This is a genomic window from Nocardia sp. TBRC8007 (genome assembly GCF_056629435.1).
On sequence record NZ_JBWSOR010000021.1, the window covers coordinates 1 to 57,671 of the forward strand.

The window sequence follows — 57,671 nt, forward strand, 5'->3', positions numbered from 1 at the left end:
GACCATGCCGCGGGCATCGAGCGCGGCACGGCGGTCGGCGGGGATCGGGCGACCGCGAGTCCTGGTGCCCGCGTGCAGGCTTCGGTAGTAGGAGATGGCCGCACCGAGTGCGTAGCCGGTGTCGTCGACGTATGCCTTCTCGATCGAGGTGAGGCTGCCGTGTGTGGTGATGTAGTGGTCGCAGGCGTCGAGGAAACGCCGCCAGGCCCGGGAGTCCTTGTCGAATCGCATCCCGATTTCTTCCAGCGCGGCTTGCTCTTGTGGGTCCAGTTGTCCTTTGCGCCATTTGGTGCGCATTGTCTTGATTCGTGCGCCGAGAGGGTAGCCGTCGGTGGTGATGTAGGAGACGGGGACTTCGAGGTGGCCGTGTTCGGTGTGGTAGCGGAGGCAGGCGGAGAACAGTAGTTGCCATCGCAGGTGGCGGGTGTCCCAGATCATGCCGAGATCGTCGAGCGCGGTCCGCACATGCTCGGGCACGGTGTGGCGGCTTTTGCTGCGGACGGTGTTGATCCTGGTGCCGAGTCGGTAGCCGGATGCGGTGACGTGGTCTTGGGGGACTGCGGTGTGCCCGTGCTCGTCGCGGAAGGCGGCCAGCTCGGTCAGTAGCCGCTCCCACGGCAGCGCGCGGGTGTCCCACACGATGTCCAGTTGCTCGAGTGCGTCGACGCGGTCGGGGCGTAGCCAGCCTTTGCGGTAGTGCTGGCGGGCGTTGGTCAGCCACTGGCCGAGATTGAACCCGTCGGCGGTGGCGTGGTTGCTCGGGATGTGCAGGTCGCCGTGGGTGGTGTGGTAGTCGCGGGCATGGCCGTAGCCGACCCACCATGAGGAGGTGGTTTGGGTGACGAGCAATGCTTCGAGGTCGGCGAGCACGCGGGTGCTGACACCGGAGGGTAGCTCGATGCTGATCTTGTCCGGCAGCTGCGGGTTGGTGATGTGGCCGTGGGAGCGTTGGATGTCGAGTTCGATGCCGAGGATCTCGTCATGGGCGCGCAACGCGCGTACGACCTGCCACAACACGTGGAAATCGCCCGGATCGAGGTCGCTGACCTGCATGTCGGAGTCGGGGATGACGATCGGGACGATGACGTAGGCGAGGCCGGGACCGTCGCCGCCGCGGCGCAGCGCCCGCCCCACTGATTGGACGATATCGACCTGCGAGGTCTTCGGGTGGGTGAACGCGACCGCGTCCACGGTGGGTACGTCCACCCCTTCGGACAGGCAGCGTACGTTCGCCAGCACCGTCCATTGTCCGGGGGGATGTCGTAGCCGGTCCAACGCTCGGCGGCGGTGGCGGTCGTTCATCTCGCCGGTGATCAGCTCGGCACACAGTCCGCCGTCGGGGCGCTGCTCGTGCGGGATCCTGCTCAGCGTGGCCGCCAGGGTGCGGGTGAATTCCTCGGCGGCGTCGATGCGGGGGCAGAACGTGATGACGCGTCGCAGACGGTATCGGTGGGCGGCTTTGGCGATGACGGCCTGCGCGGCGAGGGTCCGCAGATCCGGGGCTGAGGGGTGGTCGTGGTAGGTGTGGGTGTCATCGCGCAGCATCTGCCATATCTCGGCTTCGGTGACGCCGATGACCACGATCCGGTAGTCGTCCAGCCAGCCCTCACTGATCGCTCGCGACCACGGATACCGGTAGGCGACCGGCCCGAACAGCTCCTCATTGTCCATCGACAGCGCGCCGACGGTCTCCACCCGCACGTCGTCGACGCGGGGGGTGGCGGTCATGTGCAGCCGCCGCGTCGCGGGCAGGAACCCTTCGTCGAGGATCCGGCGGGTCATGTAGTCCGGACGTCCCGCCAGATGGTGGGCTTCGTCGCAGATCAGCAGATCCACCACTCGACCAGTGGTGTGCAGGGCATCAGCGAGCCGGCGGGCGGAGATGTAGGTACCCACGATCAGCCGCCGCCCGGACTGGATGTCCAGCCATGCGGCGATCTCGGTCGGATCGGTGGAGACATGGGCGTCGATATCGGACAGATGCACCGGAGCATCGACCACGGTGTCATCGCTGCACACCGCCAGCGCCGCATCGACACGGGCGTGCTCGCGCCAGGTGGTGAGGATCTGAGCGACCAACGCCAACGACGGCGCCAACACCACCAACACCCCCGCGCCGGGCACCAGCCGGGTCGCGGCCTCCACCGCGATCAACGTCTTGCCCGAACCACAGGCCGCGTGCAGCTGAGCGCGACCCCTATCGGCCAGCGCCGCGACAAGCGCGTCGATCGCCTCGTCCTGATAGGGCCGCAACCGCGGACCGGTCCCGGCTCCCGCCGAGACCACGGCGTCCATACTCATCGGCCACCGGGTCCGTCGCTGACCGGTAGTTCGGTCACCGCACCACGCCGACAGGCATCGATCACCGCCAGCGCCGCCGCCCGGCTCCAGCCTCGCACCGCAGCCACGATCACCGAGACCTCCGAGGCATCCAGCACGTCATCGAAATCGGCGGCGGCGAGTTCCTCGGCCAGCGACACCGCGGGCGCGGTAATCCAGGTCACGTCGACGAACAACCCGCGCACCACACGCGTGATCGCCTGCCACTGCAGGGCCGTCAACGGCCGGATCTCAGCCAGCTCGGCAGCCAGCAGCCGGTCGAGAGTGTCGATCGGCAACGACAACATCGGATCGGGCAGGCCCTGACTCTGTCCGACCACCTTCGAAATGTACTGCCGGGACTTACCGAGCTCGGCAGCGACCCTATAGCCTCCGCCCGCGCCGCGGCGGGCGACCTCGTCCGCGATCATCCGCGCACGATCGGCGCGGGCCTGCTCGATACCCGCGTCCAGCTTCGCTATCCGGCGCGCGAAGTCGGTACCTGCCTGCATCACTGCAACTCCTCTCCCGCCTCGATCATCGGATAACCTCCTGGATGTGGGAGGCCGCTCGGATGGGTCCTCCCGCTGGTGTCGGAGGGGTGCCTCCCTCTGACACTTCCAACATATGTCAACCAAAAGTTGACGTCAATCTTTGGTTGACATCAGTATGGCGGGCTTCTTACGCTTGCGGCATGACCGACCCTGACCTGGTATCGATTTCGATCGGCGACGACACCGACTACGACCTCGACAACGCTCCGCTGGACAAACTGATCCTGCTCTTGGCGCACCTCGGGGGCCAGCACCTCATCACCTTCGCCGAGTGGGAGCAGGCGTTAGAGGAGGAACTCGACTGGTTGGAGTCGGCTATTCGGCTACCGGTAGATGTGGTCGCGGTCCCGGGCATCACCGACGACGCCGAAGTCGCCGACAATCTCCGTTACCGGGCGATGCTGCGGGCCGTCCTGCATCACACGGGCATGCCGGTATCGGTACCACCGATCGACCACTACCCGACACGCCCTGCCGGCGTATCGGAAGCCCCGGTAGGTGACAGTGGTGACATCTCGCTGGCAGTGGTCGACCGTAAACGCAAGACATGGCGGGTACCACGGCCACGTTGATGAGCGCGTAGCTCATCCTCCTGCTGATGCAGAGTCGTCGGGGTTGGTGTCGCCGGAGCCCACACCAACCCCGACGGCACCTGCATCCGCGACTACATCGGACTGACCGACCTCGGACAAGCCCACCTACTCGCGTTGAACGCGATCAGGCCCGGCGAGCACCGGATCTACAACCTGGGCAACGGCATCGGCTACAGCAACCAGCAGGTTCTCGACGCCATCCGAGAGGTCACCGGCCTGCCACTGGACATCGAGATCAGCCCACGCCGGTCCGGGGATCCGGCCGCCCTGTACACCTCCTCGGCTCGCGCGCACGAAGAACTCGGCTGGACACCGGCCCAGCCGAAAATCACAGACATCGTCGCCGACGCCTGGCGATTCCACCAGCACCACACGCACTGACCTGGGCTCGATGTGGCATCTCATGATGCCGTCGGCGGCGCGCCATCACTTGTGGTGTGCCGCACGACATTCGGGACACCTGCACTTGTGGTGTCGATAGCTGCCGGAATCAGCGCCGTGCGGAATGTTCGGGTCACGTGCGGCCATCAGTGCCGCATCGAGGTCTTGGGCGAACCTGGCGTCGATGCGCGCCATGCCCCAGACCCGCTGCACCGTCACCCCGGCCGTGGTGGCCGATACGGTGAGGGGTGCGCCGGAACGTACGGCAGCGAGCAGTGCTTGTCTCTGTGCGTCGGGGAATGCTGCTCGTGCTGCCTGCCGTCGCCGCTTCCGCAAGTCGTTGTTGTGCGCGTGACGGCACGCGGCGCAGCGGCAGCCGTCACGCCACCCTCTCAGCCCATGCTCGGCTCGATAGCTCGCACCAGCCTCCCTGCACGCCTGGCAGCGGCAAACCCAGTTCATATAGCCGTTGCTCGTGCCGTGCGGCGCGTCGGGATGCACGAGCCTGCCGCCGATCTCGACACGCTCGGCGCGCCGGCGTCGCCTGAGGTCTCTCGTCTCTACGGCCATAGCCTCGCTACATGGCCCGCAGCGGCAGCTCCATTCCACGTAGCCGCTGAGCGTGCCGTGCGGCGCGTCGGGATGCACGAGCCTGCCGCCGATCTCGACACGCTCGGCGCGCCGGCGTTGCTTGAGGTCTGTCTTTCCGGCGGCGATGTCGGTTCCTCTCTCGCGCCTGGTCATCATTGACTCGCTGCAGCGTCCGTCTCCTGCCGGGTGACCGGTTATCGCCGCCACACGTTGACTCGCTCCCGCACCAGCAAGGGCGCCCCGTCTGGGCCTTTGACGTGGTCGGGAATCCAAATCCTTTTGCGCAGTGCATGTTCGGGGCCGTGCGCTTGGTTGCGCCAATGTCCGGACACGACCCAGCGATGGGAGTATCCGCGCCCGTGTTCGGGGTCGTGTTCGGGGTCGGTGGGTCGATACAGCCGCCGCAGGTCCACGACCGTCACGCCCGGATCTTCGCGGCCTGCCCGCTCCAGGGCGCGGGCGGTGCGTTTGTCGGCAGTTTCGCGCCACTGCTCGGCGAGGCCGGGTTGCCGCATCAGATGCCAGGCCGCGACTGTCGCGGCCAGGATCGGCTCGGTCGGGCTGGCCACATCGGACAGTGGCGGGGCGAATGAGCGCTCGATCGAGGTGATCGGCGACAGCGGCGGCACATGGGAGGCGATCTTGACCCCGGCGGCGTCAGCCGCGGCCATGATCCGCCAGCGCGCAACGTACAGGCCCAGCAGCAGCCCGTCCGGCATCGGTCCCCACGACACGGCATCGGCCGGGGTGGAGGCGCCGTCGTAGCTGAAAGCGCCTACACCGCCGTCGAACAGCATCAGCCCGGTCGGTGATGGCCGTGTATCCACCGTCAGGTCGATCTCCTCGAGCGCCGCACCGGCGGACATCGCCAGCGCGGCCATGTCCGCCGACGCCCAGAACAGGTCGGCGGTCGCCAGGTGCGCGTTGATGCCCGGCAGCTGCGGGCCGCTATCGCTGCCGGGCTCCTCATAGGGCGGGTCGGCGAGGAACCTGCGAACCTGATCACGGATTTTCGGCAGCGCGTTCGGGCGGATACGGCCAGTCGAGTCGCCGACCGGGGCGGCGGCGAGCAGATCCCCCACGCTCACGGGCTGTCCTGGTCTCAACACGGCAATCCCTTTCGGAGGTAGGTGGGATGCTGCACGACGGGTGTATGGCTCATCGTGGTCGGTCCTGCGCGACCATGGCCTGCCGGACGTTCTGAGGGGATTTGCCCCAGAGGCGGGCGATATCAGACCATGTCATGCCCTCCTCGTCGTGCAGCGCCTGCCAGGTGGCGCGCCGGCACGCCGCCACCACGGCCTGGATAGCGCGGGCGCGGGCATCGAGGTCGGGGAGCGGATCCCAGATCTCGTCACCGTCGGCGTCGGCGGTAGGCGCGAGCTGGTCGGGAGGCAGCTGCGCCAGTCGGTCGGCGAGGTCGGCGAGTGCGCGGGCGTGGCGGGCGAGGGACTGCCACGGGGTGGGCTGCTCGAGCGGGGGGCCGGGAATCGCGGCCATCGGGTCGTGCATGGAAGCTCCTGTATGCGAGGATGACCGGGTGGTTCGGGGGCGCCAGGTACGCCCCCGAACCACTCAGGGGGGATGTGATCAGTCGGCGATCGTGGTCAGCGACTCGATCACCGTGCCGTCAGCGCCGATCGCGTCCACCCGGTACTCGGTGCCCGGCTCGCAACCGAGATCGGTGGCGGACAGGTCGACGTTATCGTCCAGGGGAAGCACTGCCCGAGTCGCGGATTCGATGCTGATACAAACCGATTCTTCGCCCGGCGCGGCCACACAGTGGGTGTGCAGCTCGATCGGCTCGTCGGTGAGGTCGTTGTCGGCGACCAGCTTCCAGAACGCGTCGAAGTCCATCCGCTCGGTGTCGTAGCCGCCGGTGGCGGCGTGGACGCCGGCGACGATGGCGTCGAGGTCGTACTGGGTGTGATGGGCGGCGCCGGCGTTGATGGCCTCGGCGATGGCGAAGCGGGCATCAGCGGCGGTGTAGTCGGTCATGATCACTCCTCGGATTGTGGGGTTCCTTGCCTTACAACTCCACTTTAAACCAGGGGGTTTAAAATAGCAAGGGGTTGAGGCAAAACTTTGCGGGCGTGTCTACTCACGCCCATCCGAACACGCCCCCGCTCGGGGGGCTCAGTGCTGGGTGGATTCCAACAGCCCCACGCGTGTGCCGGTGACGTGGTGGTCGTGGCGGATCGCGGTGAGTAGCCGACCGCGCAGAGGTCCGGGCAGGGGCGTGGCGTGGAGTGCTGCCCACAGCAGCATGCGCTGGGTGCCGGGCTGGAGACCGTTGCGGATCGGGCGGTAGCGCCGCTGTCTGTCGTCCCAGTCGCCGAACACCGCGATCTGGCCGGGCAGCGTGTGATACACCGTCGTGTCGGCCCACACGCTGGATGTGCGGCGGATCCAGGTGTGGACGCGGTCGCGGATGACGCTCAGATCCTCGTCGATCCAGTCGCGGATCATCAGGCGTGCAGGTCCGCCGGCGGAAACGGTGACGCAGTGGAAACGTCCCGCCGGGTAGTCGGCCGGGTCACGGTCGAGGTGGGCGGCGACCTCGTCGCGGGGCGTGTCGGTCAGCAGCGGCATCGGATCGGCGTCGGGGTCGCCCGCGGCCGCGCCGGTGATCCACCACGCGGTGCGGGAGTCCGATCCCGGCGTGCACAGTGACCGGGTGGGATGCGACAGGGCCGCGATCATCCCCGCGGTGGCGTCGTCGGCGCAGGTCAAACAGACCGGCGGATTGGGGACCGCGCCGCTCCCGTCGATCTGGATCAGGGTCGGTGACTGGACCGCGCCGGGGACCAGCCGGGCGGGGATCGCGGTGGGCGCCGACCGGGCCAGCGGCCCCCGATGCCCGCACACGCAACACACATCGACGACTTGTGCACCCTTGGCCGTGCTGATTTCCTCCGCCCAGAATCGTGGTGCGGTCGGCGCATCGGTGACGGGCACGCCGTCGACGGTGATCAGCACCTGGGTTTTGCCCAGGTTTCCGCTGTCGATCACAGGCAGGGTGGCCCCGTAGTCACCGGCGAGGAACGCCGCCAGCGCGGCGGCAGCGGGATCGTCGGCACCGAGGCCGGTATGCCAGCGCGCCACCATATCCCGCCAGGCGGTGTGGCGGCGACGCCCTCGCGCGCTGGTATCGGTACCCAGTACATCGGCGACGTTGTCCATGCCGAGGATCGGGCGGATCCCCGAGCTGCGTTTGATCATCGGCACCCGACAGCGCACCGCTGGCGCAGCCTCGCTCAGCGTCCGGGGCGACCCGTCCGGAGCGAGGTCGAGCACCAGCCGTGCGCTGCGGAACGCGTAGAAGGCAGGCCCATCACCTCGCTCGGCGCGGCCGAGGTCGGCGAGTCGTCCGAAAATCGTCATCACACACCATTTCTCGTGGGAGTCGGGGAGTGTGGACAGTGCACCGAGCACGCTCGACGCACTGTCCACGCTCGGGAAATGCCTAGGGCATCGGCCACCTTCGCATACGATCACTCGGCACCGAGGTGAGGAACTTGTCTTGTCGGTCAGTGCCAATCCAGGCCGAGGTAGTCGACCACTGCGTCGGGCAACTTCTCGGCGATGCGGGCATAGCGGTCGGGGGTGCATTCCCACTCCTCACAGTGGGCATCCCAGTCGACGCCGAACACCGCGCACAGGTCGGCGATGTCGATGCGGGGGATCTCGATCCGGGCTTCGCTCGCAGCCCAGTAGCGGTGCGAGCCGGTGAGCGCCCGATCGAGATCCACGACGAGCGGAGCGCCGCGCCAGCCATTGTCGCTCATGTCCTCGACGAGCGCGGCGAGCTTATCGGCGTCGTAGGCGTCGTGCGGCGGAGCGAAATCACCCATGCGCGTCTGGACCCGCCCCTCGATACGGGCCATGACCTCACCGGCATCAGACACCATCCACCTCCAGCGTCCGGCCGCGCGTGATCAGCTGGTCGGCCCGCGCCTTGCTCAGCCCCAGCCGCTCACCAACCTGCGCGATCGATTCCCCTGTCTCGTGGGACAACTCGGCCACAGCGAGGGCGCGTAGCTCTGAGATCCGGTCCACCACCGCCGCGACCAGGCTCTGACGGCTCGACAAGTGCCGATACCAGGTAACCGTGTCGTCGTCACGTTCGCGAGACCCGACCAGGGCGTCGACCACCGCATCGCGCTCGGTCGGTTCGTACCCGAACCCGGGCACCGCCCCCGCCATCAGTCCGCCACCAGTATGGTCGAGGCGATCTCCTTGCCATCCTCGTCGATCAGGAGTACCTGGAACTCCTCCCCGGGCTCGCACCCCAGATCGTGAGCGCTGAGACTCCCCACCGCCTCCAGATCCGCAAGCCCCGCGATACGGCAGGCGGCGGCATCTTCCAATGCAATCGTCTCCCAGCAGCGGGTCTGCTCGTTGTATATCTGGGTTTCGACGGTCATAGCAGGCATGTCGATCCTCCATTTCATGGCCGAATAATTCGTATAGGTATCACTATACGGGTAGCGGCAGTGAGCGTCAAGAGATACCTATACGGTGAGTCTCCGAAGAGCGCCCAGCGACATCGAGTACATCCCCCCAGTCGATACACCCGCACATCGGCGGGTGCCAACGGACCGCGCAACGACTCGGCCGGGCGTTAGCGCATACCTGGGTCGCCAGGACCTGGCCGGGAGACGGCGCTGACCTGGGACGAAAGGTCCGCTGGCCTCAACTGGACTTCACCGGTCCAGACCCCCGGGACACAGCCTGCCGGATCAGGTTCGTGCTGCGTGCCGCTACGTTCCTCGGTCACCGCCGTTCGCGCCGAGTGAGCAGGTAGTCAAGGACGCTGGACCAGCTGATACCGCCGTCGGGGTGGTGGGCGACCGTCGATCGACGGTAATCCCGGCAGGACGAAAAGCGTGCCGGTGGCACTGGGCGAGGAGCTGACCGTACGTGCCGATCTGGCCGGGCAGCGTGTGATACACCGTCCGCCGAGGTGTACGTCAAAAGATTTCTTATGACAAATTTTCGCGGTGCCGCACCCGCAATCGGTGTTTTCGATATTGCTTACCAATTTGCAGTGCTGTAGATTTGTGATATCTAAAACATAGAGAGGGTGTACGACATGGATACCGACCTGCTTATTCGTCGGGGGGACGGGCTGCCGCCTGTCCGAGCGTTTGGGGCCACTCCCGCCGAGGCGATCGCCTCTGTGCGTTCAGCGCTCGCTGCTGGTGGACAGATGCTCGGACACCTCGGAGGATTTCGGATTACGGATGTGGACATCGAGGACACCGGCCGATCGGCTTGGTACCTCAGGGTCACGGTCACCACCGAAGAGTCCGACACCTTTCCCGAAATGACCCCTGGGCGGATGCGCACCACCGTCCTGACCGCCAGGCACGCCGTCGACCGGCCACGCCGCGCCTGGACGGTCAAGCCGGAAGATGCGGTGGGTGACGGTATTGAGATCAAGTCGGTGGACACCGCGCCCGGTGCGGCGCTGTTGGAGAACCTCGAGGTCCTGCGTGCGGCGGGGATGATCACCGGCGAGCATCGCGAATACGATGTGCGCGGCGGTGTCGGAGTGGCCGGTCGTGTCGGGGGTGGCTGGCTGGCGACTGTGCGGACCTGGCTCGACGACTGTGACGCACACCCGATCGAAACCCGGCTTGAGGTACAGCGCGTAGCCGACCGCGGCGGGCGGCCGTCGATCGACGGTAATCCCGGCAGGACGAAAAGCGTGCCGGTGGCACTGGGCGAGGAGCTGACCGTACGTGCCGATGCCGCGGCTGAAGCGTACGGCATCTCACGGGCCGAGCTCATCCGGCGCGCGGTCGCCGCCTATATCGAGCCCTGATAGGGGGTCCGGACTGGCAGGAACCTCGAAAAGACAAACGGTCGGAGCGAGTCAGTCTTGCTCCCACCTTTATTGTGCGCGAACCTACCGACAATCTCGCACTCACACATGCGTGGAACAGCCCCGGAGAAAGTCGACTCCGGGGCTGTTCCACGCAACGGTGTTCAAAAACGCTGCTCAGATGTCCTCGATGCGGATGGTAGCGACGGTGAAATACCGCACTGCGCCGGTGTGGGTGGTTCTGCGCTGCCAGTTGCTGGTGCGAGTGTAGCCAGCGGCGGTGAGCGCGTCATCGAGTGTTTCGAGGTTGGCTGGTGCGCCTGATGCGGCGGAGATGGATTCCCAGCGGCAGCTGATGTGTCGGCCGTGGATGCTGCCGTCGTCGTTGTAGAACAGCTCGCACCCGTACAAGTCGGCGACCGCGCCAGCAGGGTCGTCGAGGCGGGCGATGACGTGCAGATCGAGGATTTCAGTGTCGGTCACTGCGCTACCTCTTGGCTGCGTGTGGATCGCCTGTCTGTGGTCCGGGCTGGGGCAGGTGGGGTGGTTTGCTTCGCCTGGCCGTCTCGGGTCACGCGGGTGCGTCCCGGTCGGTGGCTGCGCCCGGCGCACGCAGCCCGGTGTTGAGCGATCACGTCGTCGCGGTGGGTGACGATCTGAATGTTGCGGGTTTGCCATCGGGTGCGGCGTTCGGTGGCGATGTGGCTGAGTTGCCCAGCTTCACGTGCCTGGTCATTGGTCAGTTCATGGACCGTGTTCTTGATGTCGGGGTCGACACCGGCCCGGCTGAGTGCCTTGTCTAGGTCGGCACGCTGTCGGGCGAACCGCTTGCGCTCCCGCTCTATACCGCGGGCCGCGCCTGCGGCCACGTCGTAGAGCGTGTCGCTGATCGAGGACACCGAGTGTTCGAGCGCTCTGGCTTCGCGGCTGTCGCTGTGTAGGTCGATGGTGCCGTTGGACTCGATGCACTGCGTCATCTTCGTCTTCGTCGCGGTTGACAACTCGGCGGCGGCCCGGTTGCTACGCAGCTGGTCTACTGCGGCTTTGGTGCGTTCGTCCACCCACATCAGCTCGGGCAGCTGCTTTTCGTCGCGGATGTGGCCGGTGTCGATATCGTTGATCAACGCCACTACCTGGTGGCGTTCTATCGAGGTCAGCCCCTTGCCGTTGATGGCAACGCTGTGCAGTTGGTCGCGGCGGTCGGCCATGTGGATGATCCGCTCGTAGATGTCGGTCTGTTCGCTGGGTCGGTCGGTGTGGTGGATGTGATCGACGGCGCTGCACAACTTCTCGGTGCCTATCGCGTACAGCTCCAGCTCCTCACGCAGGCGTTCGCGATCGACGTAGCCTGGCCACACCTGATGGTCGACCCGCTGTCCGTTGGCGATGAACCTGCCGACTGCGCGGACGGCCTGTTGGTCGGTGTCGGTCATCACCGAGATTTCCTCGGACATCTCGGCTGAGGAAATCTGCTGCCGCGCAAATCCCTCCAGCAGCCTTGGTATCCGTCCCCGTGTCTCCTCGCTGGGGTCAACTAAGACCGGGGTAGCGAGCAGGTCGACATGGCCGGTGACGCCACGCAAGTAATCGAGGGTAAATTCCAGCTGAGCTCGGTCGGTGTCGGGCATCTTTACTTGCGCCAGCTCGGTGCGTAGCTGCTCCCACCGCGCGGCTTGGTTGTCGATGTAGCCTCGCGGGTCGGTCAGATCGACGTCTTCACTGCACCATCCGCGGATCGCCTCGCTTGCTGCGCCTTTGGTGTGCTCGGGTAGCGGAGACGATGCCACTACCTCCAGCATGGCGGTTTCCCGCGCTCGCACCGCGATGGCTTCGGTGTAGTCCTGGTGGTATTGCGCGTCGAACTTGGCGTCGATGGTGACGCTCCAGGTGTCTGCGTCGACGACCACACCCCATTCTCGGATAAGGGTGTCAGCGATCTGCTCGACCCGCTCCCCGGCCAGCCCCGACGCGGGTCGCCAGAGCAGGGCGTCAGTGAGCACTTCCACGACGGAGTGCCGATTGTGCCACCGGATCTGTGCCATGCGTTTTTCAGCGGCGCGAAGTTCGTCAGCGATGTAGTCGTGGAAGGCTTCTTCAGCGTCCTGACGTTCCTGCCGATCGATCCGATCACTTTCAGCTTCGATGTACTCGAGTTGCCCGCGGGCTTGGGTGACCGCGATGATGGCCAGCAGATACGCCATACTCTGACCGTGCACCGAGTGTGCCTGGACATTGCTGCTCGGCTTGTCGTCGGCAGTGGCCGAGCCGGGAGCCTCGTCGAGGGAGGCGACTGGGGCGGGCGGTGGTGAGACAGCAGGCCCGGATCGGAATTGGTTGACAGACATAGCTTCCTTCCGTGTAGGTGCGGGCCCGGTGTGCTGGTCCGACCTTTGGGACGACTTTCTGAGAGAGGGCAGCTCACCGGTCCAGGCCACGTTCGGGGCCGCGCCCGCCCCGGCCCCGGTGGTGGGTGCGTCGTACACCCGCTCCCTGTTGAGTGCGGCGGCGGCCCTGACCTGTGCCGCGCGCTGCTGCTGAGGGTGGTTTGGCGTGTCCGGCGTCGGCGGCCATGCGTTGGGCGATCGAGTCTTCGCTCAAGTCCGTCGCGCGCAGCGTCTGCTCGAGGTCTGCTCGCCGTTCGGGGCTGTCGTAGCTTGCGGTGGTTTTGGTTGAGGTGCGTTCGGTCACGACGGTCTCCATGCGCTCGGCCCAGGCCATCGCGATCCGGTTGGCCTGCTTGCCCGCGATCGCGGCCTCACCCGCGGCGTAGTCGAGGTGGCCGTGGATCTTGTTGCGTAGCGCCTCGCCTACTCCTGCGGCGGCGAGTTGGGCGTCGAGCAGACGGCTCACACCGGTGCTCTCGTAGTCCGGCAGTGAGGCGCGTCCGGCCGCGAGCCTGGTTTGGGCGTCCATGACGCGGGTGACCGCATCGCGGGTCTGCTGCACCGTGCCCTGAGGGGCGGTGTTCGATTCGAGGATCTGGTCGAGCTGGTGGCGGTGGACGCGGGTGGTGTCGTGGGCGATCTGGTCGGCGCGGTCGGCGTCGGCGGCGGCTGCGGACCGGTCATCGACCCACAACAGCTCCGGGGCGGTGGTCTTGCCCGCCTCCACATCCCGCAGCACTGCTGTGATCTGGTCTTTCTCCCACGGGTGCAGGCCCTCGCCGTGGGTGAGGGCGCGGTCGATCGTCCGCCGATGGTTGGCGGCCTGCTTTTTCAGGGCCACAGAGGTGGCGTTGTCGAGATCGTTGGCTTTTCCGGCGGCGCGTTCGGCCTGCGGCGCCAGCGTCGCGTAGATGCGGATCGTGGTCGCCAACTCGTCTCGGTCGACGTGATCAGGCCACAGTTTGGCGTACTGCCCGGCTGGGTTGGTGCGGATGGCTTTGCCTCGCGCGCGGGCAGTTTCTTGGTCTTCGGGGGTCATGATCGATATTGCGTGGGTCAGCCGCTGCTGCAGTGACACGGTCGGCCCACCTATCCGCAGGGCGTCTTGGTAGGACTGCAGCATCTGATCGACTCGTGGTTTGGCCTCTTCGCCAGGGTCGACGAGCCCGCTGGCGAGCTTACGCAGCTCGGTGGTGGCCGATACCGAGCTGACCGTGTCGAGCTGATCGAGTGGTACCAGCTGTCCGGGAATGCCGAGGTAGGCTGCGACGAACCGAATTTTGGTGCGGATCGGTGCGCCTATACCCTTGTCCGCTAGCTTCTTCGTCAATGTGTTGAGCTGTTTCGTGGTGGGTGTCGTGCGCCATTCCTCGATCGCGGCGTACAGCTCGGCCTTGGCCGATTGATCCACGCCCTTGTCGGCGGCGACCAGCTCGACCATGCGGTCTTGGGTCGTGCGCAGTCGGGCCAGCGCGGCGCGATCCTGCTCGGCTGCGGCGAGCATTTTCGCGACCGGTGAGGGGCGGTTCTCGCCACGCGTGATCGTATTCATCGGCCCGGTGGGACACACCTGGCCGGTCTCGTGGTCGATTCGGAGGTCGTAGCGGCGGTGCAGGTGGCCTTCGACCTCCTGCAACGCGCGCGCGGCGACCTCACTGTCATTGGCCCATGCCGCAGCATCGGAGAGCAGGTCACCCAGCTCGGTCCGGGAGACACGGTCCAGCCCGGCTTTCTGCAGCTTGCGGATCCGTGCCTCGACCGCAGCGCGGTCGGCGGCCAGCTGCGCCTCGCCCGCGATGCGTGCGTCTTCTTCGTCCTGGGCGACCTTCTCCGCCCACCGGCGCCGTTGCTCGGCGTGCCTGCGGCCCATCTCCAACATGTGGTTCATCAACAGCCGTACGAACATCGACCACTGACCGCTGATGAGATCGACCTCGTCGGAGTGCGGGGCGGGAGCGTCGGTTGAGGGAGCGAGCATGTACTCGGCCATGGGTGTTCCTCCAGGTGTGACAGACGAAGCCGTCGCGGCACTTCGGGTCTCGACGGCGGGAGAGTCGGTAGTAGGTACGGATGCGGCATCCAGGCCGGAGGTGTAGGGGTCCAGGTACGGCACTGGCTCCAGCTCGGCGATCTCGTGCCCGCACATCACGTGGTCGGTGAGGTCCTTGCCGGTAGCGGCCTGCACGATCCGCACCCGTTCGACCCGATCGGCGATCGTGGCCATAACTCGCTCGGCTCGCCGGTACCCGGTGGTATCGCGATCGGCGATGATCACGACTGTGCGGGCACCTGTGAGCCATTCGGCGTGCTCACCGGACCATGACATCGCGCCACCGGCGTTGGTGGTCGCGGTCAGACCTACGGATTTGCCTGTTAGAGCATCTTTTTCGCCTTCGACAACGTAGATCGTGCGCCCGGCCTCGATAGCTTTTAGGACCTCGGGCAGGTTGTACGGGATCGGCTCGAACCCGCCTTTCCCCATCTGGCCCGTCTGTTCGTTCCAGCGGCGCTGGTGAAACGACTTGTCGCGGCCTCGTTCGAAATCGGCCTCCTGCCGGACGACCTCACCGGCGACTGTGCCGTCGACGCGGACATATGGATAGGACGCGACCGGTGTCCACGGTGAGGTCTGCTCACCGAGGTCGGGCTTCTTCGGCTGCTGCAGTGGCAGGCCCGCGGCGTCGATCGCGCGGTCGGCGCGGGAGAGTCGACGTGGGCGGGGCCGGTTCGCGCGGCGGTCCCGCTCACTTTCGCGCTCGATGCGCCGGTCGAACATGTCGCGGACTCTGAGTCCGATGGTCTCCAAGACGTTTTCGTTGTCGCACCCGGCGAAGCAACGCACCACTGTGCGTTGCTGGCCGGAGTCGTATTTGACTCCCAGCGAAGGTTTGTGGTGGCGGCCGTCGCCCTCGTGGACCGGACAGCAGAATTGCGTCCAAGCTCCGGATGGGCGGCCGGGGCCGACTGTCCGTTCGAGGGCACCCGTGATCGCCTCCCACGACCCTTGGTCACGGGCGCTGGTCGAGGTATTCATCCGGGAAAGACCTTGATCACGCGCCGGTGCCCGATCTGCGCGGGTGGCAGCAGAATCGCTGATGACGTCGGTGTTGCGGGCTCGTCATGCGCGTGGCCGTCCGGAAACATTCCTTCTGGCGCGGTCACCAGCGGTATTTTCGCCAGCTTGTCCTTGTGCCCGTTGCTGACCGAGCAGTACTCGAACGGGCCTTTCGGGTCGAGAATGCGGTCCATCATGGGGTCGGCTAGCTGTACCCACCAGGCCGCCATCTCGGCGCCGTCGCCGTGACGTGCCTGCTCGAACGCCCGCCACAGCGCCTCCAAGCGAGCGGTGACCTCGCCGTGCTCCCACCAACGAGGACACCACCGCACACTTCTTTCACTGCCGCGGGCAATGACTTCCCGCCGGTACAGCTCGGCGATATAGCCGTCGACGAACGCCTCGAGATCGCGGTAGCGCAGCTCCTTTTCGTCCTCCCCGGCATCCTCCTGCTCCGGCGAGGAGGCGAGTGCGGCCTGCGTCTCGAGGATCGCGGTCTCCCGCATCCCGGCGACGACCTCGGGAGTGAGCATCGCCGCGACCGCACCCTTGGCGACGTCTTTGGCTTCTGTGGCGATCTGTGTGGCGACCGCCTTACGGATCGCGGCGTCGAGTATCTCGCCGAGGTCCATCTGTGGAATCACCTGTGCGGCCGCGGCCTGCTCGGTTTCGGTGGTGTCGGTTCGATTGGTGCTCATACGGTTGCGCCTTCCTCGAGATGTGACAGCGGCTGTTCGGCACGCAGGCGCGGCCGAGCAGCCGGGATTTCGGTGGTGTCGGATCGCTCGATTTCGGCGAGTGCGGCCCGGATATGCGCGGCATATGGCCGCTGCATCCACGGCACGGCCTGCCCGAGTGTGGGCCGGTGACCGGAGGCGAAGATCACGACACGTCCCGGGGGCATCGCGCCCAGATCAGAGGCGTGCAGCGTGGTTTCGGTCGTGCGCGAGGTGGAGGTGGAGCGGGTGGCTTCCTTGCCGTGGCTCCGGCTGACCGACTGCGTCAGCTCATAATGCGAGCCGATCATCTCCGAGCGGTCCCGCAGGAATCCCGTATCGTCGAGACCGGCACCGAGCACCTTGATATTGGCCGCGCTCCACAGCGCGGTCATGCCTTCGTGCCCCCAGCAACGCACCCCCTGGGCCCACGACTGCAGGATCGTCATCACGACCATGCCGCGAGACCCGAAATGGCTGTACTGCTTCGGCAGGTCAGCCCATTTGACGATGTTCGCGGCCTCGTCCAGCACGATCAGCAGCGGCACCGGAAGTCGCCCGAGCGGATGCCGGACACACTCGGCCTCCCCCGCCGCCGCCACAGCCGCGCACAGTGCTGTCACCAACGGCCCCGCGGTGCCCTTGCCCTCCCTGGACAACGGGTAGAGCGTGTCGCGGGAACGCACGAACTCCTCAACGGAGAACGAGGTCCGAGGGCTTTCGCCCTTGGCCGGCGGGCACACCCACGGCCGGATCCGCTCGTATTTGAGGCACGACGCCATCTTCTTCGCGGTCGAGAACACCCCGCCCCGCTGCTTTTCGGGCGCATGGTACTGATCACTCAACGCGGCAGAGACCAGGCCGAACCCATTCTCGTCGAGGATCACTATCGGCTCGGTGTCACCGACCGTGGTCACCCACTGAAAAGCCTGTGTGATCGGCCGCTTCGCCAACGCGCACGCCAAGAACAAGCCCGCCAGCAGGTCCTCGCCCTCAGGATCGAAAAAAGCGTCACGCTTGTCGGCCTCACCGGCAGCAGCGAAATGCCCCGCCAGCTCCGCCGCACGCTCCTGCGCGCCCGCGCCACCATCCTCACCACGCACCCACGCGATCGGATCCCAATACCAAGTGCACGGCTCAGCCGCCACGCCTTGCGGGTCGAACACATGAGCGGTGCGGCCGTGTGTGGAACGCAGGTGGCGGGTCGCGTCGACCACGTCCCGCTTGTTCGACGTCGCGACTACCGCGCCGATGGCGTCCATCACTGCCGGAATGACTCGGGATGTCGTTTTCCCCGAACGCGGACCCCAGATATCGAGGTGCAGGTCTTCATAAGATGCGTAGAGAGGCTTGCCATCGGTGACCGTGTGAGCGATCAGCACCCCCGGTGCGTCGTCTTCACGCAGCTGCACCTGCAACTTTTGTGCCTTGGACAGGATCGCTTTGCGCCGCAGATCAGCCAGCTCCTTGCCACGGGCCATGTAGCGGGCCTGTGAATCTATGGCCTTCTTGTCGATCGGCTTGCGCTGTGAGGCTTTCCCGACCAGCTGACGGCACTTCGCGCACACCGCCCGGTAGGCCCACACCGACCCGGCCACCGACACTGCGGCACCGGCTACGAGAGTGACCGCGCCACCGGTAGCCGCGCCAGTCCACTCCAGATCACCGGTCGCGAGATGGATCGCCAGCGACAGCGGATTCCACGGCACGTCCTGGGAGGGGCCGCCGTACAAGTACTCACCGACCCGAATCGACATCCCAGCCGCTTCACCGAGCCCGATACTCGCGCTGACCAAGATCAGCTCTTTCCATTCCGAAAGATCACCCTCACCAGGGCCTTTCACACTGCGATCCATCAGTTAGTCCCTTTCCGGGTGGGGGTGTTCCTGGCGATGGCCTCCAATTGGTCGGCGGCCGCGTCGCGGCGTCGCTGCAGCGTGGAGTCGCAATACTTGGCGGGCACTTGCACCATTGCGATCACGCAGGCGGACAAGGCGCCGGAGCGCACCATCGGGGCCGCCCACGTCGCGCACTCCGCCAGCTGCGGGCAGCTCGCGCAGATCCCCTGCGCCCGCCGCACCGCAGCCGGTCGCTGCCCATGTGGGAAGAAGATGCTCTGGTCGACGCCGCGACAGGCACGGTCGCGGTAAACCACCGGATCCGGGGCGCTCATCGCGTCACCTCCGGCGCAGGCACCGAGGTAGCAGTGCAGAACGGTGCGCAACCGCCACCAGTCGGGATCGTGTTGCCCGGACCGAAATCGGTGCAGGACACGACCACGCACGTGATAGCGGCTAAGCCCACGACCGCGCCGAGTAGCGCGGCCATAGCACCGACCCCACCGGTCCCACCGGCACTAGGCACGACCGGGATCACCACGTCGACCACTCGTTCGCGCGCCATCACGCCCCCACCGGCAGCACCGCGAAACCACGCGCCTCAGCAGCAGTCAGACCCAGCAGCCCCGCCCACCGCTCCACCTCAATACGGTCCGGTGCCACAGCGATCCGCATCGCCGCCCGCGCCTGCTCACGCGTCAGCTGACGACCTGGCAGGTAGTCCACGACCCACCGGTCTTGGCCCACATAGTCGGCATGGTGGGCGGTCTCTTCCGAAACCATGTGCCCGTCCGCCTCAATGACCGCCGGAATCGCTGGCGCGGCCGCCCGACGCCAGATCGCAGGAGTCCACTTCTCGGATTGCTTGATTGCCATCACGTCCCCTTGTTGACCCTGATCTTGTAATGTCTGTCAGGTATGTAATTACTGTAATGACAAAGTAGGTGATAGGGCAATGCCTTTGTCCTATCTGTCCTTACAGAGAAGATGGAGACATGAGCAGGCGACCGAGATGGAAGATCGTTTACGACGATCTCCGCGACCAGATCACTCGAGGTCATCTTCAGCCCGGCGATAAGATCCCGGCTGAGCTGGACCTTGTACAGCGGTATGACTTCAGTAGGCCGACAATCCGCGAGGCGATCCGGCGCCTGGAGCAGGAGGGGTTACTCACAGCAGCAGTTGCAGGAATCGGCCGGACCGTGCGATCCAGGGATCTCATCACCTGGCATCTGACGAAGTTCGAGTTGGGCGCCTATTCTGACGACCTGGTCAACGGAATTGACCAGTGGGAAGCTGACGCTCATTCAGAAGGGTGGGCGACGCGTCAGATCGTCGACAGTGTTCTGGAACTGCCTGCTACGGCAGAGGTAGCGCGCTACCTGCAATGCCGTAGTGGGACGCTTCTTTTGCGACGCAGGCGGTTGCGGTTCGTCCAGAAGCCGCAGGTTCCCGAACAGTTGGCGATGATCGCCGACACCTGGACGCCACTGGATATCGCCAACACGGAGATCGACGGTGTTGCTCCGCTTCGGGCTACCGGCAACGTCGTCTACCCCGGCGGCATCTACCGTGCGTTGGGCTTTCGGCAGGTCCAGTTCTCCGATGAGATCACCGTGCGAATGCCCGAGCCCGATGAAGCTGTGCTGCTCGAACAGCAGCCAGGCACACCAGTCGGGCAGCACGCTCGCGTCGGCATCGACGCCACAGGCCGTCGTGTCCGAGTTCTCCTCAGTGTGTTCAGTGGTGACGCTCTGCGACTCCGCTACGACCTGCGTGTCCCAGAGAACCGACCTGCCAGCAATGGCGCGACGACCCAAAAAAGTTAATTCTCATGAACAACAACAGTGACCCCTGCGAGGCCACCATCTGGCAGTCTGCAGCTCAATTGGTCGCAGACATGAAGGATTCAATGGGTTGGGTGAGGACTGGAACACCGTGTTCGATCAGGCTGCGCGTGCCCTTGACAACGAGGCCCGCGGTGTCCGTGATGGTCCGGGTGGCACGTACTACCGGACCATCACCGACAGCAGCCACCATCCGTTGCGCGACTGATCTCGGCTAGTCTCTCTACCCCTCAAGGACGAAAGGTACTCCTATGACCCATGTGTGGTACGCCGCATACGGCTCGAATCTCCGCGCCCGACGCCTGGCGTACTACATCGAGGGGGGCACACCATCCGGGACAGGGCACACCTATCCAGGCTTCCGTGACCGCACACCTCCGCTCAAGTCCACACCACTGACTCTGCCTGGCAGCATCTACTTCGCTTGGCAGTCGCCAGTCTGGACCGGCGGCGTGGCCTTCTATGCAGACCAGCCACAAGACAGTTGGGTGAAAGGCGCAGCAGCTCGGGGCTACCTGCTCACCTACCAGCAGTTCAGCGACTTAGCCACCCAGGAAATGTATCGGGTTCCAGGGGAGACACCGGATCTCAACGTGGAAGAGATCATTGCCAACGGCAAGCTACAGATCGGCTCCGGCCGGTATGAGACCCTTATCCACGTCGATGACATGGACGGGTTCCCCATCGTAACCTTCACCTCCCCATGGGATCCGGCCACTGTCCAGATCCAAAAGCCAGCAGCGCGCTACCTCGGGATGCTTGCAGCCGGCCTCTACGAGTCGCACAAATGGGAGGTCCCCGTGATCCTCACATATCTTTCGAGAATCCCTGGTATAGAAGGGTTCTGGGAGAAAGGCGAGCTTCATACCCTGGTCGCGGAAGCTGTGGAACGGGCGTGAAGCGCAGCCGCCCAAAATTTGTGTGGAATTCCCTACGGCGTGTCGGCGAGACTTTCGCCAACCTCCCATTAGCGTTAACCGCCATGGCCAGACCGGTAACCATGCCCCCCTCCAAACTGTCCGGTGTCCGCCTATCCATCGACCTCCTCGAGGCATGCGATCAAGAGATCCGCCAGCGTGGGCTCACGAAGCGCGAGTTCTTTGAACGAGCACTCCGGCGGGAGTTGGGACTGTCGGAGACCGACACAGTTAACCAAGAAGCATTGGACATTGATGTGACCGGGAAGGAATGCGCGTAGCCGACCCGACCTAAGCGGGCGGTCAGCCCGCCCCACACAACCTCATAAACACGGAAAAGCCCTCGACCTGGTACGTCGAGGGCACCGCTCCCCGAAGGGATCATGTCTTTGCCAGACAGGTCTCAGGGTAACGCACGCGCTGATGCAATCGCACGTGAACACACCCCTGTGCAAAGTAACAATTCGTACACCTCATCTGATCAGCGGAAGTATTGCGCTTCCCGGCCGTCGCCTCGTCGGAATAGTCTCGCGCTGGCGGCCGGGCTCTTTCGGCTGCCTCCTCTGCGCCTGGAACTGCCCGCGGACGCCTACACCACTGTTCCGGCGTGCTGGTGGTCGCGTGAGCGGTGGATCGCGCACAACCTCGCGCTCTACGACACGCACTACGAGCTACTTCGGCGGCAGAACATGGTCGACGCGGTGAGCCGCAAGACTTTCGAGAGGTACCTCATCGCGGAATCGAGCAGCGCGCACCATCACACCGGCCGGGGCGCTCAGGCAACGGTCGCCGAGCTGAAGAAGGCCACCAGCCGCGAGCGGTCCACCGTGTTCCGGTGCCGCCGCCTGGTCAACAAACTCGGTACCCGCACCACCGTGTTCCGAGGACGTCAGCGCACCAAGGCCGAAGCACTGGAGTCCTGGCGCCGCGACGACCCGAGCCGGGGCTGGGCATCAGTGTCCGCGCTGCATGAAACGACAGTCTTCCCTGTGGATAACCAGATCGTGGAAACGCTGCTTGATCAGGGTTTTGGCACCCCCCCTGAGCGTAGCGAAGGTTTTGTTTTCCTCTCACGATCAAATTTTGTTTCTTCGATTCAGAGCACGATACAACGATGCGCTACGCGCAGCCTGGACAAGAGGAGGCAGGCCCACCACGCACCCGCATACGACCAGAGAGCGGTCAAACTGGCCTCTAGCGTGCGCCGTGACGAACGGTTCCCCCTCTGGGTACGTCAGATACGCCCAGGACGGCTATCGGCGCTCGTGACGCGCAAAGCCGTCGCCGGGTGGGACATCGACGACATCTACGGCGGCCTCGAGGAATACCGGATCTCGGGCAAGAAGATCCTGACCGCACCGCACAATCCGCCGGGCTATTTGTGGTCGATCCTGAACCAGATCCCCGACGATATGCCTCCAGCCCGGCTGGACCGGGCCCGCACGGTCGCATTCGAGGAAGCCGAGCGAGGACACCGAGCACGCCAACGCGAAGATGCCCGGGCGGCAGCGATGGCGGCAGCCAGACCGGACTCACCCGACCGTCAGGCCGCAATGCGTCAGGCACGCCGAATCGGTCAACGCAGCGCCGAACGCACCGCCGAACGCGCCCGCGACGCCGAGCGGGCCCGCCGGGAACTCGCGCAGAAGGCCCGCAGGCGTGTCTAGTTGCGCCATCTCATGAGGTTGGTGCTACCGGCCGCGACGGCAGTTCGTCGGTGTCGTGAACCAACCAACGTAGGAACGCGACCACGTGCGCGTTCAGATTCGAGTCGACCTCACTGACGGCCGCTTTCGCGCGCTCGTGTAGCTCGGGGTCCACGCGAACCGTCATGACTGGAAAGCGGTGCTGATTAGGCATTTTCCCAGTATCTCACGGTGGACATCCACCTACCGAGGCGGTAGAGTCGACGGTGGACGTCCACCGTCGTCTTGGGGAAATAGACTGTCCGGCTACTGACAGGTTGAGCATGAGCGAGCTCCTGAAGAAGCATCGAAACCGCACCCGCGGTCGCCGCTGCAGTCCGCGTGCCACCGGCGGTTGCGCGTCCAACCATCCACTCGCCAGGAGGACCCGACTCAGTCGGCGCCGCGCACGTCTATGCGCCGGGCTTCCCCTCAAGAGTCAGCAGGCATTCCAGCACTTCGCGGACTCCCGCACCGTGGTGATCGAGCTGCGTCCCACAAACCCGGATTCGGTGCGCCACCTCGAAAACGGCGCCCTCTTCAAGCCGGAAGAGATCAAGTCGAAAACGATCACGGATGCCGATGTACTCCTCGGTGTCCCACCGAGCACGAAAGGACTGGTCGGGTTCTTCCCCGAAGGCCCACCGAAACCCCTGCCTTACCTGTCCGGGCCGGACCTGCAGATCGCTCGGGCGCGACACCGGATGCGAGAAATCGAGTACCAGAATCTCGGTGCCCAAATGCATGAGCTGGCCCGCAAACCACCTGGCGCGGGCCGCTACGAAGTCATCGGCCACGTTGTCTACGGCTGCACCACAGACAACGTATTGAAACCCGTTGCCGCCGATCACGATATCTACGCCATCTACGCACCGAATGGCCGACGGCTGCCGCGCGACGAGCACACGAGACTCATCGCCGACATGCGCAACGCACACTTCGGCGTGATGCACGGACCAGTCGCTGACTGGTCAACACAGGGATCCGCTGAACGCAAAATGCAACGCGACCTGATCGCACAGGCAGGACAGGAAGGCATCATCCGGTTCGCTCCAGGTGAGCCGATGTGCTGGACCATCCCGAACACACTCTGGTCGCCACAGGACCCCGGTGGGAACCCCATCCTGCTCAGCTCCGAAACTGCGGCCAGCCGCCTGGCGTCCACGGCGAACCCTCTGGAGGTAATCCGATGACCACTGCGCCGACGCCGAATCCACGCCACCGCCCAGTCGATCGCATCGACGAATGGATCGGCGTATCGATCGCCGCCCTCAACGCTGGTGACGTGGCCACGCTCGCTGCTATCGAGGCCCGCCTGTCGGACGCCGACCGGACAGCGATGCTCGAGCGGGTGATCGCTGAGCTGGCTCGTCGTCAACTCAGCGGTGGTTTCAGCGATGACGAGATGCCGACTGATTTCCGGGTGACCGCCATCCTGCACCGTCCAGGTAGCGCTGGCGTGGTGGTGCAAGCAATGCACATCGATCGTGACGAGCACGGTACTGAGCTGACTCGCGAAGTCGAGACCCAGAAGTGGGAGGAGTTGAGCATAGGCACTGACCGCATCGACCTGACCACTGCCGACAAGTGGCTGACCGAAGCGGGCTATCTGCGCACTACCGCCTGGTCCGAGCGGTATATCACTGCCCGCGGGACAGTGTTTTACCGCGCCGACGTCATTACCGGACTCGGCATTTCCGTCAACGAAACCGAGATTTCCCCCGAGTAGAAGGTGTAACAACATGATGAGTGATGACCCTCACAAGCGCGCTCTGGAGCTACAGCGAGATGTGTTCAACGCCGAGAGCGTCTTCAATAACCCGGAACTGGTCTGGCCGCATCTGAAGCCAAGCGAGTACCCGGACACCGCGGCGGGTCTGGATCGCGCCGAACGGGACTTGAACCGTCACCTGCGTAAGTACCGTGATGCACTTGGCGATCATCCGGACTGGAAACTGCATTACTCCTTGATCGACGAACCACCCACGTTGCCGCCTGTCGAATCGCGCTGGACGCCGGACCAGCGCTACATCGCGCTGCCGCATGACGATCCGCCCTTCTGATCCATTCGCCCCTCGGACGACCAACCCCCACGGACCAGCGGTGGCACCAACTTCACGGGACAGCACAGCCTGGGTGGGGAGCCGAAGCTCCCCACCCAGGCTTTCGAACTGTCGACTCAGATCATAAAACATGAATGCATGAATGTTTTTTTACATGAAAACCTTCATGCAAGATAGAATGGTGGCATGAGTATTCCCAGTAAAGAAGGCATGTTCCGCAGCGCGCTGCGCGATCTCGGCAACGTCCGTTGCTCTCGAACTGCAGCGTCTAGCGCTGGTTTCCGTTCCGATGTTCCCCAAACGCCGAATCCGCCACCTTCCTTCTAGTCTGCTTACATGTTTTCTCTCATGAAGTTGTTCATGCAATCTGGAAAGGCGGCAAGATGACCAGTTCTCGGCCTCGTGTGATTGCGGTAGCGATGCAGAAAGGTGGTGTCGGCAAGACGACCTCGACGATCAACCTGGGCTACCACTTGGCTCAGGAGGGAATGTCGGTGTTGGTGATCGACGCCGATCAGCAGGCTCACAGCACCAGCGGCCTGGGCGTGACACTCGGCGACGATGACGCCAGTTTGTATGAGGTCCTGCACCGGGAGCGACAGATGCGTGTCCCGCTGCAGGATGCGGTCCACTCCACGGCGTTCGGGTTGGATCTGGTGCCGGCCGATCTGGCGTTGAAAGAGCTGGAGACCGGTGGTCTGGGTCCGGGTGGGCAGATGCGGCTGGCGCGTCAGCTCGACGAGGTGACCGATTACGACGTCGTGTTGATCGACTGCCCGCCTGCGTTGGGGTCGATGACCGAGGCCGCGCTCGCGGCCGCCGACGATGTACTGGCCGTGCTCGAGGCCGGACCCGACGAGGTTCGGGCGCTGATCCGGTTGGGGGAGGCGGTGATGGACGTCCAAGACGGACTCAATCAGCCGCTGGAGATCCGATTCGTGTTGCTGGCCAACTTCGAGGGCGGGACTCGGGTCGCGCAGGCTGTACGGGAGGGCCTGGTCCGTGACTGGGGTGGGTGGGATGACGGCGGGGCTTATCTCGGCGAGATACCGCACACCATCCGCGTGCGCGAGGCCAAGGACCGCGCGGTCCCGGTCGCGGTCCACGCACCCACCAGCAGCGCGGCCGTGGCCTACAAGGATGCCGCCAAGCGCTTGGCCGAGAGGGTCCGCGCATGAGCCCGACCCCGCACCGCGGTATGGACGTCCCCTCCACCCGGCCGACCAGTCGCCGCGCACGTCGCGAGGAGGCCAGCCGCGTCAATACCGAACAGGTCGGGCCGGAGCCCGACGACCAGAACGAGGCACCCGCCACCGGTGAGGTTGCCGACCGAGAGGAGAAGACCGTGTCCGCACCGGCCAAGCCGCAGGTGACCATCGCCCGTCCTCAACGCCCGCCGAAGCGACCGTTCGCGACGCAGCTACGCCGCTCGACCTTCGCGCGGCTGGAATGGTTGCGCGCCAACGGCTACCGCATCACCGATGTCGCCGACGACGCCATCACCGCCTACCTCGACGCCAACCACGTTCCTGCCGCCGACGACGACGGCCACATCACCGAGTGACCACGCGCCACCACGATCGGAGATCCTGATGATCAAGACCGAAGACGATAAGGACCGGCGGAAAATCACCGTTGAACGGGGCGCGACGCTGTTCACCGCGGCGATAGCCAGCGCGGTGGCCGCGCAGGGCATGTTCGTGTTCTTCCATGAGGCGTTGGGTATGCCGCTGCCTCTGCTGGCGCTGTGCTTCAGCTTCATCGAGCTGATGGTGGTCACGAGTGCGATGCGGGCGCGGCGCTCACAGATCGATACCGGATCGGCCGGGGTCGACGGCATCGCGATGTGGGTGCTGACCGTGATGTCAGGTGTGCTCGCCGCAACGCACGCCGACGATGCGGGCACACTGCTGCTGCGGTTGATGGCGCCGTTGATCGCGGCGTGGGGCTGGGAACGGTCGATGGCCCTGGAGCGCCGCCAACTCACCGGCCGCAGCGGCGGAATGAACTGGCGGATCTCCCCACAGCGACTATTGGTGCGGTGGGGGATCGCGGACCCGACCGACCGCACCAACGTCGAAGTCGCAATCGAGCACCGGCTCGCGGATCTGGCGCGCGCCGCGGACGCGGTCCGGATCGCTCGTACCGCCGGCGGGCGCCGCCGCGAGCGTCGCGCCATGCAGCGCCTGCACCGCGCGATCGACAAAGCCACCGCCGACGGCGTCGTGCTCGGCGAGTACACCGTGCGCGATCGACTCGCCAAGCACCTGGAAGGACGGTTCAGCGCGTACACCTTGCCGAACTACCGGCCACTGACTGACTGGGCCGACCACTCCGCGCACACAGCACAGCCGACGCTCGACGAGATCGACACCGATCGCGCGGTGCGCGCGGAGTTCCACGAACTCACCGAAGAACTCGATCGCGAGTTCACCGCGCGTGCGATCACACCGACCGCGATCGAAGACCCGTCACCGATCGTCGCGCGCGAACAATCGGGCAATGAAGTGATCGCGCGCGACGATGTCGATCGCGATCACGTTGTGCCGCCCTCGGTCGATCGGCCGCGCACGATCGAGGATGCTTCACCGATCGCGCGCGACACTGCACCCGCTCACACGAAGGTTCTGGCCGATCGCGCACCGATTGCGCGCGCCGAACAGCCTGCCGATCGCGCACCGATCGCCGCGCACAACCCTGCTGAGCTGGGAACCGATCGCGCATCGATCGCCGCGCACACAGAGCGGCTCCCACGCACTGAAGCGGAGCAGCCCGTGCCGGAGAGGGCGACCGCGCGCGATCGCAGCGCTGTGGTTTCACTGGTGCGCGACAGCGATCGCGCGCCGACGCGCGCGAGCCGGGTGTCGATCGCGCGCGAACAACAAGTGGATGGTGCGCTCGCGCGTGCGGTCGATCGCGCGCCGATCGCGCGCGATACCGCATCGGGTGAGGGTGTCGATCGTGGTCCGTTCCCGCACGAGCTGTCCGACGCGCAGGCCACTCAGTTCGCGCGCGCGGTCGTCGAGCGCGGGCTGTCACGGCAGCCGGTCGAGGTTCTGGCGCGTATCTACTCGGCGCGCTCGCAAGGGCGATCGAAGAACCATATCGGCGCCGAGATCGTGGGTCTGCCGCACTCGACTGTGGGCCGCGCGATCGACGCGGTGCACAAGGTGGCCGGTCCCCGTCCGGTCGACTGATCACTCTCCTGACGCGACGAAGGCCCCGGCGGCGCGAACCCGCCGGGGCCTTCGTCTGTCCAGGACCATACTCGTCTGCCTACCTGCTGCTGTAGATGGCGTCGTTCAGTGCTCGGTTCGCTGCGCTCCCAATGTGTAACCACATAGTTGCGGTGCCTGTCTCACTGCGCCGGAATCGACCGCGCAGTGAGGTCTCGTTCTGACCGCTCCGACCTCGGCACTCTCCGGTATTCTGAATCGCAGCTTTGGGCACAGCAAGGTAACATTTACCCCGGGTAAATGGGGATGTCTCTCACGGAGTGAGTGGCCCACCCGGGGACGGGTGGTCGCTGCGCTGGGCGGTGGTGGGACCGATCGGAAGGTGGTTGCGGTGAGCGCGGAGGCAGGCGTTTCGGAGCAGTCGGAGGCAGGTGCGCCGCGTCGTTCGCAGCACGTCGCGCGGTCTCGTCGCCGGCGGCGCCGGCCGAACATCGACGGCCCGAAGCGCACTTTCGAGGTTGTGCTTTCGGAGGAGGAGTACGCGAAGGTGGCGCAGTTCGCGGAGGAGGCGAATTGCACGGTGTCGTGGTATCTGGTGCAGTCGGCGCTGGACCCGGTCTCGGCCGCGTCGTCGAAGGGCAGTGGGCCGTGGTTGCCGTGGCCGCAGCGGCGGGAAGTCGTTCGGTCGCTGCTGTCGGCGGCGAGTGCGTTGGACATGATGCGGCTGCATCATGTGTCGAAGATCGGGAGCAATCTCAACCAGATCGCGCACGCGGCGCACATCACCGGTGTGGTGGGTGAGGAGCTCGAGGACGTGTTGGAGGAGCTGGAGGCAGCGGCCGAGGATCTGCGTGAGCGTGCCGAGCGGTTGGAGGAGCTGGCGCGGAAAGCGGCGCGGCGGTGATCGCGAAGATCCGGCGCGGCAAAAAGTTGTCCGGGCTTGTGGCCTATCTATTGGGTCCGGGGGAAAGCAACGAACACACCGACCGACACATCATCGCGGGGTCACCGACGGTGATGCGGGAGATGTGGCTGGGGCATTTCGACGGGCCCGGGGATGACGCGGTGGCCCGCGAAGTCGCGTTAGCGGTCGCGGATGAGGTCGAGATCCCGCGTCGGTTGTATGGCACGCAGGTGCGGATGAAGGCCAAGCCGGTCGCCGTTGGTGTCGGAGGGCGAGAGCTCGGTATGGATGTCGTCGAGCCCGCGGGCCGGGGAGAGAAGGGGCAGTACCGAGATGCTCCGGTGTGGCATTGCGTGCTGGCGTTGATGCCAGGCGAGGAACTCTCCGATGCTCGGTGGCAGCAGATCGCCGATACCTTCATGGAGCGGATGGGGTTCACTGGCACCCTGGACGGCAAGCGGGCCCAAGCACGGTGGGTGGCGGTGCGGCATGGGTTGTCCGGTGAGACAGGAGAGGGGCAGGACCACATCCACATCGCCGCCTCGTTGGTGCGTGAGGACGGGTCTAAAGTCTCCACCTACGATTACGGGCCCGGCAAGGCCAAGGGCGATTGGCCCCGTTCCGATGAGATATGCGGAGAGCTGGAGCGCGAGTTCGGGCTGAAGGTGTTGGCGTCGCGGAAAGAGGGCGGCGGCCTGTCGGAGAACAGTCGCGCGGAGATCGACCGCGCCAAGCGGCTTGGCACTCCGGAGACCGAACGACAGCGGCTGCGGCGGATGGTACGCGCGCACGCGATCGCGGCCGAATCCGAGACCGCGTTCGTGACCGGTCTACGCGAGGCGGGAATTTCCATCCGGGCGCGCTACGCACCCGGCGGCACCACCGAGGTGACCGGGTATTCGGTGCGTTTCCAACGCAGCGGCAGCGAGGTCGGACCATGGGTCGGCGGTGGGAAACTCGCGGGGGATCTGTCACTGTCCGCGCTGCGCGAGCAGCAGTGGGACGACAGTCCACAGGTGCGCGCCGACGCCTTGGCGGCATGGAAGAACCGCACCAGTGGGCGGGCAGGGCGGACCCGCGAGACCGGTGTCGGGGCGTGGCAGCAGGCCGCGGCCGAGGCCGAACAATGGCGTACACGGCTGGCGGAAGTCCCGCACGGTGACCGCGCCCAGTGGGCATGGATGGCCGGGCAGGCCGCCGGCGTTTTCGCCGCCTGGAGCGAAACCCTCGAAGGCGACCAACCCGGCGCATTCGCGGCGGCGCAACACGAACTGACACGCTCAGCGCAGCTTCATCAGCGTCGAGACCGGTACCGGCCGCCTTATGAGACGCATCCGACATGGTTCGGTGAGGTGGCGCAGCTTCTATCGGCGCACCCCGCCGGATCTCGGCCACGCAGCCACATGCCCAGTCGTGCGCGCGCGCATGATGTCGATACCGAGATCAGCGCCGCACTGTTGGCGCTGATGTTGTTGCTGCTGCTGTTGGCGATCGCCCTCGCGGCTGAAATCGCGCACGCACATCGGGCCCGTGGGGAACTCGGCCGCGCCCTGGCGGTGGAACACATGACCCGCCAGCATCTCGATCCGGTGCGCGCGCAGTGGGAAACCGAACTCGATGCCCGCCATCATCAGTGGGACCGCGAGGTCGCAGACGTGTTCGCCGCTGTCGCTGACCGTGCCGCAGTGCGCACCATCGACCCCGCGGCCACACCCGAAACCGCTGCTGATCACCGTGATTCGCGCGACCAGGTAGAGCAGCGGAAGGCAGCCCACGCTGCCGCAAGTGAGTCGCCCACGGCGACCGCCGGTGACGTGCGGAGGGCCTACTACACCGAACTGTCCCGAGCCGATAAATCGGCTGTGCGAGTCGCCACAGTGGCCGGGCGCGCTTTCAGCGACCGCGACATCACACCGCGCCGGTGGACCGATGAAACACTCGACGAGGAGCTGACACACTTGCGGGCCGAGGTCGGGCTGTTGGTCGACGAACTCGCCGAACGCCGCGCCAGCGGTGGCCCGCATACTCGGCAGGCACACGCCGACAACGCCGAACTGACTCGCCAAGCCGAAAAGATCCCAGCCGCGCAGCAGGCCCAGAAGACCGCCGCCGATACCGACCGTCTCGTCGAGCAGCTCACCACACAGCGCACGCGGTGGGAGCAGGAGCTGAAGGCTACACCGCGGATCCAGATGCGAGCCCGCGCGAAGCTGCAAGCCCAGATCACCGAAACCGACGAGAGACTAGACGAGATCGCGCAGCACCTGCCCGACGCCCACACCGCCGCCGAGGCCGCGGCCGAAGCCACCGGCATTCCTGCCACGGAGTGGGATGAGGTCTTGTTCGAGGCCACCGAGCAGCGGCAGAGGCAGAGACTCATCGAGGCCCGCGACCAGGACCAGCGAGACCTCAGCGATGACACCACCTATCTGCGGCATCTGCAACGCGACCTGGAGAAGGTGGAAACCGAGCATGCTCGGCGGGCGCGACTCACGCCAGAGCAGCGTGCCCGCCGAGCCCGCGATCGGACCACCGGGCCGACCTCCTCGCCTTCGGCCGGCCCTGCTCCTCAGATGCCGTACCGGCCACCGAATCTCGGCCGCGACACCGGACAAGGAATCGGGATGTAAGTCCCGCCCGGTATCTCACCCGCTGATCAGTCCACAGATCTGTGGGCTGATCAGCGGGGAGGCTGCATGACGGCTGGCGCCGCTACGCTTACACCACGTCCGAGGTGATGCCCGGCGTTAGTGGGCGGGTGCTCTGTGGGAAGGGGAGGCATGGCGGTGACCCGGATTCGGTATGTCTGCGCCACTTGCATGGTCGGGTGGCACTACGGCCCGTATTGCCCGTTCCGACGTTCGGAGCCACGGCCGATCACGCCTGGTGAGGTACGCACCATGGGCTACCTCCGTGAGCTGGAGCGGGCGGGTTTGCTCGAGAGGTCGCAACCGTTGGACCTGCGTTGGCTGTGGCTGATGCCGATCGCGGTGATGGTTTTCGGCCTGATCGTGCTGTTTTCGTAGGTTGGGGCGCTGGTCGGTCTGGGATTGGGTGAGACCGGCGGGTACTTTAGGTTCCTTGGTTAGGAACCTGGTGGGGCTTTTGCTCCGACGGGAGGGGGAGCTGATGAGGAATCGTAATGATCGGCGCCGCAGGGCTTATCGGTGAAGGCAGGTGTCGGCCCTGCGGTCGGTAGCGCAGCCGCGGTGTTGGTTGTGTTGGTCACAGCGGTGGTGGTCACTCTCGATGATGCTCAACGCAGATCGTGTGTTCCTGTGCGGCAGGGAAGTTCACCGATCACGGCCGATCCTTCCCTTGCGGGTGCGGTCGCACCGGGTGCGGCTACGGATCCGGGCAGCTCAGCGGCCGGGTATCGGGCGTGGCCGATGGTGCCTGGAACGTACACGGTGAGTTCGGGGTTCGGGCCGCGCGATGGGTCGATGCATTTGGGAGTGGATCTGGCTGCGGCGTCGGGGACGCCGATCACCGCAGCGATGGACGGGGTGGTGGTGGCGGCTGGGCCGGCGTCCGGGTTCGGGAACTGGGTGGTGATCGACTCGATCGACGGGCAGGGACGCCCGATCTCGACTGTCTACGGCCACATGGGTGCCGAGGGCATCTCGGTGCGGGTAGGTCAGCAGGTCGCGGCGGGGCAGCTGATCGCATCGGTCGGGTCCGCAGGGCAATCCTCCGGCCCGCATCTGCATTTCGAGGTGGTTCCTGGTGGCCGGTTGACCGGCGGCCGCCAGATCGACCCGCTGCCGTGGCTGGCCGGCGCGGCAACACCGAACCCGAATCCCGGTGCACAGACACCGGACTGTCCACCGGGATTCGGCACCCCGGGCGGGCAGTTGAAACCCGGTTCGGTACCGCAAGAGCTCGAACCCTGGTATCGCAAGGCGGGCTCGCTGTGCCCGCAGATCAGTGCGTCGCTGCTGGCCGCTCAGGGAAAGCAAGAGTCCGGGTTCCGCCGCGGATTGACCTCCCCTGCCGGGGCGCAGGGCCTGGCACAGTTCATGCCCGGCACCGCGGCCGCGATCAATCCGGACGACGGGCAACCGTACGTGATCGACGCCGACGGCAACGGTGTCGCCAGCGTGCATGACGACGGTGACGCCATCATCGGCCAGGGCCGCTACATGTGCCGGTTGGCCAAGGAGGTCGACGCGCTGAAAGCTCGAGGGAAGGTGCGCGGAGACACCACGGCATTGACGCTGGCTGCCTACAACGCTGGCCTGGGTGCGGTACTGCAGTACAGCGGTGTCCCCCCGTATGAGGAGACTCAGCACTATGTGCAGGTCATCCTCGCCGATGAGCCGAGTTTCCGAACGCCGGGCGCGTCGGGGAGGTTTTCTCCGACGCCTGATGCGGACTTGGGCGCGCAGACGGTAGCCGCGGCACGCCAATACTTGAACAGTCCTTACGTTTTCGGTGGTGGTGGCCCCTCGGGCGCGACCGGTGGTGGGTTCGACTCCGCGGGCCTGACCTCGGCGGCGGTGGCTGCGGCCTCTCAGGGCAGTGTGCGCCTGCCGCGGACATCGGAACAGCAATGGGCAAGCGGGGTCGAGGTGGGCATGAACCAGGTGCGACCGGGTGATCTGGTGTTCGGCCGCTTCGGTCCGGCCGGGCCGAGCGTGGTCGGGGTGTATTCCGGTGACGGCCGCATGATCGTCGCGAGCTCGGCGACCGGCACGGTGATCGAGACCGTTGTCACCGCGGATATGCGGGCGAGGAGGGTGATGTGACGTGAGTGCGTTGACGGCCCTGCGGCTGGCCGCGTCCTTGATCGTGACTGTCACGGTACTCACCGGCTGCGGGGATTCTTCCCGCGACGGCGCGGGGTCGACTCCGTCGTCGACTGTGCCGGGGTGGTCGTCACCGATCACCGGGTCTGGTCCGGCGGTCGGGGATTCGCCGGATGTGGTCGCGGTGGGGGCGATGCGGGAGCTGATGACGTTGCGGCCATCGTCGGAAGGGCCGGAGGATTCGCTGCGCCGTACTGCGGCGTGGCTGAGCCCTCGTTTGCTGCAGCAGGTATCGGTTGATACGGCTGCGCCGGTGTCACCGCGGTGGGTGGCGTGGGCTGAGGCTGGCGCGTGGGTCGAGGCGACGGTGTTCGTGTCCGGGGAACGTCCGGTGAGCGAACCGTCTGATCGTGCGCAGCGCAAGGTCGCAGTTCAGCAGAGCGCCGTGTACCCGGACGGGCATCGTGAGCCGCTGGACCCGGTCACGGCGACGCTCACGCTGGTGCTCACCGCAGGCGGGTGGCGCTTGGACGACTACCGGACATGGTGATGGGAGACGACAGACCGATGGATCAGCAGGATTCGGTGCCGGTGTGGGACGGTCCGGTCCCGGGGGTGGGTCGCGCGCCGCTGATGTGGCTGGTCGGCGCGCATGGTGGCGCGGGAGTGACTACGTTGGCGGCCAGTATCGCGCCGGCGGGGGATGCGGGACAGCGGTGGCCCACCCGGACTGTCAGCGCCCGATACTCGCCACTGGTGATCCTGGTGGCGCGCACGCACATGTCGGGGCTGGTCGCGGTGCACGACGCGGTAGTGGCGCACGTGAACCAGGCCACACCAGCGGGCATGCAGCTGCTGGGGGTGTTGACCGTCGCCGATAGTGACCGTCCTGTCAGCACGGCTGTGGCCGCACGACGCGATGTGATCGAGTCCCTGACGGCCGATGTCGGTGGGAGCGCGTGGCGGCTGGGCTGGATCGAGCCGTGGCGGTCTCTCGAACCGCACGAATTGGCGCCCTGGTCGCCGGAAGCGGCCACGACCCCACACACATCGCGGTGGCGTCGTGGCCGGGTGAATGCGACGGCGGCGCCACCGCCACCGGTCGCGGAGGTGGCGATCGAGATGTTCGCTGCCGCATGCAAGAAAGTGCCGCAGGCGAAGCCTTTTCGCGCTGACCGACCAGCTGGTTGACACGATAACCAGCCAGATCAACACGACCTGATGAGGAGAATTCTCAAATGAGTACGACCGTTTTTATGAGCATGGTGCTGGCCCAAGAGATCAAACCGACGATGACCGCGCCGCCGGGATCGGACAAGATCCTCCAGCTGCTCGGTTTCGGGTTGTGGGTGGCGGCGGCTGCGCTGACTGCCTACGGCATCTACGCCGGTGTCAAGTTCGCTGCCTCGTTCGAGGAGGGGCATGCCAGCCGCAACGGCAAGATGATGATCGCCGGATGCGCGATCGGTGCGATCATCTCCGTCACCGCGGCCAGCTGGATCACCATGTTCATGGGGCAATGACCATGTCTCTCGCCGAGCAGATGATCATGCCACCGCAGTCGGTGATGGGCCCGATCCTCACTCTCCTCGGCTACCTGCTGTGGTTTGTAGCCGCCATCCTTGTCGGCGCCGCGATCTGGGCCGGTGTCGAGTTCGCTGCCGCCTACAAGAACGGGGACACCGATCTCGCCCGCGCCTCCCATCGCCTGATCACTGTGGTGATCTGCGCGATCGCGATGTCTTCGGCCGCCGCGTGGGCCGCGCTGCTGCTCACTTGACTCGCCAGATCGACCGAATTCACTAGAAGGAAGGCTGCCCTGTGACAACCCCGCTCCCAGACGGCCAACGCAGCGGTTTCATGCGTAGTCGCACCACCCTGGTCCTGGCCGGAGTGTTCATGGCCATCGTGTTCGTCGCCTCACTCGGCGTGATCGTGATGCGAGTGACCGACACCGACGACGCAGACGGGCAGCAGGTCAGGCCGACCATGGCGGCACCGGAGTCTCATCCGCAGCCAGACCAAGGATTCGGCCCACCATCGGCGGATCTGCTGGGACAGTCGGTCGCCCACCCCCACGCCCCTGGCGGCCAGGCCCTCCCACAAAGACCGGTCACCCGTGCCGCATACCAGTGCCCGACCTCACCGAACTGCCCAGTCACGGACGCACCGACAGGGATGATGTGGCAGGCGGTGGGACCGGTGATCGTGCCATTCTCCACAAGCGACGGGCCGACCCGAATAGACCAAGATCAGTTCGCGGTCGGATACACCCGCACCCCGCAAGGGGCCGCTCTAGCGGCATACCAGATCGGGCTGCGGTCAACGATCAGCCGAGAGAACTACGAAGAAATCCTAGCTAGGCAGATGATTGGCACACCCAAAGACATTGCAGCACTTCAACCCACCAAGGACTGGGATATCTCCGATGACCAGCTACCGAGGGTGCGGTCGAGCGCGTTCCGGCTGACCAGTTGGGACGGTGAGCATGCCGTGATCCAGTATGCGATGCCCGACAAACAACCGAACACCTGGCGCACCATCCAATTCGACGTTGTGTGGGTGGAAGGGGATTGGAAGCTTCGGGCCAGTCTCGACCGTCCTCGGCGCATCCAACTGGTGTCCCTGGTCGGGTGGACGCAGTGGTGAAGCGCCTGCTGGTGATCGTCGGGGTTGTCGCAGCGATGCTGGCGCTGACCCCGGTGGTCGGGTCTGCGCAGCCAGAGACCGACATCTACGCACCATGTCGCAAGATCGGCGACGCGATTCCGTTGCCAGGAGCAGACATTGCTATCGAAAGCGTGTGTGATGTGGGTCAGGCTGCATTAAACCCCGCTGAGGCTCTGGGTGAGGCGATGAAGGGTGTGTTGGCTTCTGCTGCTGGGGATCTGGCGGAGGGCTGGAAGCGGGGTTTGGTGGGCTCGCTGTCGTGGTGGTATCAGACGCCGATTACGGGGGAGATGCAGACCGATGGTACCGGTGACATTGTCGGGAAGACCCACTCGTATTTGCGGTTCTTCCAGATCGTGGCGTTCATCGTGTCCACGGGTGTCGCGCTGGTGCGTGTCGCGATGGCCGCGGCGGCGCAGCGCGCCGGGATGGCGCGTGAGGCGGTGACAATGACGGCGCGCGCGGTCGGTGTCAGCGCCTGCCTGGTAGTGGTCGCGGTGGTGGCCGACGATGCGATGCGTGAGGCTGGTCGGTGGATTCTCAACGCGATGGTCCGCGACAATGCCGCAGATGCGGCGCAGAAGATGTTCGATGTCGCCGCGCTGCATCCGCTCGGTTCGGGTCTGCTGTTCGTGCTGGCTATCGTGGGCATCCTCGGCACGGTGGCGAATATGGTGTTCATCCTGTTGCAGATCGCGGTGTCCAAGCTGGTGCTGGGGGTGTTGCCTTTGGTGGCGTCGTTCTCCGGTACCGAGGCCGGAATGATGGCCTACCGCAAGCTGATCGCGTGGATGTGGGTGTTCCTCTCCTTCCCGCTGATCGCGAGCCTGGTGTATGGGGTCGCGTTCTCGTTGGCGGCTGGTTCGGAAGGCGTGCAGGGCACTTTGGCGGGGATGATCTTGTTGACGATGTCGTTTCTCACCTTGCCCGCGCTGGTGCGACTGCTGGTGCCGATGGCAGGCGGGATGGCCGGTGGGTCGGGTGCGTCCGCGCTGGGTGCGGGCACCTTGGCTACCGGCGCGGTGCCGTTGGGTCGCAGCACCAGCCGAATGCTGGACTCCGGCGTAAACGGTGGCGCGCAAGGCGGTGAGAGTGGTGCTGGTCCATCTGACAAGCCGACCGGAGCGGTTCCCAACGGCGGCGCCAGCGGTGGTGGAGCCAATGGTGGCGGCGGTGGGTACGGCGCCGGGGCATCAGGCTCGGTTGCCGCGGGCGGATCATCGGGTGCGGCCGCAGGAACTACCGGTGGCGCGGCGGCTGCGGGGCCAGCGGCGGCCGCAGTCGTCGCCGCGAAGGGCGCTCATGACTCCGGGAAAGCGGCGGTCGCCGATGGTGCGGCGCGGGCTACCAGTGGCCCGCAGACTCCGCCGCAGCGGCCTGATGGCGCGCAGAGACAGTAGTCGAGAGGGGGTTTGGTGATGGTGGATCAGACGGCTGCGGCGCGGCGACGCACCTACGGGCCTGGACACGAGGTGCGGAGGACATTCGCGTTCGGGTTGCCCAAGCGAGTGTTTTTCTGGCTGTTCGCCTCGGTGCTGTTCGGGGCGGTGGTCGCGATGATCGGGTTTCGGCTGGTCGGTTTGACGTGGGCGGGATTGTCGTTGTTGGCGGCGGTTCCGTTGTCGGTTCGGGTGGCCGGGCATACAGGATATGAGGTGAGCTTGTTGGAGTGGGCGTGGCGCAAACAACGCAGGTCGGGGCGACATATCCTGCGGGCGGGCCCGCTGTCGCAGGCCCCGGCGGGCCGCACCCGGATGCCGGGTGTGGGTGCGGACACCGAGATGTGGCACGGCACCGACAAGTACGGTCGCCGGTTCGGCATGATCCACATGCCGGCCACCCATCAATACACGGTGATCTTGCGGTGTTCGTCGCAGGGCACGGCAGGTATGGAGCAGTCGGCGATCAATCGGATGGTCGCCGAGTGGGGCGATTTCCTGGCGATGGTGTCACAGACCGGGGATGTGGCCGCGATTGTGACAGTGGCCGAGACGATCCCGGAGACCGGGGCGCGACTGGCGGCGGAGATGGCGCGCATCGAGCAGGAGTCCGCGCCGACGCCTGCGCGGGTGTGGCTACGCCAAGCCGGTGCCGGCCGCGCCGCCGACCGCAGCGGGCATCAGCTACATACCCGGGTCGCGGTCACCTGGACTGCCCGTAGCGAGGCGAAACGGCGTGATCCGTTGGTGATGGTGGCCGATCTGGCTGAGCGGCTTCCTGCGTTGTGCGCGGGTTTGGCGCGGTGTCAGGTGGTTGCCGAGCCGATGAGTGATCACCAGATCGCGGCGACGGTGCGTCGCTGCTACGACGCGCGGATTGAAACCGAATCGGCGGTGGAGGAGCTGATGCGGTATCGGGGTGCGCCGCCGGTGGGGATGGGGGTGGACTGGTTGGATGCCGGGCCGCTGGAGGCCCAGGAAGTCGATCGGCAGACCTACGTGCATGACGGATCGGTCAGCCGGACATGGGTGATGCAGGCCCCACCGGCGGGGTTTTTCGACGAGCAGATCCTTGCTGGTCTTCTGGCCGGTCGCGGTGATATTCCACGGAAGCGGATCACGCTGATCCACCGGCCACTTCCGCCCGCGCAAGCAGCGGCGAGCGTGCACGCCGATCATCTTTCGGCGATCGCGACGGTGTCGGCGGGCCGCGGGCTGACCTCGGCGCGCGCGGAGATCAAGCTCGCTGCCACCCAGCAGGCCCGCGATGAGGAAGCCCGCGGGGCGGGAGTCACCGACTACGCGATGTTGATTACGGTGACCTGCGGCAGCCGCGAGGAGCTGGAGGCGTGCGGGGACATCACCCGCGACTTGGCCGCGGGTGCCAGGTTGAAGATCCGTCCGGCGTGGCGGCAGCAGGCCGCGGCGTTTTTGGCCGGTTTAGGGGTTGGGGTGCTGCTGCCGGATCACGCGACGGTGTCGGCGACCCTGCAGGGAGAGGTCGACTGATGGGGGTACGTCGATGGGTCAATGACCGGGTGCTGCGCTCGTATGAGCCGCAGCGGGCGAAAACGGTGGCGCCGCACACGGATGTGTTGGTGGCGGGGCGACGTGTCCGCGCGGCGGCGGCGCGCAAACGTGCACGTGAGGACGAGGCGCGCCGGCGCGCTGAACGTGCCGAACACGACCCGGCTCGGCGGGAACCGAAGTGGCGGCGCGCGTATTCGCTGACCGGGCGGGGTTTCGAGGGTCCGGGTGGCGGCGCGATGGGTGTGGTCGACCCACCCCCGCGGTTCCGCGCGACGACCGTGCAGGGCTGTGGATTGTTCCCGTTCGTGTGCGGCGATACCCACCCGTTGACCGGGACGCCGCTGGGGATCAATCAAGCGACCGGCGGCACGATGTGCTACGACCCGACCAGCGCGACATACGTCTCTCGTCTACAGAACACGCCGTCAGCGTTTGTGCTGGGTTTACCCAGCTTCGGCAAGTCGACATTGTCGCGCAAGATCGTTGTCGGTGAGGTCGCGGCGGGGCGCTGCCCAATCATCTTCGGTGACACCAAGGGTGAGTACACACAGCTGGTTGAGGTGCTGGGCGGGTTGGTGATCCGGCTGGGTCACGGACAGGGAACATTAAATCCGTTGGCGGTGGGTGCGCTCGGGTCGATCGTGCCGCGGCTGGTCGAGGCCGGGCGCACTGACCTGGCGCGTTCGGTGGCTGAGGAGGTCTACGCACGTCGGCGCCGCCTGATCCAGGGATTGTGTGAGATCGAGCGTGGTGAACCGCTGGGGCAGACCGAACGTAATGTGCTCGGCGCCGCGCTGCGCCTCCTGGACTCCGATGACCGGTTCGGACCCAAGACACCGCCCCGGATCACCGATTTGTCGGCGCTGATCGATTCCGCGCCGCAACAGCTGCAGCGCAAGGCCCGTGCCCGCGACGCCGAGGAGTACCGCGTTGAGGTGCGTGGCCTGCAAGCCACACTGGACGCACTGCTCGACGGTGAGATGGGGGAGGTGTTCGCCGGACATTCTTCGACCCCGTTGGATCTGACCGGGACGCTACCGCCCGCGATCTGCGTGGATATTTCGGCGGTGACACGCGGTGACAGCAAGCTCGAGGCCGCGATCCTGTACGCCTGCTGGGAGGACGGGTTCGGTGCGATCGAAGCCGCCCACGTTCTAGCCGATGCGGGTTTGGTCGGGCAACAGAACTTCCTGGCGGTCCTTGATGAGCTGTGGCGAGTGCTGGCGGCGGGACCGGGAATGGTCGAGCGTGTCAACTCCACCACTCGTCTGACCCGTGGACTGGGCACAGCGTTGTTGCTGATCACCCACACCATCAAAGACCTCGAAGCGCTCGCCGAGGCCGCTGATGTGAAGAAGGCCAAGGGTTTCATCGAACGCGCCGGCGCGTTGATCGTCGGGGCGCTGCCGCGCGAGGAAATGGCGGCGCTGGATGCGATTGTGCCGTTCACCGCAGCCGACCGGGATATGGTGGCAGCCTGGTCGACCCCCGGCGCCTACGACCCGGACACCAAAACCCGCAGTGCCGCACCCGGACGGGGCCGGTTCCTGCTGCGCATCGGCACCGACCGGGTTCCGGGTGTGCCGTTCGAAACGGTACTCACCGACATCGAAGTCGCTGAGGGCTGGCACGACACCGATACCCGGTTCGCAGGTGTGCGCGATGGGTGATCGGCCGAAATATCCAGGGGAGTCGTCGGCAGGGTTCACCGCGGCGGTGATCGGGATCGCGCTGTATGTGTCGGTGACCGGCACCCTATGGGGTGCGTTGGCGCTGTCCGGGGCGGAGCCGGGCAACCCGGCTGCGATACTGCCCGCGGTGGTCTTCGACCGCATCGAGTGGCCGGTGGCCGCGACAGCGTGGACGGTGGCGTTGCTCGGTGTGCAGGTGATGATCCTCGCGGTAGTCGCGCGGGCCCGCTTGCTGCGAAGCACGAGGTCAGGTTCGCGGAGCCGGTTCGATTTCGCGACCGAAAACCTCGCCGGGCTCAAGGATCTCGTGCCACTGTCGCGGGCGGCTGGGGAGGCTGCCGCGCGGCGGTTGAACCTGGATCCCGTATGGCCGGGGGTATCGCTCGGGGTGCCGGTCACCCCGGCAGGAGCCGCCGACCCAGACCAGATGCTGTTTTCCAATGCCGAGCAGCTGTCGATCGACATCTGGGGACCGCGGCGCGGGAAAACGACCACGCGGGTGATCCCGGCGATCGTAGAGGCGCCCGGGGCGGTGCTGGTCACCTCTAACAAACGTGACGTGGTCGATGCGACCCGCGGTGTGCGGGAGGTCGACGAGCAGGGCCACCGTCGGCCGGTGTGGGTGTTCGATCCTCAACGCATCGTCGGGGAGAAGCCTTCGTGGTTCTTCGATCCGATCTCGGCGATCACGATGGGTGAACGGGATCTGTGGGACTCCCGCGCGGAGAAGCTGGCCGATATTTTCGCCGCGTCCGAAACCCCGGCCGGGGCGCGGGTCGATGGCTACTTCGATGTCGAGGGCCGCGATCTGGTGTCGTTGATGTTTCTGGCCGCGGCGGTCGGATCCAAACCAGCCACAAGCGTGTACACCTGGATCGCGGAACGTCCGCATGAACCGGTGAAAATACTGAAAAAAAGTGAGTTCGATGCGGCCGCGACAGCGTTGGAGGCGTTCTACGCACTCACCGAACGCCAACGTGATGGTTTGTTCGGCACGGCGAAGAAGGTCGTGCGAGTGCTGCGCCGCCGCGCGGTCGCTGACTGGGTGACTGGTAAATCCGGGCGAACCGAGTTCGACCCTCGCGCTTTCGTGTCTTCACGAGGCACCTTGTACGCGATGAGCAAGGAGGGCGTCGACTCCGCCGGTGCGTTGGCGACAGCGTTGACCTGGGCGGTGCTGGATGCTGCGGAAGCCGCTGGTGAACGTGCTGGTGGCCGGTTACCGGTGCCGCTGGTCGCTGCCTTGGACGAGCTGGCCAACGTGGTGCGGTGGCCTGATCTGCCAGCGAAATACTCGCACTACGGCTCCAGGGGGATCGTGGTGTTGGCGATCTTGCAGAACTGGTCTCAAGGGGTGGCGTGTTTCGGGCCGGAGCCGATGGAGCAGCTGTGGAGCGCCGCCAACGTCCGTGTCTACGGCGGCGGGGTCGCTGACGACACCTGGTTGGGGAAAGTGTCGACACTGATCGGCCAACACTGGGAAATCAGCTCCTCAACAAACCATTCCGGCCCTGCCGGACTCATGGCCAGCGGCTCCGGACAGGTATCGGTGTCGCGGCAAGCCACCAAGGAAACCACGCTGACCCCGGCGCAACTGTCGCAGCTGCCCGAGGGCCGCGTGATCGTGCTGTGGGGCGGCAAACCGGTGATGATCGCACCGGTGCCGTGGTGGCGGCGCGCGTGGGCTGATCGGGTCGAGGACTCGCTCGACACCTACGACCCGGCGCGCATCACCAGTACGCAAAGTAGCGGCAGGGTAGGAGGGACATGACCGTGAGCGGACCTGACATCGCAGCACCCGATTTGGGTGAGTTGCTCGCCGGTGAGGTCGGCGATCTGATCGCGCAGCACACGCGTACGGCGCTGCTGGCCGAGATCAAGAAAATCGCCCGCAGCAAGGTTGTTGAGGCCCTGGAGGGGCCGATGGCAGACCGGCTCGAGGAACTGGCCGCCGGGGCGGCTGAATACGAGCTCCAAACCCTCGTTCGCGGCGAATCCCCCAACCAGCTGGTGTATCCGAACGTGCAGGAGTTCTGCACTTCGGTGCTGTTCGGGGTGTTCGAGGTCGATGTGGAGACGTTGAAGGACCGACGGTGGTGTCCGCGCTGGTGGGAGCATCCTGCGGCGTTGGTGCGGCTGGAGGCGATCTGGCGGGCCTGGGAGAACCTGCGTCAGGACGCGGCTACCGGGATTTCGGTGTGGTTGCGTGATCATGCTGATGTGCACATGGCGGTGCTGATGTCACCGGAAGGCCCGTTCGCGCGCTGCCACAGTGTGAAGGGGCATTTGTCGCTGGACCCCGAACCGATCCCACCGTTGCCACACGACGGGAGCATGGTGGCATGAGCGTCGAACTGGAGAACCCCGGCAGGGATTTGGCTGTTGCGCTGCACAGCATGTTGCGTACGGCAGCCAAACTTGCTGCATTGTATGCGCGGCGACTCGAACTGATGCAGCGTCAGGCCGACGCGAGGGGAGCGCGGCAGCGGCGGGAACTGGAACGCCGTGTTGCGGGCGAACAGCGGTTGGCCGAGCAACAGTTGCGGTCGGTGCGCTCGGCGGTCCGCCAGCTCGCCGGGTTCGATCCGCAGCGGATCGCCGATACCTATCAGCAGGCGACGGCCTGGCGCCACCGCAGCCCGCTGGCGGCTGAGATCGCAGGCAACATCGAAACCTACCTGCGCGGTGTAGGTATCGACCCTGAACAGCTCGCAGCGGCGGCCCGCGATTACGCGCGCCGCCGCGAACCGGGTGTCCGCCCCGACCTGGAGCTGAATGTCACCGGCGCCGATGCCGCTGACGCCACTGCGGATCCCGCGACCATGCCGGGATCTTGGCGAGAGCGCCTTGGTGAGGAACTCGACGGCTTGAAGACGTTGGGCACCAGAGGTCCGGACGCCGACCGGTTCGCAACGGAGCTCACACATGTGGTCGATGCGGACCACGCTGCAGCAGCCGACCATTATCGGCACGTCCTGGGCGTGGGCGCCGACGAGGTGACCGAGAACATGCGGGCAATCTGGCGCCGTGGTGAGGCACTACGAGCGGTGGCAAGCACGGCGCTGGCGGAGTTGGCAGTGTATGAGGCCGCAGTTGACGACGATCAGGCACAACCCGGCGGGCCCGGCGATATGTTGGCGGATCTGTGGCAGGCGTGGCGTGCGCGTGAGGCGGCGGGCCTGCCACATCCGGATCTCACCGAATGTTCCCCGACTGCGCGGGCCGCAGCGTTGGACCGCGCCCACGAGTGGGCCCGACACCACAATCCGGATTTCTACACCCAGTGGGCGCAGACCCGCGCCGTCGATCCTGCCCGCGCCGACGCGCACCTGATCCGGCTCCACGACATCACCCAAGCCCGCGTGTGGGCAGGCGCACTCGGTAAGGATTTGGCCGAACACGGTATCGCTCAAGCCGTCACCGGTCACGACGGTGAGGATGTCGGTGATGCAGCGCGGGCGCTGTGGGTCGCCGCCGGCAGACCTGAGCAGACCGCGACTGTTAATCAACAGTCTCACTCGATGCCCTTGGCTGATCTATTGCGTGGCCGCGTATCGGAGGAGGTCCTCGCCAAGCCTTCGTGGTCGAAGGTGGAGAAGGTGTTCCGTGCGCTGACCCATCCTGCGGGTGGCACAGCGAAACCAGAGGTTCTCGCTGACGCAGTGGCGCGACTGCACTTTCCGACCGCCCGCGACGTGGTGGGTTTGTCGGTGTGGGCCATGCAGAAAGCCGCCCAACAAGGCGCCGATGCTGCGAGCGAATCCACGCAGAACACAAAAGAAGCCGACACGCGGTCAGCGGCTCGTCGCGTCGCCGACCGCGTGCAAACCACCTCACCGAAGCAAGCGGTGGGCGCACCGAAAACGAACCGGGTCAAAGGAGGTGTGCGCGGCGGAATCCAGTCGCCGAGTATAGACCGGGACCGGGGCCTGTGAACGGAGGGGAAACAGCACTATGAGTGGCAACAACAACGGCGGTGCGGGTTTCGGATTCGATGTCCCTTTGGTGCAAACCCCTGACGAAGTCGGGGAAAAGAGCAAACCGGACCGGGGCAGCGACCCGGTCCCCAAGGAGCACGCTGCTGAAGCAGAGGAGCTCGCCGACGATGACGCGGAGTGGGCCGGATGGACCGACGAATCCTCGATGGGTACGGCTGTGTCCACACCGAAACGACCGACACGGCCGACATTCGTCGAAACCGCTGAGGATCGTGCCTCGAGAAGGCGAACCAACCTGTGGCTCGCTCTCGGCGCCACAGTCACTCTAGGGGCTGTCATCGCCGCGGTGATCTTATCGACCGGGGCGCAATCTGCGCAGCAGACCGACTCACCCCAGGCAGCGCCCGAGCCGTCGTCTACTAATCCAGCGGCCGCGCCCGGATGTGTCGACGCCGTCGAAGCGGACGTGATCACTGGGGCAGCACCTGGTGCAACCGATTCCGGGCCCGGAGTGATCCAGTGGTTCGAGTATGCCTACTACACCGAACGCTCAGCAGCCAAAGCCATGCAAGTGGTGGCCACTGACGCCGGTCTGGAACCGGCTCTGATCCAGCAAGGCATAGACGACGCACCGATCGGTACTACGTACTGTCTGAAGATCGTCGCCGACACCACGCCGGATACCTGGCGTGTCGATGTCACCGAGCATGTCCCAGGAAAACCGGTGTCCGTGTGGAATCAGCTCTTCACCACCACACGTCATCCCGATGGCCGGTTCGTGATCAGCGCGATAGGTGCCGCCTGATCGACAGCTATCAGTTCGTCACTTCTGAGCTTTTGATGTAGGTTTCGACAGATACACGCTAGAACGGGGGGTTCGATCCACTTGGTAGGCAACGATTTTCTGCGGGTTAATCCAGAGGAGCTCGCTAGATACCACACAGCGGCATCCGAGATGGCTGCTGCGCTCGCGGCAGCAGCGACTACCGCGGCTGCCGCGGAAGCAGACCTGCTGAGACCGATCCTGGGGACAGTGGGCGCGGAACTGATCGCCGCCTACGCCACCGGGCTGAGTGACTGGACAGGCGCGATCAACCGGCTTGCTGACGGCGTCGACGTCGTCGCAGAGACCGTCTCGGTGAGCGCTGCAAGCTACACCAACCACGACAACGAGTTCGGCCGTGCGCTGTCGATGCTCGACTCGTCGCCTTCGACACACACAACGGTTGCTTCTGCTGCAGGTGGGGGAGTGTCCCCGTCATCCACAGGGTTCATGCCGTCGCTTCCCTCCAGCGGTGATCAGACCATGACGCCGGCGTTCACGCCCACGCCCACACCGCAAACAGCAGCCACCCCAGCCGGTGGGACACAGGTCCGGCTGCCCAACGGCAGCGTGGTCACTGCCCCGAACCCGCAGGCGGCTACGGCTGTTCGAACTGCACTGGGCACGCTCGGCACCCCATACGTGTGGGGCGGCGGCACCCCCGGTCGTGGTTTGGACTGCTCCGGACTCACTCAATACGCCTACCACCAGGCAGGTCTCGAATTGCCTCGGTCCGCGGCGTCGCAGACCGAGGGCGAACGTGTGTATTGGGACCAGATCCGACCAGGTGACCTGATCGTCTGGAGCGACCATGTCGCCATGGCGGTCGGGAATGGGCTGATGATCGAGGCAGGTGACCCTGTCCAGCTGTCGCCGCTGCGACAGGACAATCTCGACCAACCGTTGCTCGGTGTCTTCCGCCCAACCGAGGAGGCGTAATGGCTCCGAACCCATCGATTCCCGCACCAGTAGCGGTGAACCCCTTGATCGAGGCCACAGCCAAACCACTGCATCAGCTACGCGCCACTCTCGGCGCTGATGGGGAGCTGTCCACGCTCACCGAAGCACTGCGAGGCGCGGGCAACCGGATCGACGCCGTGGCGAGCGCCGGCCGCACAGCAAGGGCACATCTGGAAGTGGCGTGGACCTCGAACGCCGGGGCCGCTGCCGCACAAAAGGCGAGCGACACCCAGAAGGTCGCAGCGGCCCTCGCCGATGTCGGTGCCACGCTGTCCACCATCCTCGAAAGCGCAACATACGAGGTCAAAGCCGCCCGCGGCACTCTAGACAGCATCATCGCCGACTTCTACCGGCAGGCGAACCTGCTCGCCACCACCGGTCAGCTGACCACTCCGGACGGCGTGGTGGCGCTACTGACCCTGATACGTGAACACATGGGGTGGGGCTCATCGACAGTGGCGACGCTAACCGGCTCCCTCACCGAGCACAGGAAACGCCTGACCCAGGCCACGGCTGATCTGCCGAGCCTGAAACCACCCCCACCCCTCGCACTCAACGTCGGCGGTGGCGTAGCCCCGTCCCACGGCCTAGCCCCGTCTTATACAGTCCCCGGTACCGCCCCCAGCGCGGTCACATCAGGGACGATACCGCTAACAACAGGGACTCCCGGACAGGGAGCAGACCCGTTGGCGCATATAGCCAACCACCTCACTGCGACCGGAGTCTCGGCAGTGGAGGAGGTCGCCGACAGCATCGTACAGACCGGCGTAGACCTGGTAACCCACACCATCACCGCAGGCGCAGACATCGTTACTCACACCATCGACACAGGCGTCGATGTGGTCGAGCATCTCATCGACTCCACCGCCAAAGTCGGTGTCGAACTGGCAGATCACGGACTGAACACCACCGCACAGGCCGCCACCGACATGCTCAACCCTCAGCCACCAAACTCCACCCCACCATCGCCTCCGGGCGGGCCGACCACGACGGCACCACCACCGATCGGTGTATCACCACCCGTGGCGCCTACATCGCCACCGGCAGCTGCACCCGCGACCACCGACAACGCGCGACCTGCGCCACAAGCAACCAAACCCGCAGAACCGCCGCCACCGGCAGCTGCACCCGCGACCACCGACAACGCGCGACCTGCGCCACAAGCAACCAAACCCGCAGAACCGCCGCCACCGGCAGCTGCACCGCTGCCACCTGCTCGAACGACTGACGAGCACGACCAGAAATCTGGCGGACAACCCGGTGTCAGCGCCCCACCCGAGCGGGATCGGGATACCGCATGAATGCGGAGCTGGAGATGCTGTTCGAGGGTGTCGCGAACAAGCTCGATGTGGTCGAGCAGGCGTTACAGCAGCTCGACCGAATTCGTGGGGTTCACACCAGTGACGACGGTTTAGTGCAGGCCACTGTCAACGGACATGGAGAACTCGTCGCGCTGCAGTTGTCGCAACGGGTATGCCAGCTACCCTCCGCGCATGTCGGGGATCTGATCACAGCCGCTGCCCATGCGGCCGCTGCCGAAGCCGCCAAAATGCGGTCAGCGGTGATGGCCACAGTCAATGCCGCCTTCTTCCCCTCGTCGTAGCGACGGGTAGACGATCCAACCTGCTGTGACCACTCATCAAACGATCTCAAGGAGTTGCCCTGTGACCGATACCGCCGCTTCTGCGGCACAGACCCCGTTCGTTTTGGTACCTGAGCACGTTTCCGATGCTGGGCGCTACATCCAACAGACTGCGCAAGCCCTGATCGGCGGTCTGCGTAGTGCCAGCGCTGAAGTCGACAGCCTCATGTCGAGCTGGCGTGGCCGGGCGGCCAGCACCTACGGCGGAGCGTGGGACCAGACACACGCCGCTGGGCTGGAAGTATGGGAATCCCTCGCCGACATGGCCGAACTACTCGGGGTGATGGTGGCCCGCACTGAGGCCACCGACACTGCCAACGCCAGCGGATTCGGTTCGCTGAATCTGCCTCCGATCTGACACCTACACCAGAAACCTACTGGGGGAGAAAATGACTGAATATCGAGTCGACCTCGAACACCTAGATGCCGTCACCGCTCGTGTGGCCGGATTGCACGGATTCGTCACCGATTCTCTTCGCGAAGTCGAAGAACGCATCGCGACCGTGCAGGGCAGCTGGAGTGGGGAGGCCGCCGCCGCACACGCCACCGCACACGCTGAATGGACCGCCGCAGCGGCCAAGATCGCTGATGGGCTGGAGAGGATGCGTGCCGCGGCTGCGGCGGCACACCGAGAATACGGCGCCGCGTCAGCGGCCAACATTGCCATGCTCGGACGCACCGGCATCGGGGTCGCCGAATGACTGTGCTCGATGTGGCGGTGCCGGTCTACTACGACACCGCAACCAAGATCGCTGATGCCGCATCCGAGTTCTGGGCAGCTGTCGACGCCGAGTTCTCCAATCTGGCCGAGGCAACCGACATGGCCGGAAGCTACAGCGACGCCAAGAAGTGGGCCGAGAGCTACGACGAGCGTGACGCCGAGATCCTGCGTCTGGTCTCCGATATCGCCACCGCCACGCACGGATACGCCCTGATCTTGCAGCAGATCGGCTACAACCACGAATGCGCCGACCACATCGCTACTATCGGCGCCGGAGCCCTGCCCCCACCACCGACCCCACCGATACCACCGGTGATCGTGTGTCACGTACCGCTACCGTCCGCGGGTGGCCCCGGTAACGGTCTGGTCGATGCTGGAATCGGTTTGGCCGAAAAGATCGGCATCATCGTCCCTGACGGCAACGCCACCACCTTGTCGAATGCCGGTGACACCTGGGATCGCATAGCGCACGCTGGGGCGGTAGCCGGGTTCCCGGCCGTGCTCGAGGCGGCCGCCGCTGCATTCGAGGCGGTCACCGCACCCGAAGTCGAGTTCATCGACGAGGATCTCCGCGCGCTGAAAACAGCCACCGACGCGGTGATCACTGCGATGAGCGATCTGGCCGAATCTTGTCGTGATCACCGCCAGGCGCTCGACAAGCTCCGTGACGACCTCCGCATCCAGCTCGAAGCCATCCGTGACGCGCTCTATGCCGAGTTGGCTATGACTGCTGCGATCAGTATCGCGTCGAGTTGGATCACGTTCGGTGTCAGCGCGGCTGTCGGTGTGGCCGGTGCCGCGGCGATCTGTGCCCGGTACGCCCGCCCGATCAGGATCATGATCGAGCAGTGGCAAAACGAACGCAGGATTGCTGCGGGAGTGAAGATGAACGCCGACCTGACACGGTCTGCAGCGGAAATAAAGCGGCTCAAAGAACTGTCACCAGCCGGGCGGGGTAAACCGAAAGCGGAACCGATAAGGCAGTTGAGCACTGAAGAGGTAGCGATACTGCAGCGAGGTCCGAGCACTTCCCGTGGTGAGTCTCTGACCGCCGCCTTACGGGAGGGCACTGTGACCCCCGCGATGCAACGAGACATAGACGCATTCAACAACACCTTGGGCAAGCTGCCCGTCCACGAGGGGCCGCTGGTCCGGCACACCAATCTCACCGACGAGCAACTCGCCCGATATGTTCAGGGCGATTCGACGACAGAAGTGGGGTTCACCTCCGCGAGCACCAACATGAAAGGTGCGAACGATCTCCTCGTCGACAGTTCGAATGTTGAATTCCAGATCGTCAGCAAGACCGGCCGCGACTACGGCCAATATGGCACTCCGGATGAAGTTCTTTTTCAGTCGGGAACGGAGTTCTTTGTCCACAGCAAAGTTTTCGATCAGGCAACGAACCGGTGGATCATCCGGATGACAGAGTGAGAGGGTAAATTATGCCGGAAAAAATCGGTGGCAAACTTTTCTATACCGCCGACGAGGCCAAGAAATTAGGGAGGGTGTATACCCCCGAGGAATACGCTCGCAATCAAGCGATATTCGATCAGTTCGACAAAGATCGCGCCGCAGCCGGTCCGGCACCGGACGGGGAGACCCCAGGGTTCGGTGGCCGGTTCTCCGACGATCTGGAGGGCACCGAATTCGAAGGCTGGACCCGGGATCCGAAAACCGGCCAGTGGTTCGACAAAGACGGCCACCCGGTCAACGAGGCGTGACCACTACATTCACCCGCCGACCCACCCGACAGTCTCTGGGCCAGCGGCACAGGATCTGGGTCGACTAAGACGCATGGGTGCCGGTCTGTGCGTGAGACATTCATGTATCTCGCACACAGACCGGCGAATGCATAGCAATGTCGATGGTTCATCACTGGATGGAGCGAGGAATTAGCATGGCGGACAACGCTTCTCCTGATGAAAATCAGCCGTTCAATGCGGCTGATCAAATGGAACTTTTCGCCACGATGGAGGTGCAGGGCGATGACGTACCCGGAAATGGAGGTCGACCCGGTGGTGCGCGCGGAGGTGGCGCGGATCTGGAGGGAGTGGATCGGCATGGACCCGGATCTGCCGCTCTTGGAGCGCGACCAGCGGATCGAGACCGAGGCAGCGCGGCTGACAGCGTTGATCACCGAGACCGTGGGGGACTCCCCACACGGGTTCCTGGTCGAGAGGTGGCGCGCGGAGCGGCCGGGACAGGACCCGACAGTGCCGGAGACGGTCGCGATGATCGAGACCGCATGGCGCTCGGCACGGACGAAGGTGCTCGCCGAGGAGCTATATCCGCAGCTGAGCGAGCAGAACGAGACTCGCACGATCGAGGAGATGGACGAGATCACCGCAACGGTGATGGAGCAGACGCATCGAGCGAAAGCGGCGCAGGATCCGCAGCGGTGGCGGGCAGGGCTGGTGACACCCACAGAGTTGGCGACGCGGATCGTGGACCGGGTATGGGGCACAGCGGGCAGCCTGGAGTTCCAGGAACTGGCACTGGCCCTGATCCAGCAACGCCTCGAGGACGATCTGGCGACCCCAGTGACAGCAGCGGACCCACTACGCGAGGAGCTCGAGATCATGATCGACGAGGAAATGACTCGCAACGCGTTCTAGACCTCACCCACCGATGGGCGCAGCGCCGCCGCGACTTCGACAACATCCGCGAACGAGGTCTGGCGACTCGCCGCGCCCTGGTCAACGCCAACTCACGACTCAACGACACCTACGCCACCGGCGGCCGTCCGGCGGTCACCCGCCTGCGCGAGTCCATTGCGAAACTCGCCGCCCGCCGCGAACGGCTACTGGCCGAATACCGCGATGCCCAAGCAGAAGTCGGCCGCTACGAAACCCTGCTACGTGAGGCGGGCCGGGCACCGGAAGACATCGACCACAAAGCGGTGCTGCGACTCGGTCGCCGAGGACGGGACACGCAGGCCCGCACCACGGCCGCGACGCGACCGACCACCAGCAGCGCGGCCACAGACCTGGCAGCGCAGATCACCACGACTGCCCCACCCCCGGTCACGGCCGAACAGGTTCAAGCCATCGTCGACACGCAGCCACCATCCGGTGGCCGCGACGAAGTCACACGTCAGAGCGTTGCGCAGGACGCGATCGACCTGCACCAGATCCTCACCTCGAATGACTGGACCGCCTACGGGCGCCGCGGATTCGATTCCACGAACCTGCTAGCGGCCCCGGACCCCGGCGCCGACCCCACAGTCAGTGACGCACTCACCGGCGTGCCCGACGAGCATCCGGTACGTGACCGCGCTCACGCCGCCTACACCAGTGGATACCTCGCCGCGCTCCGCGACCACACACGCGACGAACGTCGCCGCCTCCTCGCGTCGATCGCCGCCGACCCAGACGTGCTCACACACGTCGACAGGACCGAAGCAGGCGACCTGGCTGCCGATGAGGAATTCACAAACCTGGTCGCCGCCGTGCTCGCTCGTCGCGCCGCCGACACCGATATCGAGCGGGCTGCGCTGGAGATCCTCCGCAGCGATACCCGCCGCGCCCTCGTCACCGGGGTCGCGCAAGCCATCAGGCGAGACCGCCAGAAGGACACACCTCCCCACCCTTTTGAGCCTGCTCCCGCCGAGACAGAGCGGGAGCAGACCCCCACCAGTGACAGCGCCGCGGAATCACTTTCGGACGCTACCGAGGAACCCGAGACTGATGAGCAAGCACCGCCGGTCGATGCTGTCGACTTCCGGCTGGGTACCGAGGTTCTCGTCCCGAAATCACCCTCCGCGCGCATCCGGGCGAACATCGCCGCTATTCGCCTGATCCGTGAGCTGGACAACCAACAACGCAGCGCAACCCCAGACGAACAACAGAAATTGGCGGGCTTCTCGGGGTGGGGTGGTGCGTGGCAGGTCTTCGACGACACCAAACCTGAGCACGACTCCGCCCGCGCGGAGTTGCGGGAACTGCTGACCGACGACGAATACGCGGCCGCGCGCGGTTCCACACTCAACGCCCATTACACCGATCCCTCCATCGTCGCCGTCATGTGGGACGCAGTCAGTAGGGCTGGTCTACCCGCCGGAGCGCGGGTGCTGGAGCCGGGATGCGGGGCCGGGCATTTCATCGGTCATGCCCCCGACGAGGTGCGGATGGTGGGTGTCGAGCTCGATGCGACCACCGCGCGGATCGCACACTACCTGTATCCGCGTCAACAGATCCGCAATCACGGCTTCGAGCGTGACTTCGCTGAGAACGCTACGTTCACCGCAGCGATCGGCAACGTGCCATTCGGCAACTACCCGGTGTTCGACGACAAACACAACCCCAATGGGCTGTCGATCCACAACCACTTTATCCGCAAGTCGTTGGCATTGACCGCGCCCGGCGGATATGTCGCCGTCATTACCAGCGCGTTCACCTCCGATGCTGCGCGCCCAGCCGCGCGACGTGAGATCGCCGAACTCGGTGATCTGGTGACCGCGGTGCGGTTGCCGACGAAAGCGTTCACCCGCCAGGCCGCCACCGACGTCGTCACCGACGTTCTGGTGTTGCGGCGCCGCGAGGACGGCCAGGCACCCAGCGACGACACAACACTGTGGCTGGCCACACAAAAAACCGAGCTCGGTGCGCACACCCTCACTGTGAACTCCTACTTCCTCGCACACCCTCAGCAAGTGTTGGGGGAGCTGGGTGCCGGACACGGCATGCACAGCCGCGCCACCTTGCTCGTCCACGCCGACGAATCCCGCCCCTTGGCACAGCAACTGGCCGACCGGCTCACCGCCGCCGTCGACGCGGCCCGCACCGCCGGTCTCGGGCTCACTGCCCTGCCAGTCGACGCTGACACTCAGCAGGCTGAGTATGTCACCGCCACCGAACTGGCTACCCCAATCCCCGGCACAATGCGCTACGACCACACGACCGGCGTATTCGACCAATACGTTGCCAGTGCCGGATGGCGGACAACCACCCGCAAGAGTGCCGCCCTCACCACCGAGTGGCGTCGACTGCTCGAGATGGGTGACACTGTCATGGCGTTGACCGATGCCGGGCGAGACCCTCACTCCACCCGCGAAGCCCGCGACCGGCTCCGTGAGCGGTTGGGACGTCAATATGAGGAGTACGTCACCGAATACGGGCACATCAACCGCTACAAGTGGACCACACACGCCGACCGCAATACCGATGACCAAGCCCGTGCCAAGTTCGCTCGCCTTGAAGAGAGCTGGCGGCGCAAACACGGCGAGGCACTGTTGGATGATTTCGGTGACTTCGTGGTCGATGCGAAAGGCCGTAAGGTCATCGGCCCGGCGCCGGGCCCTCTGCCCGATGATGTGGTCGATGAGTTGTGGGAGCGTGCCTATGAACCTAATCAGGGGCCCTACAAGAAACGATCCCATCTGGAAGGGGCCATCAAGTTCGATCCGCGGATCGCGACGGTCCGTGCGATCGAGCACTACGATGACGACACCCAGACCGCGCGTAGAGCCGAAATCTTCGCTCAAGACGTTTCGACGGTCCTCACACCAGCTCAGCACGTCGACAGTATCGACGAGGCCATCGCTGTCAGTTTCGACGAGACCGGCCGAATCTACCCGCACCGTATCGCACAACTGCTGGATACCAATGTCTTCGACGTCTTGGTGCAGGCGCGAGGCAAAATCTATCCGAGCCTGGACGACCCGCAAGAATGGGAACTCGCCGCCCGCGCCCTGTCCGGGCACGTCCGTAACAAACTGCGCCGCGCCGAAGCAGCGGCGGCGACCGAGCCCGACCGCTACGGCGATCTGGTGGCCGCGCTTCGCGGCGTGCTTTCCGAGGATGTCGACCCTTCCAGAATCGGTGTCCGCCCCGGTGCCGTATGGATCGGGGTAGACACCTACCGTCAGTTCTTTCTGGCCGAGTTCCAGATCGAGCCCGCCCATATGACTGTCGAATACTCCACGATCAGTGCGTCTTGGCACATCTACACCGATCAGACCCCGGAGTGGGCAGCCCGCGACGGCGGGTTCCGGGATCGGTGGGGAGACCCTGATATGAAGATATCCGGGATCGCGTTGTTCGAGCTGATCTGCAACAACAAACCGATCGAGGCCCTCAAGACCGCCGAAGAGATGAAGGCCGACCCGAAACTGCGGCTCGATCTCGAACGCACCGAGTTGCTACGAACCCGCGCCAAGCAACTCGAAGAACGCTTCACGACGTGGCTATGGGAAGACCCAGAGCGCGCCGACCGACTGACCCGGGTATTCAACGATGAGTTCAATTCGTTCGTCAAACCCGTCTACGACACCAGTCACAAGACGTTCCCAGGTCTGAACCCGAAGTATGTGCCCTACGCCTATCAGGCTCAAGCCGTGGTGCGGCAGCTGCACGAGCCAGCGATCCTGCTCGATCACTGCGTCGGCGCCGGCAAGACCCTGACCACGGCGATGATCTGCATGGAGATGCGCCGGTTAGGGCAGGTGCGCCAACCATGGATCGTGGTACCCAACTCGTTGGTCGATCAATGGCATCGAGAGTTCCAGGACGCCTATCCGGCGGCACGCCTGTTGGCGGCCACCGACCTCGATGGCTCAGCCGATCGGCAGCGGTTCATCGCCCAGACCGCCACCGGGGACTGGGATGCGGTGATCGTGCCTATGTCGGTGTTCGGGGCGATCTCGGTCAGTGTCGACTGGGAAGCCGCCTACATCGAAAAACAAATCGACTGGATGCACGCCGGGATGAGCAGGATCAAGCAGCAAAGCGACAACGCTCTCAACTTCAGTGTCAAACAGATCGAGGCCGCGATCAGACGTTCGAGCGCACGCTACGAGAGCCTCGTAAAGGCCAAGAAACGTGATGCCGGGCTCACGTTCGAGCAGTCCGGCTGCGATTTCGTGATGGTCGACGAAGCTCACTTGTTCAAGAACCTCACGCGAGTCAGCTCATCCGCCGATTTGTCGTTGCCGGACGGGTCGCAACGCTCCAGTGATCTGGAGATGAAGGCGATCTATCTGCGTGAGCGCGCCAGAGAACGCAACATCGCGGCCGGTCGACCCGCCGCGCCGATCAAAGCATTGTCCTTCGCCACCGGTACACCGGTATCGAACGGGATGGCGGAGTTATGGGTCATGCAACGGTTCCTGCGCCCGGACCTGCTCGAAGCCCAAGGGATGATGCACATCGACGCGTGGGCGCAGATGTATGCCACCGCCCGCACTGTAGTCGAGATGAACATCACCGGCACCAGCTTGCGCACGGTGACACGGATGAGCCGCTACAACAACATGCCGCAGCTGATGGCGATGGTCGACCAGTTCCGTGATGTCGTAACCCGTGACCAGATCCCCGCTGATCTGCCGACACTGCGCGGCGGCAAGCGCACTCTGGTGGAATTCGAGCTGGCACAGGAAGTCCGCGACTTCATGTTCGACCTCGATGTCCGGATGAAGATGGCCGAACCCGCGAGACCGTGGCTGGACAACCCTCTCAAAATCGCCACCGACGGACGCAAGGTATCGATGTTCCCGCCATTGGCCGGGCTGGGGGAACCTGATGCCGACCGCAACCGCATCGCGATCGCCGCCCGCGAACTATGGCGCATCCACACCGAGAACCTGCACGTGCATACCCCGGCCGATCAACACGGCCCAGCCGCCACCGGTGTGCTACAGCTCGTGTTCTGCGACCTCGGCACCCCCAAACCTGGGGACGGCCCCCGCGCTCAGAACATCTACACCGGGCTGCGCGATAAACTGATGGAGTTAGGGATGGCGCGACAAGAGGTAGCGTTCATCCACGACTACCCTGGCGCCCGCAGCAAACAGAAACTGTTCGCCGACTGCCGCGCCGGGCGAGTGCGGGTCCTGATCGGGTCGACGGAGAAGATGGGCGTCGGCATGAACGTGCAACGCCTCGCCAAAAGCCTGATCCACCTGTCGGTTCCCTACCGCGCCACCGACCTGGAACAGCGCGAAGGCCGCATTCTTCGCCAAGGAAACCGCAACTCCGAAGTCGAGATCATCAACATCGTCGCCGCCAAGTCCTACGACACATCCGTCTGGCAGATCATCGAACGCAAAGCAGACACCAACGCACAACTGCGCTCCGGCGACATCCCCCACAGCATCGAGGACACCAGCGCCGATATCGCGATATCAGCCGCACACACCAAGGCTGCAGCCACCGGTGACCCGATCTACACCGCGGCCGTTGAGAAAGAAGACCAGGTCAAAGAACTGCAGGCCGAACAACAAATGATCGCACAGGTTAACCTGACCAACAGTCACATGTTGCGCAAGCTGCGCAGCGACCTGCCGATTTTGCGCCGAACCCTCACCGAACGCCAACCCGTCGCCGACGCTCTCGAACCATGGCTACAGGCAGACCGCCGCCACCGCGACATTGTCATCCACGGTGTCGCCATCCGAGACAGCGACACCAAAACCCTGGCCAAAGCCACACAGGCGATGCTGGCGAGGGACTACGCCAACATGCGAATGCAGGAATCCGACGTCGCGTTTCCGATGTTCACTGTCGCCGGTGTCCAGGTGTCGGGGAGATACAGCCCTCTATTCGACATCCTCGTCGTCGGTGTGAACACCGACGATCACCCACTCACCGTCAGTATGGACATGTCCTTGACCTTCAGCATGTCGCACACTGACGTCCGTGAAGCCATGACCAACAAC

55 protein-coding genes (1 of these 55 running past the window's edge) are annotated in these 57,671 nt (G+C 65.2%); 37 read left to right on the plus strand and 18 right to left on the minus strand.

Features of this window, described 5'->3' with window-relative positions:
* Both ACX4ZE_RS15910 and ACX4ZE_RS15915 read right to left on the minus strand, forming a co-directional pair.
* On the minus strand, nucleotides 1-2,301 hold a 2,301-nt coding region (locus tag ACX4ZE_RS15910), incomplete at its 3' end, for a helicase associated domain-containing protein (protein ID WP_480274217.1).
* Entirely contained in the window at nucleotides 2,298-2,834 is a 537-nt protein-coding gene (locus ACX4ZE_RS15915; protein ID WP_480274218.1) for a hypothetical protein, read from the minus strand. The genes ACX4ZE_RS15915 and ACX4ZE_RS15910, both read right to left, overlap by 4 nt.
* A gap of 179 nt (nucleotides 2,835-3,013) precedes the next feature.
* Here ACX4ZE_RS15915 and ACX4ZE_RS15920 point away from each other — a divergent pair, with 179 nt between their 5' ends.
* Nucleotides 3,014-3,445, plus strand: a complete 432-nt coding sequence (locus ACX4ZE_RS15920; RefSeq protein ID WP_480274219.1) for a hypothetical protein — start codon at nucleotides 3,014-3,016, stop codon at nucleotides 3,443-3,445.
* 135 nt (nucleotides 3,446-3,580) lie between these two features.
* Nucleotides 3,581-3,847, plus strand: coding sequence for a hypothetical protein (locus tag ACX4ZE_RS15925; RefSeq protein ID WP_480274220.1), 267 nt, complete (start codon nucleotides 3,581-3,583; stop codon nucleotides 3,845-3,847).
* A gap of 45 nt (nucleotides 3,848-3,892) precedes the next feature.
* On the opposite strand, the gene ACX4ZE_RS15930 is transcribed toward ACX4ZE_RS15925, so the two are convergent.
* The 8 genes from ACX4ZE_RS15930 to ACX4ZE_RS15965 all read right to left on the minus strand — a co-directional run bounded on the left by ACX4ZE_RS15930 (nucleotide 3,893) and on the right by ACX4ZE_RS15965 (nucleotide 8,892).
* The gene (locus tag ACX4ZE_RS15930; RefSeq protein ID WP_480274221.1) at nucleotides 3,893-4,594 is read right to left on the minus strand and encodes a hypothetical protein; all 702 of its coding nucleotides are present in this window, start codon (nucleotides 4,592-4,594) and stop codon (nucleotides 3,893-3,895) included.
* A 38-nt stretch (nucleotides 4,595-4,632) separates the two neighbouring features.
* Nucleotides 4,633-5,526 (minus strand): hypothetical protein, encoded by an 894-nt coding sequence (locus ACX4ZE_RS15935; RefSeq protein WP_480274222.1) that lies wholly within the window; start codon nucleotides 5,524-5,526, stop codon nucleotides 4,633-4,635.
* Between the two features lie 70 nt (nucleotides 5,527-5,596).
* Nucleotides 5,597-5,950, minus strand: coding sequence for an RNA polymerase sigma factor (locus tag ACX4ZE_RS15940; RefSeq protein ID WP_480274223.1), 354 nt, complete (start codon nucleotides 5,948-5,950; stop codon nucleotides 5,597-5,599).
* 78 nt (nucleotides 5,951-6,028) lie between these two features.
* Nucleotides 6,029-6,436, minus strand: coding sequence for a hypothetical protein (locus ACX4ZE_RS15945; RefSeq protein WP_480274224.1), 408 nt, complete (start codon nucleotides 6,434-6,436; stop codon nucleotides 6,029-6,031).
* A 138-nt stretch (nucleotides 6,437-6,574) separates the two neighbouring features.
* Nucleotides 6,575-7,822, minus strand: a complete 1,248-nt coding sequence (locus ACX4ZE_RS15950; RefSeq protein ID WP_480274225.1) for a type I-C CRISPR-associated protein Cas8c/Csd1 — start codon at nucleotides 7,820-7,822, stop codon at nucleotides 6,575-6,577.
* Nucleotides 7,823-7,968: 146 nt separating this feature from the next.
* Nucleotides 7,969-8,349: a hypothetical protein gene (locus tag ACX4ZE_RS15955; protein ID WP_480274226.1), complete on the minus strand. Its 381-nt coding sequence runs from the start codon at nucleotides 8,347-8,349 to the stop codon at nucleotides 7,969-7,971.
* Nucleotides 8,339-8,632, minus strand: a complete 294-nt coding sequence (locus tag ACX4ZE_RS15960) for a hypothetical protein (protein ID WP_480274227.1) — start codon at nucleotides 8,630-8,632, stop codon at nucleotides 8,339-8,341. The genes ACX4ZE_RS15955 and ACX4ZE_RS15960 overlap by 11 nt, the downstream gene beginning before the upstream one ends.
* Nucleotides 8,633-8,643: 11 nt before the next feature.
* Nucleotides 8,644-8,892 (minus strand): hypothetical protein, encoded by a 249-nt coding sequence (locus ACX4ZE_RS15965; RefSeq protein ID WP_480274228.1) that lies wholly within the window; start codon nucleotides 8,890-8,892, stop codon nucleotides 8,644-8,646.
* 641 nt (nucleotides 8,893-9,533) lie between these two features.
* Here ACX4ZE_RS15965 and ACX4ZE_RS15970 point away from each other — a divergent pair.
* Entirely contained in the window at nucleotides 9,534-10,268 is a 735-nt protein-coding gene (locus ACX4ZE_RS15970; protein ID WP_480274229.1) for a ribbon-helix-helix domain-containing protein, read from the plus strand.
* A 177-nt stretch (nucleotides 10,269-10,445) separates the two neighbouring features.
* Here the strand turns inward: ACX4ZE_RS15970 and ACX4ZE_RS15975 are convergent, their stop codons facing one another.
* The 8 genes from ACX4ZE_RS15975 to ACX4ZE_RS16010 all read right to left on the minus strand — a co-directional run bounded on the left by ACX4ZE_RS15975 (nucleotide 10,446) and on the right by ACX4ZE_RS16010 (nucleotide 19,137).
* Nucleotides 10,446-10,751 carry a hypothetical protein gene (locus ACX4ZE_RS15975; RefSeq protein WP_480274230.1) on the minus strand — a complete coding sequence of 102 codons (306 nt, stop codon included), beginning with the start codon at nucleotides 10,749-10,751 and terminating at the stop codon, nucleotides 10,446-10,448.
* On the minus strand, nucleotides 10,748-12,613 hold the full coding sequence (locus tag ACX4ZE_RS15980; protein WP_480274231.1) for an RRQRL motif-containing zinc-binding protein: 1,866 nt from the start codon (nucleotides 12,611-12,613) through the stop codon (nucleotides 10,748-10,750). Before ACX4ZE_RS15980 ends, ACX4ZE_RS15975 begins: the two co-directional genes overlap by 4 nt.
* A gap of 73 nt (nucleotides 12,614-12,686) precedes the next feature.
* Nucleotides 12,687-15,686, minus strand: coding sequence for a toprim domain-containing protein (locus ACX4ZE_RS15985; protein WP_480274232.1), 3,000 nt, complete (start codon nucleotides 15,684-15,686; stop codon nucleotides 12,687-12,689).
* Nucleotides 15,683-16,405 (minus strand): DUF4913 domain-containing protein, encoded by a 723-nt coding sequence (locus ACX4ZE_RS15990; RefSeq protein WP_480274233.1) that lies wholly within the window; start codon nucleotides 16,403-16,405, stop codon nucleotides 15,683-15,685. Before ACX4ZE_RS15990 ends, ACX4ZE_RS15985 begins: the two co-directional genes overlap by 4 nt.
* Complete coding sequence (locus ACX4ZE_RS15995) at nucleotides 16,402-18,279, minus strand: type IV secretory system conjugative DNA transfer family protein (RefSeq protein ID WP_480274234.1); 1,878 nt, start codon at nucleotides 18,277-18,279, stop codon at nucleotides 16,402-16,404. Before ACX4ZE_RS15995 ends, ACX4ZE_RS15990 begins: the two co-directional genes overlap by 4 nt.
* Complete coding sequence (locus ACX4ZE_RS16000; RefSeq protein ID WP_480274235.1) at nucleotides 18,279-18,596, minus strand: WhiB family transcriptional regulator; 318 nt, start codon at nucleotides 18,594-18,596, stop codon at nucleotides 18,279-18,281. The genes ACX4ZE_RS15995 and ACX4ZE_RS16000 overlap by 1 nt, the downstream gene beginning before the upstream one ends.
* Nucleotides 18,593-18,826 carry a hypothetical protein gene (locus ACX4ZE_RS16005; protein ID WP_480274236.1) on the minus strand — a complete coding sequence of 78 codons (234 nt, stop codon included), beginning with the start codon at nucleotides 18,824-18,826 and terminating at the stop codon, nucleotides 18,593-18,595. Before ACX4ZE_RS16005 ends, ACX4ZE_RS16000 begins: the two co-directional genes overlap by 4 nt.
* Nucleotides 18,826-19,137: a hypothetical protein gene (locus ACX4ZE_RS16010; RefSeq protein WP_480274237.1), complete on the minus strand. Its 312-nt coding sequence runs from the start codon at nucleotides 19,135-19,137 to the stop codon at nucleotides 18,826-18,828. The genes ACX4ZE_RS16005 and ACX4ZE_RS16010 overlap by 1 nt, the downstream gene beginning before the upstream one ends.
* A 119-nt stretch (nucleotides 19,138-19,256) precedes the next feature.
* Here ACX4ZE_RS16010 and ACX4ZE_RS16015 point away from each other — a divergent pair, with 119 nt between their 5' ends.
* The 34 genes from ACX4ZE_RS16015 to ACX4ZE_RS16180 all read left to right on the plus strand — a co-directional run.
* Nucleotides 19,257-20,090: a GntR family transcriptional regulator gene (locus ACX4ZE_RS16015; RefSeq protein WP_480274238.1), complete on the plus strand. Its 834-nt coding sequence runs from the start codon at nucleotides 19,257-19,259 to the stop codon at nucleotides 20,088-20,090.
* 88 nt (nucleotides 20,091-20,178) lie between these two features.
* Entirely contained in the window at nucleotides 20,179-20,316 is a 138-nt protein-coding gene (locus ACX4ZE_RS16020) for a hypothetical protein (RefSeq protein ID WP_480274239.1), read from the plus strand.
* A 43-nt stretch (nucleotides 20,317-20,359) separates the two neighbouring features.
* Nucleotides 20,360-21,007, plus strand: a complete 648-nt coding sequence (locus ACX4ZE_RS16025) for a histone deacetylase (RefSeq protein ID WP_480274240.1) — start codon at nucleotides 20,360-20,362, stop codon at nucleotides 21,005-21,007.
* A 467-nt stretch (nucleotides 21,008-21,474) separates the two neighbouring features.
* On the plus strand, nucleotides 21,475-22,692 hold the full coding sequence (locus ACX4ZE_RS16030) for a hypothetical protein (protein ID WP_480274241.1): 1,218 nt from the start codon (nucleotides 21,475-21,477) through the stop codon (nucleotides 22,690-22,692).
* Between the two features lie 302 nt (nucleotides 22,693-22,994).
* The gene (locus ACX4ZE_RS16035) at nucleotides 22,995-23,903 is read left to right on the plus strand and encodes a hypothetical protein (protein ID WP_480274242.1); all 909 of its coding nucleotides are present in this window, start codon (nucleotides 22,995-22,997) and stop codon (nucleotides 23,901-23,903) included.
* Nucleotides 23,900-24,439, plus strand: coding sequence for a hypothetical protein (locus ACX4ZE_RS16040; protein ID WP_480274243.1), 540 nt, complete (start codon nucleotides 23,900-23,902; stop codon nucleotides 24,437-24,439). The genes ACX4ZE_RS16035 and ACX4ZE_RS16040 overlap by 4 nt, the downstream gene beginning before the upstream one ends.
* Nucleotides 24,440-24,452: 13 nt before the next feature.
* Nucleotides 24,453-24,773, plus strand: coding sequence for a hypothetical protein (locus ACX4ZE_RS16045; RefSeq protein ID WP_480274244.1), 321 nt, complete (start codon nucleotides 24,453-24,455; stop codon nucleotides 24,771-24,773).
* 383 nt (nucleotides 24,774-25,156) lie between these two features.
* Entirely contained in the window at nucleotides 25,157-25,951 is a 795-nt protein-coding gene (locus tag ACX4ZE_RS16050) for a ParA family protein (RefSeq protein WP_480274245.1), read from the plus strand.
* Nucleotides 25,948-26,337: a hypothetical protein gene (locus ACX4ZE_RS16055; protein WP_480274246.1), complete on the plus strand. Its 390-nt coding sequence runs from the start codon at nucleotides 25,948-25,950 to the stop codon at nucleotides 26,335-26,337. The genes ACX4ZE_RS16050 and ACX4ZE_RS16055 overlap by 4 nt, the downstream gene beginning before the upstream one ends.
* A gap of 28 nt (nucleotides 26,338-26,365) precedes the next feature.
* Nucleotides 26,366-27,970, plus strand: coding sequence for a hypothetical protein (locus tag ACX4ZE_RS16060; protein ID WP_480274247.1), 1,605 nt, complete (start codon nucleotides 26,366-26,368; stop codon nucleotides 27,968-27,970).
* A gap of 370 nt (nucleotides 27,971-28,340) precedes the next feature.
* Nucleotides 28,341-28,853 (plus strand): plasmid mobilization relaxosome protein MobC, encoded by a 513-nt coding sequence (mobC, locus tag ACX4ZE_RS16065; RefSeq protein WP_480274248.1) that lies wholly within the window; start codon nucleotides 28,341-28,343, stop codon nucleotides 28,851-28,853.
* Complete coding sequence (locus tag ACX4ZE_RS16070) at nucleotides 28,850-31,483, plus strand: relaxase/mobilization nuclease domain-containing protein (protein ID WP_480274249.1); 2,634 nt, start codon at nucleotides 28,850-28,852, stop codon at nucleotides 31,481-31,483. Before mobC ends, ACX4ZE_RS16070 begins: the two co-directional genes overlap by 4 nt.
* A 156-nt stretch (nucleotides 31,484-31,639) precedes the next feature.
* Nucleotides 31,640-31,879 carry a hypothetical protein gene (locus ACX4ZE_RS16075; protein ID WP_480274250.1) on the plus strand — a complete coding sequence of 80 codons (240 nt, stop codon included), beginning with the start codon at nucleotides 31,640-31,642 and terminating at the stop codon, nucleotides 31,877-31,879.
* 141 nt (nucleotides 31,880-32,020) lie between these two features.
* On the plus strand, nucleotides 32,021-33,601 hold the full coding sequence (locus ACX4ZE_RS16080) for a peptidoglycan DD-metalloendopeptidase family protein (RefSeq protein WP_480274251.1): 1,581 nt from the start codon (nucleotides 32,021-32,023) through the stop codon (nucleotides 33,599-33,601).
* A 1-nt stretch (nucleotide 33,602) separates the two neighbouring features.
* Entirely contained in the window at nucleotides 33,603-34,151 is a 549-nt protein-coding gene (locus ACX4ZE_RS16085) for a hypothetical protein (protein ID WP_480274252.1), read from the plus strand.
* A gap of 17 nt (nucleotides 34,152-34,168) precedes the next feature.
* On the plus strand, nucleotides 34,169-34,792 hold the full coding sequence (locus ACX4ZE_RS16090) for a hypothetical protein (protein WP_480274253.1): 624 nt from the start codon (nucleotides 34,169-34,171) through the stop codon (nucleotides 34,790-34,792).
* A 47-nt stretch (nucleotides 34,793-34,839) separates the two neighbouring features.
* Nucleotides 34,840-35,124 (plus strand): hypothetical protein, encoded by a 285-nt coding sequence (locus ACX4ZE_RS16095; RefSeq protein WP_480274254.1) that lies wholly within the window; start codon nucleotides 34,840-34,842, stop codon nucleotides 35,122-35,124.
* Complete coding sequence (locus tag ACX4ZE_RS16100) at nucleotides 35,121-35,381, plus strand: hypothetical protein (RefSeq protein WP_480274255.1); 261 nt, start codon at nucleotides 35,121-35,123, stop codon at nucleotides 35,379-35,381. The genes ACX4ZE_RS16095 and ACX4ZE_RS16100 overlap by 4 nt, the downstream gene beginning before the upstream one ends.
* 41 nt (nucleotides 35,382-35,422) lie before the next feature.
* Nucleotides 35,423-36,250 (plus strand): DUF8175 domain-containg protein, encoded by an 828-nt coding sequence (locus ACX4ZE_RS16105; RefSeq protein WP_480274256.1) that lies wholly within the window; start codon nucleotides 35,423-35,425, stop codon nucleotides 36,248-36,250.
* Nucleotides 36,244-37,671: a hypothetical protein gene (locus ACX4ZE_RS16110; RefSeq protein WP_480274257.1), complete on the plus strand. Its 1,428-nt coding sequence runs from the start codon at nucleotides 36,244-36,246 to the stop codon at nucleotides 37,669-37,671. The genes ACX4ZE_RS16105 and ACX4ZE_RS16110 overlap by 7 nt, the downstream gene beginning before the upstream one ends.
* An 18-nt stretch (nucleotides 37,672-37,689) precedes the next feature.
* Nucleotides 37,690-39,219 (plus strand): SCO6880 family protein, encoded by a 1,530-nt coding sequence (locus ACX4ZE_RS16115; RefSeq protein ID WP_480274258.1) that lies wholly within the window; start codon nucleotides 37,690-37,692, stop codon nucleotides 39,217-39,219.
* The gene (locus ACX4ZE_RS16120) at nucleotides 39,219-40,910 is read left to right on the plus strand and encodes a hypothetical protein (RefSeq protein ID WP_480274259.1); all 1,692 of its coding nucleotides are present in this window, start codon (nucleotides 39,219-39,221) and stop codon (nucleotides 40,908-40,910) included. Before ACX4ZE_RS16115 ends, ACX4ZE_RS16120 begins: the two co-directional genes overlap by 1 nt.
* Nucleotides 40,903-42,702 carry a type IV secretory system conjugative DNA transfer family protein gene (locus ACX4ZE_RS16125; RefSeq protein ID WP_480274260.1) on the plus strand — a complete coding sequence of 600 codons (1,800 nt, stop codon included), beginning with the start codon at nucleotides 40,903-40,905 and terminating at the stop codon, nucleotides 42,700-42,702. The genes ACX4ZE_RS16120 and ACX4ZE_RS16125 overlap by 8 nt, the downstream gene beginning before the upstream one ends.
* Before the next feature lie 2 nt (nucleotides 42,703-42,704).
* Nucleotides 42,705-43,277, plus strand: coding sequence for a DUF4913 domain-containing protein (locus ACX4ZE_RS16130; RefSeq protein ID WP_480274261.1), 573 nt, complete (start codon nucleotides 42,705-42,707; stop codon nucleotides 43,275-43,277).
* Nucleotides 43,274-44,866 (plus strand): hypothetical protein, encoded by a 1,593-nt coding sequence (locus ACX4ZE_RS16135; RefSeq protein WP_480274262.1) that lies wholly within the window; start codon nucleotides 43,274-43,276, stop codon nucleotides 44,864-44,866. Before ACX4ZE_RS16130 ends, ACX4ZE_RS16135 begins: the two co-directional genes overlap by 4 nt.
* A gap of 19 nt (nucleotides 44,867-44,885) precedes the next feature.
* On the plus strand, nucleotides 44,886-45,674 hold the full coding sequence (locus ACX4ZE_RS16140; protein WP_480274263.1) for a DUF8176 domain-containing protein: 789 nt from the start codon (nucleotides 44,886-44,888) through the stop codon (nucleotides 45,672-45,674).
* A gap of 81 nt (nucleotides 45,675-45,755) precedes the next feature.
* On the plus strand, nucleotides 45,756-46,631 hold the full coding sequence (locus tag ACX4ZE_RS16145; RefSeq protein ID WP_480274264.1) for a C40 family peptidase: 876 nt from the start codon (nucleotides 45,756-45,758) through the stop codon (nucleotides 46,629-46,631).
* Complete coding sequence (locus ACX4ZE_RS16150; RefSeq protein WP_480274265.1) at nucleotides 46,631-47,953, plus strand: hypothetical protein; 1,323 nt, start codon at nucleotides 46,631-46,633, stop codon at nucleotides 47,951-47,953. The genes ACX4ZE_RS16145 and ACX4ZE_RS16150 overlap by 1 nt, the downstream gene beginning before the upstream one ends.
* A complete protein-coding gene (locus ACX4ZE_RS16155; protein ID WP_480274266.1) occupies nucleotides 47,950-48,255 on the plus strand; it encodes a YbaB/EbfC family nucleoid-associated protein in 306 nt (101 codons plus the stop codon). Before ACX4ZE_RS16150 ends, ACX4ZE_RS16155 begins: the two co-directional genes overlap by 4 nt.
* Nucleotides 48,256-48,316: 61 nt before the next feature.
* Nucleotides 48,317-48,652 carry a WXG100 family type VII secretion target gene (locus tag ACX4ZE_RS16160; protein ID WP_480274267.1) on the plus strand — a complete coding sequence of 112 codons (336 nt, stop codon included), beginning with the start codon at nucleotides 48,317-48,319 and terminating at the stop codon, nucleotides 48,650-48,652.
* A 31-nt stretch (nucleotides 48,653-48,683) separates the two neighbouring features.
* Nucleotides 48,684-48,995 (plus strand): WXG100 family type VII secretion target, encoded by a 312-nt coding sequence (locus ACX4ZE_RS16165; RefSeq protein WP_480274268.1) that lies wholly within the window; start codon nucleotides 48,684-48,686, stop codon nucleotides 48,993-48,995.
* Nucleotides 48,992-50,449: an ADP-ribosyltransferase gene (locus tag ACX4ZE_RS16170; protein ID WP_480274269.1), complete on the plus strand. Its 1,458-nt coding sequence runs from the start codon at nucleotides 48,992-48,994 to the stop codon at nucleotides 50,447-50,449. Before ACX4ZE_RS16165 ends, ACX4ZE_RS16170 begins: the two co-directional genes overlap by 4 nt.
* Nucleotides 50,450-50,460: 11 nt before the next feature.
* Nucleotides 50,461-50,739, plus strand: coding sequence for a hypothetical protein (locus tag ACX4ZE_RS16175; RefSeq protein WP_480274270.1), 279 nt, complete (start codon nucleotides 50,461-50,463; stop codon nucleotides 50,737-50,739).
* Between the two features lie 734 nt (nucleotides 50,740-51,473).
* Nucleotides 51,474-57,671, plus strand: partial view of a DEAD/DEAH box helicase family protein gene (locus ACX4ZE_RS16180; protein ID WP_480274271.1) — the 5' portion only. The gene runs 1,068 nt beyond the window's last position; 6,198 of the gene's 7,266 nt are visible here — the first part of the coding sequence; it begins with the start codon at nucleotides 51,474-51,476; its stop codon lies beyond the right edge, outside the window.

Excerpts from the sequence above, each read along its gene's own strand:
- ACX4ZE_RS15920 (WP_480274219.1), top strand. The coding sequence starts at position 3,014 with ATGACCGACCCTGACCTGGTATCGATTTCGATCGGCGACGACACCGAC.
- ACX4ZE_RS15930 (WP_480274221.1), bottom strand. The coding sequence starts at position 4,594 with ATGATGACCAGGCGCGAGAGAGGAACCGACATCGCCGCCGGAAAGACA.
- ACX4ZE_RS15940 (WP_480274223.1), bottom strand. The coding sequence starts at position 5,950 with ATGCACGACCCGATGGCCGCGATTCCCGGCCCCCCGCTCGAGCAGCCC.
- ACX4ZE_RS15945 (WP_480274224.1), bottom strand. The coding sequence starts at position 6,436 with ATGACCGACTACACCGCCGCTGATGCCCGCTTCGCCATCGCCGAGGCC.
- ACX4ZE_RS15950 (WP_480274225.1), bottom strand. The coding sequence starts at position 7,822 with ATGACGATTTTCGGACGACTCGCCGACCTCGGCCGCGCCGAGCGAGGT.
- ACX4ZE_RS15955 (WP_480274226.1), bottom strand. The coding sequence starts at position 8,349 with ATGGTGTCTGATGCCGGTGAGGTCATGGCCCGTATCGAGGGGCGGGTC.
- ACX4ZE_RS15965 (WP_480274228.1), bottom strand. The coding sequence starts at position 8,892 with ATGAAATGGAGGATCGACATGCCTGCTATGACCGTCGAAACCCAGATA.
- ACX4ZE_RS15970 (WP_480274229.1), top strand. The coding sequence starts at position 9,534 with ATGGATACCGACCTGCTTATTCGTCGGGGGGACGGGCTGCCGCCTGTC.
- ACX4ZE_RS15980 (WP_480274231.1), bottom strand. The coding sequence starts at position 12,613 with ATGTCTGTCAACCAATTCCGATCCGGGCCTGCTGTCTCACCACCGCCC.
- ACX4ZE_RS15985 (WP_480274232.1), bottom strand. The coding sequence starts at position 15,686 with ATGAATACCTCGACCAGCGCCCGTGACCAAGGGTCGTGGGAGGCGATC.
- ACX4ZE_RS15990 (WP_480274233.1), bottom strand. The coding sequence starts at position 16,405 with ATGAGCACCAATCGAACCGACACCACCGAAACCGAGCAGGCCGCGGCC.
- ACX4ZE_RS15995 (WP_480274234.1), bottom strand. The coding sequence starts at position 18,279 with ATGGATCGCAGTGTGAAAGGCCCTGGTGAGGGTGATCTTTCGGAATGG.
- ACX4ZE_RS16000 (WP_480274235.1), bottom strand. The coding sequence starts at position 18,596 with ATGAGCGCCCCGGATCCGGTGGTTTACCGCGACCGTGCCTGTCGCGGC.
- ACX4ZE_RS16005 (WP_480274236.1), bottom strand. The coding sequence starts at position 18,826 with ATGGCGCGCGAACGAGTGGTCGACGTGGTGATCCCGGTCGTGCCTAGT.
- ACX4ZE_RS16010 (WP_480274237.1), bottom strand. The coding sequence starts at position 19,137 with ATGGCAATCAAGCAATCCGAGAAGTGGACTCCTGCGATCTGGCGTCGG.
- ACX4ZE_RS16015 (WP_480274238.1), top strand. The coding sequence starts at position 19,257 with ATGAGCAGGCGACCGAGATGGAAGATCGTTTACGACGATCTCCGCGAC.
- ACX4ZE_RS16025 (WP_480274240.1), top strand. The coding sequence starts at position 20,360 with ATGACCCATGTGTGGTACGCCGCATACGGCTCGAATCTCCGCGCCCGA.
- ACX4ZE_RS16035 (WP_480274242.1), top strand. The coding sequence starts at position 22,995 with ATGAGCGAGCTCCTGAAGAAGCATCGAAACCGCACCCGCGGTCGCCGC.
- ACX4ZE_RS16040 (WP_480274243.1), top strand. The coding sequence starts at position 23,900 with ATGACCACTGCGCCGACGCCGAATCCACGCCACCGCCCAGTCGATCGC.
- ACX4ZE_RS16045 (WP_480274244.1), top strand. The coding sequence starts at position 24,453 with ATGATGAGTGATGACCCTCACAAGCGCGCTCTGGAGCTACAGCGAGAT.
- ACX4ZE_RS16050 (WP_480274245.1), top strand. The coding sequence starts at position 25,157 with ATGACCAGTTCTCGGCCTCGTGTGATTGCGGTAGCGATGCAGAAAGGT.
- ACX4ZE_RS16055 (WP_480274246.1), top strand. The coding sequence starts at position 25,948 with ATGAGCCCGACCCCGCACCGCGGTATGGACGTCCCCTCCACCCGGCCG.
- ACX4ZE_RS16060 (WP_480274247.1), top strand. The coding sequence starts at position 26,366 with ATGATCAAGACCGAAGACGATAAGGACCGGCGGAAAATCACCGTTGAA.
- ACX4ZE_RS16090 (WP_480274253.1), top strand. The coding sequence starts at position 34,169 with ATGGATCAGCAGGATTCGGTGCCGGTGTGGGACGGTCCGGTCCCGGGG.
- ACX4ZE_RS16095 (WP_480274254.1), top strand. The coding sequence starts at position 34,840 with ATGAGTACGACCGTTTTTATGAGCATGGTGCTGGCCCAAGAGATCAAA.
- ACX4ZE_RS16100 (WP_480274255.1), top strand. The coding sequence starts at position 35,121 with ATGACCATGTCTCTCGCCGAGCAGATGATCATGCCACCGCAGTCGGTG.
- ACX4ZE_RS16115 (WP_480274258.1), top strand. The coding sequence starts at position 37,690 with ATGGTGGATCAGACGGCTGCGGCGCGGCGACGCACCTACGGGCCTGGA.
- ACX4ZE_RS16120 (WP_480274259.1), top strand. The coding sequence starts at position 39,219 with ATGGGGGTACGTCGATGGGTCAATGACCGGGTGCTGCGCTCGTATGAG.
- ACX4ZE_RS16125 (WP_480274260.1), top strand. The coding sequence starts at position 40,903 with ATGGGTGATCGGCCGAAATATCCAGGGGAGTCGTCGGCAGGGTTCACC.
- ACX4ZE_RS16135 (WP_480274262.1), top strand. The coding sequence starts at position 43,274 with ATGAGCGTCGAACTGGAGAACCCCGGCAGGGATTTGGCTGTTGCGCTG.
- ACX4ZE_RS16140 (WP_480274263.1), top strand. The coding sequence starts at position 44,886 with ATGAGTGGCAACAACAACGGCGGTGCGGGTTTCGGATTCGATGTCCCT.
- ACX4ZE_RS16150 (WP_480274265.1), top strand. The coding sequence starts at position 46,631 with ATGGCTCCGAACCCATCGATTCCCGCACCAGTAGCGGTGAACCCCTTG.
- ACX4ZE_RS16155 (WP_480274266.1), top strand. The coding sequence starts at position 47,950 with ATGAATGCGGAGCTGGAGATGCTGTTCGAGGGTGTCGCGAACAAGCTC.
- ACX4ZE_RS16165 (WP_480274268.1), top strand. The coding sequence starts at position 48,684 with ATGACTGAATATCGAGTCGACCTCGAACACCTAGATGCCGTCACCGCT.
- ACX4ZE_RS16170 (WP_480274269.1), top strand. The coding sequence starts at position 48,992 with ATGACTGTGCTCGATGTGGCGGTGCCGGTCTACTACGACACCGCAACC.
- ACX4ZE_RS16175 (WP_480274270.1), top strand. The coding sequence starts at position 50,461 with ATGCCGGAAAAAATCGGTGGCAAACTTTTCTATACCGCCGACGAGGCC.